The sequence below is a fragment of the Streptomyces sp. SirexAA-E genome, assembly GCF_000177195.2.
Classification (GTDB): domain Bacteria; phylum Actinomycetota; class Actinomycetes; order Streptomycetales; family Streptomycetaceae; genus Streptomyces; species Streptomyces flavovirens.
Genome location: NC_015953.1, coordinates 173015 through 229492, shown reverse-complemented (window position 1 = coordinate 229492; position 56478 = coordinate 173015). Strand labels below are relative to the sequence as shown.

Sequence of the window (56478 nt, the reverse complement as noted above, 5' to 3'; positions counted from 1 at the left end):
CCGGCCGCTGCCCACGTCGGCCTGCCACCCGGCCCGGGCAGCGTCAGCGGTGGGCGGCCTCGGCCAGGACACGGGCGAGTTCGCGGGGGCGGGTGGCCATCGGCCAGTGGCCCGAGTCGAGGTCCACGTACTCGACATGCGCAGCGCGGGCGAGCTCAGGACTCTCACCGGCGGCGATCCACTTCGCGGCCTGGGCGGGGGTGAACTCCGGACAGACAACCACGACGGGGATGCCGAAGCGGCGCTCGTCGGCGAGGCGTACGACGCCCCTGGCGACCGCTTCCGGGACGGGAACGGCGGCGGACGCGAAGCGGTCCCGGGCCCGCTGGTCCAGATCGGCGGCGTCCGGGCCCTCGAAGGGTTCCCAGCCCGGGAAGGGCATGACGTCGCCCTCGATCGCGAAGTAGTCGGCGTAGGCCTTTCCGTCGGCGGTGGGGAAGCCGCCCACCAGGGCGACCTTGGCCACCTTCTCCGGTCGTGCGTCGGCGGCCAGCCAGGCCAGGGTCGATGCTGCGGAATGCCCGACCACCAAGGCGTCTTCGGGCACCGCGTCCACCGCGGCGAGGACTGCTTCCAGCTGGTCGTCGAGCGTCGCGGAGGCAGCGCCGTCGCCCTGGCCGGGGAGGGTGAGCGGCACGGGACGGTGGCCGAGCGCGATGAGTTCGGGCACGACGTCGTCCCAGGCGGATCCGTCGAGCCACAGGCCGGCGATGAGCAGGATGTCCACGGTGGTTCTCCCGAAGAGAGGGCGGTTGGCTGCCGCGACGCTATCGAGGGGCTCTGACAACAGGCTCTGGCCTCGTTCACCTTCAGCGCTTCCGGCTCACTCACCGTGAAGCGTGCACCGTGGGAGACGGTGACCCTGTGGCACTCGACCGGTCCTCAGGAGCCGGGCTCGCCCGTGGGTCGAACGGGCTGCCCGGCCGCCCCGGCTCGTCGAGCAGCCGCTCTTCCACCCGGCCCTCGACGAGGACGACGAGACGAGGATCGCGAGGGACCGGAACATGAAGCACAACGGCGTCGGCTACGTCACCCGATTCGAGGTCGGGTCGGACTTCCTGGTCCGCCACCCCCTCCAGCAGGACGACGGGCGGACCATCCCCGAACTGCGGGTTCCCGCCGAGGAACCGGACGACCTCGACGCGCAGAGTGCCGGCGACATCCGGGTGGTTCACAAGTCCCGCCGAGGCGTGGTGGACGGGTTCGTCAGGCGGAGTCCGGCTCGGCACGCCGGGCGTCGAGGCACCGTACGGTGAGCCTCCTGCCGTTTGGCTGCCGCGGCGTTGGGGCCACGGGCGTCGCCCGGGCCGCACCGCCGGAGCCGTAACGTATGTGGCGTGAAATCCGGAATACCACCACGCGGCGGCTCTCAGGGAAACAGCTCGAGGGCCTTTCTTCGGCCTCCTTCCCAGGGGCGGCCGAGCGGGGGCCGTTCCGTGTCTCGTCGGCCCTGGTGGTGGCGGGGATGGGGAGTCGGCTCCCTGCTCGGGGCCCTCGTGCTGCTGCTCGCTCTGGCCGGTTTCGTAGGTTCGGTGTCCGAGGCTGTGGGCACGGTCCGCGCCTTCCGTTCGGCCGACACGTGCGCGGACGGACAAGCCCGCGCCGACTGCTTCCACTCGACGAGCGCCACCGTCCGGAGCACGGAGCGGACGGGCGGCAGGAACCCGGAGTACAAGGTGCGGCTGGACGGGCCGGAGGCGGTCCCCGGCGAGGTGGACCTGGGGGCGGACGGGCCGCTCTTCGAGCGGCTGAAGCCGGGTGACGAGGTCACCGTCACCCGGTGGCGCGACTACGCCACCGCGCTCGGCCGCGGCGGCGTGACACAGCAGACCAGGGACAGCCCGGAGAGCGAGCCCGAGTGGCAGGCGGGTCTGGGCGCGATCTGCCTGACGCTCGCCTGCTACCTCCTCTACGTGGGGGTCACGCTCCTCGCCCGCGCCCGGAAGGCAGCCGAGGAGGGGCTGCCGTACGGCTTCCGGTTCTTCGGCATGTGCACGGTGTGGTCGGCTGTCGCCGTGGTTCCGGCGGGAATGGCGGGTGCCCTCGCTTCGGGCGGCCACGGGCACGAGAACCGGGGATGGCTCGTCCTGGCGGCGGTCTGGGTGGTGCTGCTGCCCGGCGTCCACTTCGGGGTGCGGTGGCGCGATGCCCGGCGACGGCGCGCGGCCCGTGCGGAGCGTCTGTACGGCCCTCGGCCGGTCTGACCCGGCCTCGGGCTTCCGGCGGCACTCCGCCCCGCTCCGGTAGCCGCGCCCGGTCCGCGCGATCGTGCCCGGGTGCCTGCCGCCCGCCGCACATGAGCCGTGCCTGACGTCAGTCGCCCGAGGCCACCACGGTGAGTTCGCCGAGCGACTCCCGCAGGAAGTCCGCCAAGGGGCGCTTCCCGTCGTCCTCGACCCAGCGTTCGAACCCGACCTTGAAGACCGCGATGCCCACCTCCGCCGTGAGGGCCGCGACGGAGTCCTTGACACCGCGCCGGCGCAGCGTGGCGGCGAGTGCCGAGGACAGCGAGGCGAGTTTGATCAGCTCACGCTCGCGCAGTTCCGCGTTCGCCATGATGACGGCCTGGCGTTGCCGGGCGAACTCGTGACGTTCCCGGAAGAAGGAGGCGACGGCCTCCAGCGTCGACGCCATCGCGTCGATCGGCGCGGCGGTGTCCGGGGCACCGGTGAGAGCGTCGACGAAAGCCTCCTCCAGCGCGTGCGCGCCCCCGAACAGCACCTCACGCTTGTCAGCGTAGTGGCGGAAGAACGTCCGCTCGGTGAGCCCGGCGCGTTCGGCGATCTGCGCGGCGGTGGTCTGCTCGAAGCCGCGCTCGCTGTAGAGGGCCAGCGCCGCCTGCTCAAGCCGACCGCGCGCGTTCGGTTCCCATCGACCCATGCCCCGATCCTACGCGATGACAGTCACTGTCATCGGTGTTACGGTTTGAAGACAGTCACTGACATCGAACCGTCCCTCCTCGTCCAGGGCCTCCGAGGCCCTGCGGCAAGGGCGGTCGGCCTACCTGGAGGTTCTCCTCATGCGTGTCTTCGTCACCGGTGCGTCCGGCTGGATAGGTTCAGCGGTCGTTCCCGAACTCATCGGCGCCGGTCACCAGGTCGTCGGGCTCGCCCGCTCCGAGGCCTCGGCCGCCGCCCTCACGGAGGCCGGCGCCGAGGTGCTCCGCGGCACGCTCGACGATCTCGACATCCTGCGCGGCGCGGCCGCCGAGACCGACGGCGTGATCCACCTCGCCTTCAAGCACGACATCGCCTTCAGCGGTGGTTTCGAGGAGGCCACCGATGCCGACCGGCGCGCCATCGACACGTTCGGTGAGGCGCTCGCGGGCACCGACCGCCCGTTCCTCATCGCGTCCGGAACGGTCGGGCTGGCCCCGGGGCGGGTCGCGACCGAGCGGGACGGCTTGCTGCCCGCCCCGGCCGGCGCCCCAGGGGCCACCGGCCCCGCCGGGAGGTTCGCCAACGCGCAGGCGACGATCGCTCTCGCGGAGCGGGGTGTCCGCTCGTCGGTCGTACGGCTTCCTCCGACCGTGCACGGCGACGGGGACCAGGGGTTCCTTGCCGCCGTGGTCGCCACCGCCCGTGAGAAGGGTGTCTCCGGCTACATCGGCGACGGCGCCAACCGGTGGCCCGCCGTGCACCGGTCCGACGCCGCGCACCTCTTCCGTCTGGCCCTGGAGGGGGCTCCGGCCGGCTCCACGCTGCACGCCGTCGCGGACGAGGGCGTCCCGATCCGTACCCTCGCCGAGGTGATCGGGCGGCACCTCGGTCTGCCCGTGGCCTCGGTCTCGCCTGACGACGCGGCCGGACACTTCGCCTGGCTGGCAGGCTTCCTCGGCATGGACAGCCCCACCTCCAGCGCGTACACCCGCGAACTGCTGGAATGGCAGCCGACCGGGCCCGGGCTCGTCGAGGACCTCGACAAGGGCCACTACTTCGCCGCTCCGTCCGTCTGACCCCCCGCGGCACGTGATTTCGCCGCCGCCCGCCGTTCCCGTGTCGGTGGCGGATGCCGCGCCGTCCGTCTCCGTGCCAGGGTTCGGCGGCCGGTCGCGCGGGGCCGTCGATTCCGGCGTCGAGCGGGGAAGCCGGGGCGGTGCCAGCATGGAAGGCAAGAAGTTCGTACCCCTTCATCCCGTATGCGATGGGAGGTCGGCACCGGGCCGGTCCCGGCGCGCGTGCCGGGCAGCCGGGTCGGCGTCACCCGTCCTACGGGATTTCCGGGAGGAAACATGACCGAGCGAGACCGCGACCCCAAGCCGGACCGCAGCCCGGAGAACCGTACCCCCCGGGAGCCGGGCGAGAGCCGGGGCATGCCGCGGCGTCCCGACGACAGGGCGCTGGAGACGCGCACGGAGCAGGAACGCGTGGATGCGGGCGTCGCCGACTACAACCCGGACAACGTGCCCCCGGCCACCGACACACCGTCCCGCACCCGCGTCGAAGACACGGACGCCTACCGGGCCGAGAAGGCGGAGATCGACCGCGAGGTCAAGCGCGGCGAGATGAAGCCCGACCAGTTGCGGGCCCGTGAGGACCGCGACCCCTATCCGCCCACGCGCTACGACCGTTGACCCGCGGTTGAGAAGCAGGGAGGGGCCGAAGGCGCGACCGGTGCCGGTGGCCACCGGCACCGGTCGCGCCGTATCCGCATGTTGTGTGCCTAGTCCCGGTAAGCGCCTGGCACGGGCGTGGCGATCCCGCAGGCCGCCGCTTCAGCCGCCCGCGGTTCACGGGCGGCTGAGGCACGACGGGTTGGGCCGTGACGTCCGTGTCAGTCCGTGTCGTCGGTGGCACGGGCCGAGGGCAGCAGCTCGCCGATGTCCGCGGGCAGCGCGTCGGTCAAGTTCTCCATCAGTTCCGGAGCGAGCGCGGCGTCCAGTACCTCCAGCACGGCGGCGGCCTCCCGCAGAGCCGCGCTCTCGTCCGTTCCGGCGCGGGCGGCCACGCGCCCGGCGAAGGTGGCGAGGTCGAAGCGCTCGGCCGAGGAGTGTGCGGCCTCGTCGGCCGAGGAGCCCGCCGCGTCCCGAAGCCACACCGCCAGTTCCGGAGGAAGCTGAGCGGCCATGTGATGGGCGAGTCCGGACGGCACCCGCTCGGCCAGCGTGGTCAACACCGCCTGGGTCGCGCGCTCGGCAGGCCCACGACCCGGCAGTTGAGCCAGCGCCTGTACCTTCCCTATCAATTCGTCATGCTGCATGAGGTGATCTCCCTCTCCGTGCGGTGAGGTGCGGTAGCGCATGCGACGTCCGGGTGCCGCTTCGAGGAGCGTTCGATCTCGGAAGCGGGGGGCTGCGGCCGACGGTCCGACGGTGCTGCTCGCACCGTCGGACCGTCGGCAGGACGCCGGCCGATCGGCCGGCACGCCGTCACGGCGGGCAGTGCGTTGACGGTCCCTTCACGAGCCTTCCATCAACCAAACCACACGCCGTCGAGTATCTCCAACGTTGGCCGCCGGGCTCGGAAACCACCGTCAGAGGGCGTCGGCGAGGCGGTCCACCTGGTGCGGGTCGAGGCCGTGGCAGTAGAGCATGACCTCGTCTGCGCCGAGGCCGGCGAAGGCGGCGATCGCGTCGCGGATCCCGGTGGGCGTGGTGAGCAGTCCGGCCACCATCCGGTCGGCCGTGCCGGTGAAGGCGTAGTAGTCGTGCATACGCGAGCGGGCGTCGTCGATCACGTCTTGGGGGCCGAGCGCGACATCGACCTGTGCGACCACGCGCGGCTCGCCGTCGCGACCGTACTCCCGCCAGAACGTGCGGACGATGTCGAACAGGCCGCCCGCCCAGGACGGTGGGGCGGCGGCGAGGAAGCCGTCGCCCCAGCGTGCGACGCGTTCGAGCGCGGCCGGACGGAAGCCGCCGAACAGTACCTCGGGGCCGCCGGGACGGGCGGGCGGGGGACCGATCGGACCGACGCCGTCGCCGTACGGTGTGCCGGACCACAGGCGGCGCATCACCGCCATCTGCTCGTCCAGTCGACGGCCCCGGGTACGCATGTCGATGCCCGTGACCTGGTGGTCGTCGTCCCGGCCACCGATGCCCAGACCGAGCACCAGACGGCCACCGGCCATGCGGGTCCAGTGTGGCGGCCTGCTTGGCCAGGAGGGCGGTGTCGCGCAGCGGAGCGAGCAACACCTCGGTCTGGACGCGGATACGGGAGGTGGCGCCGGCCAGGACGGCGAGGGCGACCAGCGGCTCCGGGTTGTCGTAGACGAGGCGGTCGAGCAGGCCGAGCGTGCTGAAAGGCCCGGCGTCGGCGCTTTCGGCCCAGGTGAGCAGGGCGGCGGGCTCGCCGATGGGCAGGCCGATTCCGATGTTCATGAAGGAGACCTCCGGGGGGAAGGGGCGACAGAGTGCTGCCGCCCCTCCGGCACCTCGGTGAGGTGGGGCGTTCCCGTTCTACGGCGTACTTCTGGGGAACGTCTCGTCGGAGTGGTCTCACGCTAGGGGAGCCGGTCTCGCGGAACAAGGAGATTTCGGCCCGGCGGCCCGGCGGCCCGGCGGCCCGGCGAGGGCAGGGCGATTCCGACCGCTGACCAGCGGTGAACGGGGGAGCGGCCGGGTCAGATCACGCGGAAGAGGTCGGCGGCGGCGTGGACGTCGGTGAAGTCCTCGACGGAACGGAGGTTGTCGCACAGGGCCTCCAGGACCGAACCGGTGCCGGCGGCAAGCGGGGCGCCGACGGCCACGCCGAAGACCCGGAAGTCCAGTCGGCGCTTGGCGCCGATCCAGCCGCGCATCCACTCCTCGGTGACGCCGCACTCGTCGTCGGTGATCATCACGATGTCGCCGCGCGTACGGGCTGTGGCGTCGAACTCCTCCTCCAGCAGGTCCGCGGCCGCTGTCAGAGGCGTCTGATAGCTGGTACCGCCGCCGAGGAAGGTCTCCGCGAAGTCGAGCACCCGGGCGGTGTCGGCGGGCCGGCCGGCCGGGAAGCGGAAGACCTGGAGCTTGTCGGCGGCGGAGAAGAGGATGCCGACGAAGTCACGCCCGCCGTGGCGCGCCTGGTCCAGCAGGGCCAGAGCGCACGCCTTGGCCCATGCCTCCCGGGTGACTCCGCCGGGACCCGCCTCGTACATGGAGTGCGAGGTGTCGACGCACGCGACGACGGCGCCCTTGCCGGTGGTCTGCTCCCCCTGAGTGTCGTAGAGCATCAGCTCCCCGGCGGCGTAGCGCGCGGCGAACACGGCCCGCAGCCCGGGCAGCCCGAGGTTGGCCAGCTCGGAGGGGATGACGCGGGAGAGGTCGTCGCCCAGCGTCACGCCGACCAGTTCCCCGGTGGCGTTCTCCACCCTCCGGGCACGCTCGCCGTCGGCCATCTGCCGGAAGCGGCCGATCAGCTCGGCCCACCGGGCGAGACGACCGGTGCGCAGCCGCTCGGCGAGCCGGGCGCGCTCGTCGAACGGCATCCGCTCCAGCTCGCCGGGAGCGACACCCCACGCCCGCATCAGCATGGCCTCCTCCCGCGCGGCCGCGGCGGCGTTCGCCGCCGCGTTCCGGGCGGCCGCACCGATACCGGGGGCCGCCTCGGCGAGGGCCTGCGCCGCGCCTTCGGCGGCCTGCCGTGCGTCCGCCTCGGAGGTCTCGGCCGCCACGACCGACCGCTGGACGGCATCGGCGGCCGGAGCCGGTACGGTGCCGTCCCCGTCGGCCTCTTCGGCGGCCTGGCGGAGCGCCTCGCCCACGGCGTTCGCCGCCTCTTCGGCGTCCTGCTGTGCCTTCTCCGCCTGCTCGGACCGCTCCAGGGCTTCCCGGGACCGCTCCAGCATCCGGCGCAGCGCGGCGGCCTGGGCGAGTACGGCCATCGCGGCGGCGTAGGGGTCGCCGGCCGTCTCGCGGTGCAGCTCGGCGAAGCCCGGTGACTCCAGCAGTGAGGCGATGATCCGGTGGTTGAGCAGCCGCGACGGGGCCATCTCCTCGCGCTCGCGCAACCGGGGCCCGGCCTTGTAGGCGGCCAGGAACACATCGGTCAGCAGATCGCCGGCGTGGTCGTGGCGCTCGTTCAGCTCCTCGGCCAGCTCGCGCAGTCCCGCCGACTGCTCGTAGGTGTCGCGCCATGTGATCCGGTCGAACCGGTCCGCGACGACGGCCGCGGTGTGCCGCCGGGAGGTGGTGGACAGGCTCAGCCACTTCCCGGACCGGCTCATCAGCTCGTCGAGCGTGCTCGGGGTCGTCCCCACGGTCCTGATCCCCTCGGTGGTCAGAGCTGGGCCTGGACCATGCTCGCGTCCACGCCGAGGGCCTCGGTCAGGACGCGGGCGCGGACGGCGCGCTGGCGACCGGTGACCCGGTCGATGGCGGCGGTGGAGCGGCCGGCGGTCGCCGCCTCCTCGCGCAGCCTCTCCAGCCGCTTCCCCGCCATGGCGAGCTTGTTGTGGGCCTTCTTGATGACCCACTCGCTCAGCGCCTCACGGGACTGACCGGCCATGGCGTCGAGCTGGGTCTCCAACTCCTCGATGGCGTCGCCCAGGTCGAGCGCCTCCTTGGCGTCGGGGTTGACCAGATGCAGCACCTCGCGCTCGACGGCCGGGCGTTCGGCGGGGGAGTCCCACAGGACGTGGGTGAGCATCGACAGGTCGGTCTCGGCGACGGCCGGGCGGCCGTCGAGGTAAGCGGACGCCTGGAGCAGGCTCACCGACTGGCGCCAGCGGCGGTCGGAGGCGACGAGTTCCTTGCGGCGCAGTGCGGCCCGCAGCGTGCACACCGCGTCCACGATCGCATCGGGGACTTCCACGGCCGGGACGGCCTCGGTCACGGCCTGCTGCAACGCGGCCAGCTCCACGGTGGTGCGTGCGGGCGCCGCCGGGCGGCTGACGGCGGAGCGTACGAGCGCGGCGAAGTTCGAGGGGTCCGCCAGGTACCCGACCTCGATCCGCACCAGCAGCCGGTCGTAGATCGCGGCCGTGTCCTCCCCGCCGGGCAGTTCGTTGCTGGCCGTGATGGCCCCGATCAGAGGGCAGTGGATCGGCTCGCCGCCGCTCTCGGGGTGGTAGATCCGCTCGTTGAGGTATCCCAACGTCTCGTTCAGCGCGGCCGTGGAGCACTTGAAGATCTCGTCGATGAACGCGACGTGCGCGGTCGTGGCGCGGCCGTCGTAGACCTGACGGTATTCGCCCCGGGCCAGCGCGGCGACGTCGATGGGGCCGAACATCCTCGTCGGCGCGGTGAACTTGGACAGGAGTATCTCCCAGTAGGACGCCCCCTCCACCCGGCTCGTGAGATCCCGGGCCATCTCGGACTTCGCCGTCCCGGGCGGGCCGAGCACCAGCGAATGCTGCCCGGCCAGCAACGTCACCACCAGCGTCCGCACCACGTCGGCCCGCTCGTAGAAGCGGTCCGACAACTCACCGACGATCGCCCGCAGCCTCTCGGCCGTGTCCTGCGCGCCCGCGCCCTGTGCCCCCATGAGCCAACTCCCTACCTGCGACGCCCTGCCGACCCGGCGACGGGGCGCCCCCCCAACGGCCACGTCGAAGTGACGGGCAGCCAGGGGGCAGCGGTCACGCCGGGCCGCCTCCCGGAGAACGGTCCTGTGCCCGAGCAAGGTTACGTGGAGGCCGGACAGCCCCAGAGCCCTCGATCGGCGCACGGAACCCGTGCCCGCGCGCGACCGGATCCCGCGGCGGGCCGGGGACCGGATACGCCCCACCCCCTCGTCCGACGTCTCAGCCGCGCTCACGGAGGTACGCCTCCAGCTCCGCGGCCCCGGTGAGCATCGCCCGCCCACGGGCGGAGAGTTGGCCGTGCCAGTCGGACAGAGTGGCCTCCAGCGGCTCCAGGCCGCCCGCCGCCCGCACCTGGGTGATCAGCGGGGCGATCTGCTCCAGCAGGTAGCCACCACGTCTGAGCTGGTGGGCCAGCCGGGCGTCCCGCACGTCGGCCTCGTCGTAGACGCGGTAGCCGGTCAGCCGGTCGCGGCGCGGGCGCACCAGCCCCGCACGCTCCCAGGCGCGCAGCGTCGCCGGCCGGATCCCGAGCCTGCCTGCCAGCGGGCCGATGAACGTACCGCCGGGCCCGGAGGCGACCGCGTCGGGCCCGGACGTATCGGCGGACTCCAGGTCGCGCAGGGCGTTCTCCACGGCTCGGAGCGTCAGCCGGTCCTCCAGCAGCTGGGCATGGCTCTCGTCGATCAGACGGAACGCCTCGTCGGCCGCGCCCTGGTTCACGGCCCGCATGACCGACGTCGCCGTCCGGTGGCCGTGGCCTGGCACCAACGCGAGGAACGCCGCCAGGGCCTGCGCGTGCAGCGGGGTGTAGGTGCGGTACCCGTGGGGTGTGCGACCGGCGGCCGGAAGGATGCCCCATGGCCAGGACACGCTGCTCGACCTGCGCAACGAGCTCTTCCGGCAGCTCGTCGAGCAGGAGGGCTACCGCACGATCGCGATCGAGAGCGACTGCGTGAAGGGCCTGGCCGTGGACGCCTACGTCACCTCGGGCACGGGCACCCTCGACGAGGTCATGGCCCATGGATTCAGCCACGGCTGGGGAGCCCTCGCGGCCAACCGCGAGCTCGTGAGCTGGATGCGTGCCCACAACGAGGGCCGACCCGCCTCCGAGCGGCTCCGATTCGCCGGTTTCGACGGCCCGCTGGAGATCACCGGCGCCGAGAGCCCCAGGCAGGCCCTCACCGCACTCCACGACTACCTTTCCGCCTGGGTGGACGCGGACCTGCTCCCCTGCACCGGGGAAACGCTGGACCGTCTGCTCGGCGCCGACGACCGGTGGACCCAACCCGCCGCGATGACCGATCCGGCCCGGTCCGTAGGCCGGTCGGCCGAAGCCGCTCGACTGCGGCTGCTCACCGACGACCTGGTGGCGCTGCTCGACGCCTGGACGCCGCACCTGATCACGGCGACCCCGCAGGAGGACCGGGACCGGGCATGCCTGCACGCGCGCACCGCGACCGGTCTGCTGCGCTACCACCACGGGATGGCCGACACCTCGCCGGCCCGGATGACCCGGCTGGTGACTGTGCGGGACCAGATGATGGCCCACAACCTCCTCGCGGTCGCCGCCCGGGGCCCGGCACTCGTCCATGCGCACAACTCCCATCTCCAGCGGGAGAAGAGCACCATGCGGATGGGCGGGGTGCCGCTGGAGTGGTGGGGCGCCGGTGCGCTGGTGAGCGCCCGGCTGGGCGACGAGTACGCCTTCGTGGGCACCGCCCTGGGCACGATCCGGCACGAAGGAGTGGACACTCCGCAGCCGGACACCGTCGAAGGACACCTGTACGCGCTCCCGGGGGACCGCTGCCTCGTCGACGCCTCGCGGCTGGCCGCCGCCCTCGGCGGCAAGCGGCTCGCACACCGGGTGTCCCCCTGGTACGGCTACGCCCCACTCGACCCGGCCCACCTCGCAGACAGTGACGGCCTCGTGTTCGTCCAGGACGTCCCGCGGAGCCGGGCCGCCGGGTGAGCCCGGCCCGATCCGGAGGAGAGCCCTCTTGTCGCCCGGCGCCCGGGGGTGCGGCACAGGGGACGGCCGTGCCCTCGGGACGTCCGCGCCGCGACACCGGCCCTGGCCGGCCCGGCGACTCGACCGTCCGGCCCGGATCTGGGTCGCGCGTCGGCCGGGGGAGCCCTTCCCAGGTCACAGGACAGCCACATCCGCACGAGGCTCCCGGTCGGCCGCACATGATGGACCTCTCAACACACCACGCTCTTGGGGTACTTCATGCACACCCGCACCACCACGGCCGTCGTCGCGGCCGTCCTGCTCCTCACCGCCCTCACCGCCTGCGGCAGCGAGACCCCGGACGGCGAGCCGGGCGGCCCGGCCACCCTCAGCGAGGAACAGCTCGCCGAGGCCCGCGCGGCGACCGGGCTGCCCGACACCACGCCGGAACAGGAGGCCGCGTTCGTCGCGGCGCTCGACTCGATCGACAAGGACATCGCCCACGGAGAGGCGGAGAAGGCGGTCAGTCGAGGCAGGAGCCAGTGCCAGACCATCCACAACTGGCCCGACGACGAGGAGAAGCAGGTGGACCAGGCCCGTCAGCGGTTCACCAGCCCGAAGCACCCCGAGGGCCGTGCGGAGACGACCGCCGCGAGGATCAACGCGGCGGCGCTCGCGCACCTGTGCCCCGACTTCTGAGTGCTGTCGGGTACGCGTCCGCCGACGGACCGGACGGTCCGGTCCCGCCGCGGATGATCTCGGCCACGGCGGCCGGGGTGCGAGCGACGCGTCGCGTCGTGACCCCGGCCGGGCCGCTCACGGTGGTCTGCCCGCGGCGGCTCCATGTCAGCTGCATATACCGATCGCCGGTATATAGTGCCGCTCATGACTGAACGCCCCCTGCAGGAGCCGACGTTACTCCTCATCACCGCTCTCGCCGACGCACCGCGGCACGGATACGCCCTGATCCAGGAGGTCGCCGCCATATCCGGCGGCCGGGTGCGCCTGAGGGCGGGCACGCTCTACGGAGCCCTGGACCGCCTGCTGGGGCAGGGGATCGTGAAGGTCGAACGGGAAGAGGTCGTCGACAGCAGGCTGCGCCGTACGTACGCGCTGACGGACGCCGGGTACGAGGTGCTCGCCGCCGAGGCGGACCGGCTGCGGACGACCGTACGGGAGGCCGAGCGCCGCATCGGGCTGGGCCGTCCGGGCTCGACGCTCCGCCCCGCACAGGACGGAGCGGGCGCATGACGGGGAACAGGTCCGAGTCCGCCGAGGGCCGCTCGCCCCGGCCGGGCGGCGTGGTGCGGCTGTACCCGACGGCCTACCGCCGACAGCACGGCGCGGAGATAGCCGCGACCCTGGCGGACATCGCCGACGCCGAGGGCGGATGGGGCGCACGGCGCGAGACGGCAGCCGTCGCCGGACACGCGCTGCGCATGCGTACGGGCCTGGACTCGGCAAGGCCGACGGGGCGAGCGCTGGCCGGGCTGGCCCCGTACGTCGTCGCCGTGGCGGCCTCGCTCTCGGCCGCGCTGCTGGTGGTGTGGCCGCTCGAACCGCAGGCATGGGACGGCGAGCGCACCTACACACCGCTCGCGTACGCCCCCTGGCTCGCGGTGCTCGGATGCCTGATCGCGGGCCGCTGGGCATGGGCCCGGATCGGCGCCGCCGCGGCCCTGGCCGGTGCCGCTCTGTCCGTGCCGCTCGCCCTCTGGTCGGGCGGCCGGGAGGGGCTGTCGCAGAACCTGCCGACGGTGCTCGGTCTCGCGGCGGCCGCCACGGCGGTGCTGGCCGCCCCGCCGGACCTGCCGCCGACCGCGCCGCGCGCCCGTCGCAACGCCACGCTGACCGCCCTCGCACTCGGGGTGCCCCTGCTGGTGGCCTCGACCACCGTCTTCCAGGCGGTCGCGGGCCCGGGGGCCGTGGAGTCCGCCCGTCCGGAACCGGTACGCGTCCTCCTGCAGTTCGCCCCGCTCGTCCTGGCCTTTCCGGCCGCTCTCGGACTGGCCCGGTCCCGTCACGGAGGGGCCGTCGCGACGGTGGTGGTCGCCGCCGCGTGCGCCCTGGTGTACGAGTACGGGCTGCTGGCATCCGTCCCCTACGACGCGGGGATGCTGATCGGGAAGGCCGGCTTCCTCACCGGCCTGGCCGCCCTCCTCATCCGTCTCGCCCTGCGGCTGCGTGCCACCCGTGAGCGCACCCGGGCCTCATGAACCGCGTCCGGGACGACGAGGGGCGAAGAGAGCCCGCGCACCAACACGGGCGTCAGCCGAGGGTGATCCGGCGGAACCGCCCGAGCGCGAGCAGCATGAACGCCCCGGTGATCAGGCACGCGCAGAACACCGCGTACGGCAGCGCGTGCACGACCGGCCACGCGTCGCCCGCAGGGACACCGCCCGGTGGCGGGTTGGCGAAGAGCTGCCGCACCGCGGTCGCGGTGGCGGAGACGGGATTCCACTCCGCCACCGTGCGCAGCGGACCCGGCATGGTCTGTGTCGACACGAACGCCGAGGAGACGAACGTGACGGGGAACAGCCAGATCAGCCCCGCGCTCTGCGCCACCTCGACGCTGCGGGCCAGCAGTCCGATCGCCGCGCCGACCCAGGACATGGCGAAGGCGAACAGCAGGATCAGCGCGTAGGCGAGCAGTGCGTCCGCAGGGGACCCGGCGATCCGCCAGCCCACCAGCAGCCCGCACAGCGAGGTGACGGCGAGGGTCACCGCACTCATCGTCAGGTCGGACAACGTCCGGCCCAAAAGTACGGCCATCGCGGGCATCGGCAGCGACCGGAAGCGGTCGACGATCCCCTTGTCCATGTCGCCGGCCAGGCCCAGCGCGGTGAACGCCGCGTTGAAGGTGACGGCCTGGGCGAAGATCCCGCCCATCAGGAACGTCCGGTACCCGGCCCCGCCGAGGCTCCCGCCGAAGACGTAGGCCAGCAGCAGGACGAACATCACCGGCTGCACCAAGGCCGCGATGACGGAGCCGGGGGTGCGGCGCAGGTTGAGCAGATTGCGCCAGGCGATGAGGGAGGAGTCGCGTCCCAGCCGCCGGACGGCGATCACCGGCCACCTCCCTGGGCGCCGGCCGAGGCCGGCTGCCCCGTGAGGGCGAGGAAGGCGTCGTCGAGGGTCGGCTGTGCCAGCACGACGTCCCGCACCGCGATGTCCGCCAGCCGCAGACAGCCCAGGGCGTATTCCAGGGTCTGGGCGCCGTGGTCCGTCGTCACCGTGAAACGCCCGGTCCGCGGCTCCAGTTCGGGGCGGTGGGCGCCGAGGGAGGACAGGATGTCGGCGGCGGCCGGACGCGCCCACGTCTGCGCGACCGTCAGCGAGAGACGCTCGCCGCCGACCCGGGCCTTGAGCTCGGACGCGGAGCCGTGGGCGACCACCCTGCCGTGCTCGATGACGACGACGGAGTCGGCCAACTGGTCCGCCTCCTCCAGGTACTGGGTCGTCAGCAGCACCGTCGTGCCCTGGGCCACCAGCTCCCTGACGGCACGCCAGGTATCCGCCCGGCCGCGGGGATCGAGCCCGGTGGTGGGCTCGTCCAGGACGACGACGGGAGGCCGCGCCACCAGTGCACCGGCCAGATCGAGCCGTCGGCGCATCCCGCCCGAATAGGTGCCACTCGGCCGGTCCGCCGCCTCCTCCAGGTCGAACCCGGCCAGCAGCTCCCCGGCACGGACGCGCGCGGCACGCCGCCCGAGGCCGTAGAGCCGGGCGACCAGGTAGAGGTTCTCCCGGCCGGTGAGCTTCTCGTCGACCGCCGCGTACTGGCCGGAGAGACCCAGGTCGCGGCGTACGCCCTCGGGGTCCGCCAGCACGTCGTGCCCGGCCATCCAGGCCCGTCCGCCGTCCGGGCGCAGCAGCGTCGTGAGGACGCGCACCGTGGTGGTCTTGCCCGCACCGTTGGGCCCGAGGACGCCCAGCACGGTGCCGGGGGCCGCTTCGAGGTCCACGCCCGCCAGCGCCCGCTTGCTCCCGAATCTCTTGGTGAGCCCTTCGGCGCGTATGGCCGGGCCGGACTGCGGCTTGCTCATGGGTGCCTCTCCTGGCGTTCGTAGGGGCGGGCCGGTGGTGCTCAGGCGGCACGCACGCGGGCGCTCCTGGGCGTGATGTCGGTCCAGTTCGACTCGACGTACTCCAGGCAGGCACCGTGTCCGGCCGGGCCGAACACCTCCTCCCAGCCGGCCGGTACGGCGGCGAACGACGGCCACAGCGCGTGCTGTCCCTCGTCGTTGACCAGGACACGGTGCTCGGTCCGCGGGTCGTCGAACGGATTGGTCATGAGAGATCTCCTTGTGCGATGTGATGGGTGGCGCGCAGGGCGGCCGACACGGTGGTGCCGATCTGCTCCCGCGCGGCGGGGCTCATCATCTGGGCGTGCGCGCACGCCACGTCGTGGTTCTCGATGTGTCCCTCGATGTACGGGGCCCACAGACCGAGCGGGAAGGTGTCGCGCGAACGGCCCTCGGTGGCGGTGAAGAACAGCACCGGACCGTGGAACGTGCGCGGGGTGTAGGCCCGCATCAGCCGGGCCTGACCGGCGAAGTTGTCCACCATCACGTCGATGGTGGCCGGTTCCAGCGAGCCGAGCGGACTGCCGACGCGGCGGAACTCCTCCCGTACGGAGGCCGCTTCGACCTTCTCCGCCCCCGCCAGGGCCTCGCCGCCGACTCCCAGGTTGTCCAGCAGTGCCCGGAACACGGTGTCGCGGCCGGCGCTGTCCAGGTCGTCCAGCGGGGCGAGGGGGAAGGCGTCCAGGATCGTCAGAAGGGCCACCCGCTCGCCCGCCTCCTGGAGCTGGACGGCCGCCTCCTGGACGACGTTGCCGCCGAAGGACCAGCCGAAGAGGTGGTACGGCCCGTGCGGCTGCACGCGCCGCAGCTCGGCCACGTAGAGCGCGGCCATGTCCTCGATGCTGTCCGGGAACGGCGCCGTGCCGTCCAGGTTCGGCGTCTGCAACCCGTACACCGGCTGGTCGTCGTCCAGATGCGGGAGCAGACCGCCGTACACCCAGGCCAGTCCGCCCGCCGGGTGCACACAGAACAGCGGCGGCCGGCTGCCGGTGGTGCGCAGCGGCAACAGCGTCGCCAGCGGGTCGTCCCGCACCCCGTCGAGGAGCCGTTCCGCCAGCGCCGCCACGGTCGGGGCCTCGAACAGGCTGCGGATGCTGGCGTCCACGCCGAGCGTGGCCCGGATACGGCCGATGAGCCGGGTGGCCAGCAGGGAGTGGCCGCCCAGGGCGAAGAAGTCGTCGTCGATCAGCACCTTGTCGACGCCCAGCACCTCCGCGAACAGGGTGCACAGCACGTCCTCGCGGGGATTGCGCGGACTGCGCCCGGCACCGGCCACCGAGACCACCGGCAAAGGCTCGGGCAGGGCCGCCCGGTCGAGCTTCCCGCTCGGTGTGAGCGGTATCCCGTCCACCGCCAGCCACCCGGACGGCACCATGTAAGCGGGCAGGTGCGCCGCCACGTGGTCGCGCAGCGCGGCGAGCAGAGCCGCGGTCCGTCCGTCCGGATCGGTGGCCCCGTAGGGCGGGCGCGTCACCACGTAGGCCGCGAGTGAGGCTCCCACGGGGCCGTCCCCGCGGGTCACCACCGCCGCGTGGACGACATCGGGGTGGGACTCCAGGACGGCCGTGATCTCGTCGGGCTCGACCCGGAAGCCGCGCACCTTCACCTGGCCGTCGGCGCGCCCGGCGAACTCCAGGGCACCGTCCGCCACGCGCACCGCCCGGTCGCCGGTGCGGTACATCCGCGCCCCGGCCGGGCCGTAAGGATCGGGGAGGAAGACGCGCGCGGTCTCGGCCGGCCGGCCGTGGTAGCCGAGCGCGGGACTGTCCCCGGCCAGGTACAGGTCACCGGTCACCCCGACCGGCACCGGCCGCAGCCGCGCGTCCAGCAGGTAGGCGCGGGTGCCACCGACAGGCGTGCCGAGCACCGGACGCGTGAAGTCCCGGACATCGGCCGTCAGGGTGTCGACCGTCGCCTCGGTCGGCCCGTAGAAGTTCAGGCACCGCACGCCGGCCTGCTCCCGCAAGGCGCTCCACAGCGAGGGCGGTACGGCCTCGCCGCCCAGGACCAGGACGGCCGGTGCGTCGGCGGGCGAGGCGAACAGGCCCGCATCCAGGAGCTGGCGGACGTGGGTGGGGGTGGACTCCAGGACGTCGAGACCGCGCGTGCGCACGGCCTCGGCCAGCGCCTCCGGGTCGCGCCGGGTGAGGTCGTCGAGCACATGGAGCCGGTGCCCGTCGATCATCCAGAGCACCGGGTCCCAGGCCGCGTCGAAGGACAGGGAGGCCGTCAGGGCGACCTGGAGCCGGGACCTCCCGGTCTCCCGCACCGCCGGGCCGAAGAGCCGGCGGCGGTGGTGGTCCAGCAGCCGGGCCAGTGAGCCGTGCCCGACGAGCACCCCCTTGGGGCGGCCGGTCGAACCCGAGGTGTGCAGCAGGTAGGCGGGGCTACCGGCACCGGGCCGGGCCGTCCCCTCGGGCAGCCGGGCGGTGGGAGCCGCGCCGAGATCCAGCCGGCGGTACCCGTCCGGCACCCGGGCGGCGGTCGCATCGGCGGTCAGGACCGCGCCGGGGCGGGCGTCCGCCAGCACGGCGTCGATCCGGCCCTGCGGCAGGGAGTCGTCGAGCGGCGCGTAGACCGCTCCGGCCTTCAGCACGCCGAGCAGCGCCGCGATCGAGTCGACGCTCCTCGGCAGCAGCACGGCCACCGGCTCACCGGCGCCGACACCCGCGTCTTCGAGGAGAGCGGCGATCCGGTCGGAGCGCTCGTCGAGTTCCGCGAAGGACACGCTGCCGTCCGGGGCCGTGACCGCGATGTCGCCGCTGCGCGCGGCGGCGACGGTCCGGGCGAACCGTTCCAGCACACCGGCGGGCTCCGGCCCGAGGCCGCCGCCGTCGCCGAGCGCCAGCAGCCGCCCGCGCTCCTCGGCACCGATCAGCGGCAGGTCCGACACCCGGGTACCGGGCTCGCGCACCGCGTGCGCGACGAGACGGCCGAACCACTCGGCGATCCGCTCCGCCGTGCCGGTGTCGAACAGGTCACGGCTGAACTCCAGCGTGCCTTCGAGTGCCGCCTCGCCGCCCCGGGGGCCGGGCCGCTCGGTGAAGGAGAAGGACAGATCGAACTTCGCGCTCCCGGTGTCGACACCCTCCACCCGGGCGTGCAGCCCCGGCAGGTCGAGCTGCGGCGGGCGGTGGTTGTTCAGGCCGAGCATGACCTGGAAGAGCGGGTGACGGGCCGGCGAGCGGGTCGGCCGGACCGCCTCCACGAGCCGTTCGAAGGGCAGCTCCTGGTGGGCGTACGCGGCCAGGTCGGTCTCCCTTACCCGGGCCAGCAGACCGTCGAAGGGCTCCTCGGCACGCACCTCGGTGCGCAGGGCGAGCGTGTTCACGAAGAAGCCGACGAGGGGGTCCAGCGCCTCGTCCGTGCGCCCGGCCACCGGTGTGCCGACGACGACGTCCGCGCCACCGCCGATCCGGTGCAGCAGAGCGGCCAGCGCACTGTGCAGCACCATGAAGGTGCTGGTGGCCGACGACCTCGCCAGGCGGGCCAGGTCCGCGGTGGTCTCCTCGGTCAGAGGCAGTGCGACGATGCCGCCTCGGCCACTGGAGGCGGTCGGCCGGGGCCGGTCCCGGGGCAGCGGCGTCTCCTCGGGAGCGCCCGCCAGCGCGGCCTGCCAGTAGGCCAGTTGGCCGGTCGCCAGCGAGGCGGGGTCCTCGGTGGAGCCCAGCAGGTCCTTCTGCCAGAGCGTGTAGTCCGCGTACTGGACGGGCAGCGGCGTCCAGCTCGGGGTCCGCCCGGCCGTCCGGGCCGCGTACGCGCCGGCCAGGTCCTGGGCCAGCGGACCCATCGACCAGCCGTCGGCCGCGATGTGATGCACCGTCACCAACAGGGTGTGCCGGTCGTCGGCGGTGCGGAACAGCGCCGCGCGCAGCGGCACCTCCCGCGCCAGGTCGAACGGGAGCGCCGCCGAGTCCCGCAGCGCCGCGTCCAGGGACGCGTCGTCCACCGGCGTGAGGGGCAGCGTGACGCGCGCGTCACCGGAAGCCGGCACGGCCTGATACGGCTCCCCGTCACTCTCCTTGATCAGCGTCCGCAGGCTCTCGTGCCGGGCCAGTACGTCGCCGAGCGCGAGGCGCAGCGCACGGTGGTCCAGGGCGCCACGCAGCCGTACGGCGAACGAGATGTGGTACGCCGCCGTCCCCGGGTCCAGCTCGTTGAGGAACCACAGGCGCCGCTGCGCCGGTGAGAGCGGCGGCCGGTCCGGCCGGACGGCCCGGCGCAGCGCGGGCCGCGCCGCAGCCGCCTCGCCCAGCCGCTCGGCCAACGCGGCCGGGGTGGTGGACTCGAAGAGGGCCCGCACCGGCAGCTCGACGCCGAACGCGGAACGGATCCGCCCCACCAGCCGGGTCGCCAGCAGCGAGTGGCCGCCGAGTTCGAAGAAGTCGTCGGCGCGGGAGACCTGCTCGTGGCCCAGGCTCTCCGCGAACAGGGCGCACAGGATCTCCTCGGGCGCGGAGCGGGGCGGATCGTCGAGCGCCGCCCCGGACGCGTCCTTGGGCGGCAGCGGCAGAGCAGCCAGGTCCACCTTTCCGTGGGACGTCAGCGGCAGCGCCGCGACCGGGACGATCGTGCCCGGCACCATGTGGGCGGGCAGCCGGTCGGCGACGAAGGCGCGGAGCGCGCGGACGGCGGGCTCGCGGCCGTCGGCGGGGACCACCCAGCCGACGAGCCGCCCCTCACCCGTGGCCCCGTGGCGCACGGCGACCGCCGACTGCGCGACGTCCGGGTGGTCGGCCAGCACGGTCTCGATCTCGCCGGTCTCCACCCGGAAGCCCCGCACCTTGATCTGCCCGTCGGCCCGCCCCACGTACTCCAGCCGCCCCTCCTTCCGCCGCACCAGGTCACCGGTGCGGTACATCCGGGCGCCCGGGGCGCCGTACGGGTCGGGCAGGAAGCGGGCGGCGGTCGCGGCCGGCCGGTTCTCGTAGCCACGGGCCAAGCCCGGTCCTGCCAGGTGCAGTTCGCCGACGGCGCCCGGGGCGACCGGCTGGAGACGCGCGTCGAGCACCCGGGCGCGGGTGCCGTTGACGGGGTGGCCCAGGTGCGGCCGGGAGCCCGGCACGATCCGGCCCATCACACTGTCGACGGTCGTCTCGGTGGGCCCGTAGAGGTTCCACACCGTGACGTCGTTCAGTGCGGAGAGCTCCCTCCACAGCGCGTCGTTGACCGCTTCCCCGCCGAGGGCCAGGACCCGGGGGCGCGGCCGCCCGGGGGCGAACAGCCCACAGGAGCGCAGCTGTTCCACGAAGGACGGGGTGGTCTCGACGACGTCGATCGCCCGCTCGTGCAGCAGCGCGGTGAGTGCCTCAGGGTCGCGGCGCGTCGCGTCGTCCACCAGGTGCAGTTCGTGTCCCGCGACCATCCAGAGCAGCGGGTCCCACGACGCGTCGAACGTCATCGCCGCGGTGAGCGCGACCCGCAGCGGAAGGCCGTTGTTGCCCGTCTCCGCGGGCTCCATCAGCCGCTCCCGGTGACCGGACAGCAGATTGGCCAGAGACCGGTGCTCCACGACGACACCCTTGGGCACCCCGGTGGAGCCGGAGGTGTACAGCACATAGGCGGCGTCCCGGCCGCGCGGCGGGGCAGGCAGCGGCCCGCGGGCGTCGCGCCACGGCGCGTCCCCGTCCAGGAGCAGCACGTCCGCCGTGCCGGGCAGCGCCGCACGGGTCCCGGCGGTGGCCAGCACCAGGCGGGGGGAGGCGGTGTCCAGGATCAGCTGGTTGCGGGCGCGCGGGTGCGACGGGTCGAGCGGGACGTACACCGCACCGGCGCGCAGTACGCCGAGCAGGGCCACGATGTGCAGCGAGGTACGCGGCAGCGCCACCGCCACCCGGTCGCCCCGGCCGATCCCGGCCTCCGCGAGCGCGGCGGCCAGCCGGTGGCCGAGGGCGAGCAACTCCCCGAAGGGGAGACGGCCGTCCGGTGCCACCACGGCGGTACGGCCCGGCTGGACGGCGGCACGGGTCTCCAGGACGTCCACCACGGTCCACTCCCCGTCGGGCCCGCCCGGCCGTGCCGACGAGGCGCCGGTGAGCGGCCTGGCGGTAGCGCGAGGGAGCTCGTCCAGGGCGGCGGCGCGCTGCTCGGGAGTCAGGAACCCGGCGTCCGCCACCGGCCGGTCCGGATCGGCGAGCAGGGCGGACAGCAGCCGGCAGAAGTGCTCGCAGAAACGCTCGGCCGTACCCCGGTCGAAGAGGTCCTCGCTGAACTCCAGCTCACCGCGGATCCCGGCCGGAGCGCCCCGGTCGTCGTGGTGCTCGACCAGATCCCAGGTCAGGTCGAACTTGGCACCGCTCCGCCCCACGGACGGCTCGTGACGGACGCTCAGGCCGTCGAACGCGGCCTCCGGCGGAGGGGTGTTGTTGAGGCTGAGCATCACCTGGAAGAGGGGATGGCGGGACAGCGACCTGGCCGGGGCCAACTCCTCGACGATCCGCTCGAAGGGGAGGTCCTGGTGGGCGTAGGCGGCGAGGTCGTCCCGTGCCACCCGCCGTACCAGCTCACGGAAGTCCGGTGCGCCGGACGTGTCGGTCCGCAGCACGAGGGTGTTGACGAAGAAGCCGACCAGATCGGTGAGGGCCTCGTCGGTCCGGCCCGCCACCGGGGTGCCGATCGCCATGTCGGGGCCCGCTCCCAGGCGTGACATCAACGCGGCCAGCGCCGCGTGCAGCACCATGAACCCGCTGGCCCCGCAGTCGCCCGCGAGCCGGACCAGCGCACGGTGGTCGGCGGCGCCGATCCGTACCGGCACGCTTCCGCCTCGTCCCGAGGGGCGGGCCGGACGCGGCCGGTCCGCCGGGAACACGGACTCCTCGGGCAGCCCCGCCAGGGAGCCCGCCCAGTGGGCGAGCTGGCGTCCGGCGAGGCTGCCGGGATCCTCGACGTCGCCGAGCAGCCGGCGCTGCCACAGGGCGTAGTCGGCGTACTGCACCGGCAGGGCGGTCCACTCCGGGGCCTCACCGGCGCGGCGGGCCGCGTAGGCGGTGGACAGGTCCCGCATCAGTGGTCCCATCGACCAGCCGTCAGCTGCTATGTGATGCAGCGTCACAACCAGCAGGTGGTCCTCGGGGCCGGCGGGGAAGAGCTGGATCCGCAGTGGAAGATTCCGGCCCAGATCGAAGGGGGCGGGATCCGGCCGCACCGGGTCCGCCGCTCCCATCACCCGCAGGGGCGGCCGCGTCGCGGCGGGCAGAATGCGCTGAACGGGCCCGTCCGGTCCCTCGCCCACCACCGTGCGCAGGCTCTCATGGCGTGCCACCAGGTCGGCCAGCGCGTGCGCCAGCGCGTCCCGGTCGAGCGCGCCACGCAGCCGCAGGGCCACCGGCAGGTGGTACGAGGTGCCGGTGTCACCCAGCGTCTGAAGCAGCCAGAGCCGCCGCTGACCGAACGAGAGCGGCAGCGGGTCCGGGCGCGGCCGCACCTCGGCCACGGCAGGGCGGGCCGGGGACGCCTCGGCGAGCGCGGCCACCAGCCCGGCCGGGGTGGGCGAGGCGAACAGCGCACGGATCGGCAGCTCCGCGCCGAACTCGCCCCGGATCCGGCCGATCAGCCGCATCGCCAGCAGCGAATGGCCGCCGAGCAGGAAGAAGTCGTCGTCCCGGCCCGCCCGGGGCAGGCTCAGGCACTCCGCGAAGACCGCGCACATCCGGGCCTCCTCCGGGGTGCGCGGCTCGGCCCCGCCGGAAGCCAGGGGTACCGCCTCCGGGAGCCCGGCGGTGTCCAGCTTGCCGTTGGGGGTGACCGGGAGGCGGGGCACGGTCGCCCACGCGGCCGGGACCATGTGGCCGGGCAGCACCTTCGCGAGTGCGTCCCGCACCTCGGCGTGACCGGGCGCGGCCTCCTTAGTCGCGGCCACCAGATAGGCTGCCAGCCGCTCCGGCCCGTCCTGGGGGGAGGCCAGGACGACCGCGGCGTCCGCCACCCCCGGCAGGGAACGCAGAGAGGCCTCGATCTCGCCGGTCTCCACCCGGAAGCCCCGGACCTTGATCTGCCGGTCGTTGCGGCCGAGGAACTCCAGCGTGTCGTCCTCGCTCCACCGGGCGAGGTCACCGGTCCGGTACATCCGGCCACCGGGACGTCCGAAGGGGTCCGGCATGAAGCGTTCCGCGGTCAGCCCCGGACGGCCCGCGTAGCCGCGGGCCAGTCCCTCGCCGGTGAGGTACAGCTCACCGACCGCGCCTTGCGGCAGCTGGTGCAGCGACGGGTCCAGGACGTAGGCGCCCGTGCCCGCGACCGGCCGCCCGATGACCGGTGAGCCCCCGGTGACCCGGGTGGTCACCGCGTCGACCGTGGTCTCCGTCGGCCCGTAGTAGTTGAAGACCAGCAGCCCGGGATCGTCGGCCAGCTCGTCCCACAGCGCGTCGTCCACGGCCTCGCCGCCCAGCGCGATGACCCGGGGGCGGTGCCGGGGATCGGTGAGCAGGCCCGCCGTCAGCATCTGGCGCAGATAGGTGGGGGTCGTCTCGACGGCGTCGATGCGCTGCTCGACGAGGAAGTCCACCAGGGCCTGCGGGTCCCTGCGCACGTCGTCGTCCACGATGTGCAGCTCATGGCCGGCGACCATCCACAGCACCGGGTCCCAGGAGGCGTCGAACGAGGTGGCCGCGCTCAGCGCGACCCGGAGCCGGCGGCCGAGAGCGGCCTCGGCCGGAGCGTGGGCCTCGTGACGGTGGTGTTCGAGCAGATTGCTCAGGGAGCGGTGTTCCACCACGACGCCCTTGGGCCTCCCCGTGGAACCGGACGTGTATATGACGTACGCCGCGTCCCCGGGCCCGGGCCGCACCGGTTCGCGCCGCTCCGTCTCCGCCGCCGCCCCGGCCGGGTCCACCAGACGCACCGTGGCCCCGGGGTCCATCGTCCGGGCGGACCGAGCCGTCGCGACGAGCGCGACCGGCCGGGAGTCCTCGATCATGAAGGCCAGCCGGTCGGCCGGGTAGGACGGATCGAGCGGGAGGTACGCGGCTCCCGTCCGCATCACCGCGAGCATCGCCACGACGAGATCGGTGGACCGGGGCAGGCCGACGGCGACCCTGCTGCCGGGCCGTGCCCCGCGGGCGGCGAGCACCCCGGCCAGCACGTCGACCTGCCGGTCGAGCTGGGCGAAGGTGAGCCGGGCGTCCGCGCAGACCACAGCGGTCCTGTCCGGAGTGGCGCGCGCCTGGAGGGCGAGTTGCTCGGGCAGCGGGAGAAGTGAGTCCCCGTCCCGTTCGGCCGGGGGCCGGGTGGCGCCCAGGCCGAGGACGCGGTGGTGCTCGTCGTCACCGACCAGGCGCAGCGAGCCGATGGTGCGGTACGGGTCGTCGGCGAAGGCATCGATCACGCGGCACAGGCGCGCGTGCTGGGCCGTCAGCTCCTGAGGGGTGTGGAGGCCGGGGTTGCCCAGCAGGTCCAGACGCATTCCGCCACCGGTGTAGGAGGCGTGGACGGCCACGGCCAGGTCCTCGACCGGGCCGATGGAGAGGTTGTGCAGTGTCGCGGGGCAGGGGCCGAAGCGGAGGGTGTCGTCGAAGGCAAGGATGTTGACGGACGGCCCGGTCAGCGGTGTCCGGCTCCCCGTCAGGCCGAGCTGGTGGCGAAGGCTCTCCGAAGGGTGGCGCTGGTGCCGCAGGACCTTACGGGCCACGGCGGAGGCACGCTTGGCCAGGTCGGCCACCCGGTCGGCGGGGGAGACCGCGAGACGCATCGGCAGCACGTTGCTGAGCATTCCGGGCGTGGCCCGTGCCAGGGCGGTCCGCCGGCCGGTGACCGGCAGCCCGAGGACGACCTCCGCGAGCCCCCGGTCCCGGTGCTGACAGACCGCCAGGGCCGCCATGAAGAACGTCGGCCAGCCCGTGCCGGCCCGCTTGGCCGCCGCCCGCAGCCGCGCGGTCTCCTCGGCGGTGAACTCCCGCCGCACGGACCGGGCGCCGTACGTGGCGGGCCCGGTCCTCACGGGCGGGGCGGTGGGGGCCGGGGCCCCGGCGAGATGGTCCGTCCAGAACGCACGGTCCGCGTCGTGCTGGTGGGAGGCGCGGTAGGCGTCCTCCTCCGCTACGAGGGCGGCGAGCGGGGCGACGGGCCCCGACGGCGGGGCGGCTGAGGGGGAGTCGCAGAGGGCGGTGTACACCTCGGCGATCCGGGCGAGCGTGAGCACCGCACCGTAGCCGTCGAGCGCCAGGTGATGCACCTGCTGGTGGAAGAGGTGGTGGGTCTCGGAGAGGCGGTAGAGCGTCATCCGGACCAGCGGGCCGGTGCCGAGATCCACGGGCTCCGACAGAAACCGCTCCATACGCCGCACGGCCTCGGTGTGCGGATCCTCGTGTTCCGACAGATCCACCAGCGGCACGTCGACGTGGGCGCGCTCGTGGACGCGCTGGAAGGGGACGCCGTCCCGCTCACCGAAGGTACTGCGCAGCGCCTCCGTCTCGGCCACGGTGTGGCCGACCGCCCGGCGTAGCGCACCGGGTCGCAGGTGTCCCCGGATATCGGCGTACTCCGCCACGTTGTAGGACGGGTCCGCCGGATCGAGTCGCTGGGCGAACCAGAGCCCCCGCTGAGCGGACGTCAGACGCAGGGTGTCCGGCGGGGTCCCGTTGTGCGGTGCGTCGGTCACGCGATTTCACCTCGGTGGAAGACCTGCGGGAGCAACGGCCGGTCGGGCCGGTGCCGGAGGCAGGGCGGAACAGGACGGGTGGGCCCGGTGGGGGAGGAGGCTTGCGGCACGCGGAGGCGCGCGGCCCGGAGGCGGCGCGGTCCGGAGGCCGCGGACCGGTCCGTACACCGGCGTACGCGACCGGCCGGTGGGCGCAGCGGGGCGGCCCTTCGACCAGCGCGTCGCGATCGCGAACATCGTTCGTCGGCACTCCCGCGCACACTCACGTCCCTCCGGCCGGCAATCGGCTCTTCATCCGGGCTTCTCACATGAGTCGTTCGGAGGCACGGGTATCTCGGATTGGTCATGTGACGTACGCCACGAGGGTTCTGTCGCGGAAGGAGCTTCGCGGGCGCATACCAGGCAACTCGTCGACGCATCGGCGCCGGACACCCATCCGGGCGGGGCGCGGCACCGAACCACCTTCGTCCGCCTTTCTGTTCCGTACTGTCTGGAGAAGCCATGAACCTTGTCCCCACCGCTCTGCGCTGGGCGGTCGCGTCCGCCGCCGCGGGCACACTGCTGCTGACGGCCGCACCCGGCGCGGGCGCGGCGACCGCCCCTCAGACACCGCACCGCCAAGGGGAGTCGATACGCACCGTCGGCACGGACAGCCGGCCCACGACCGGTTGGGACGCCGGACCGCTGGGTGGCTATCGCGGGATCCAGGGCGGGAATCTCTGCCTGCTGGCGCGCTGCACGGTCGGTGACTCCGGACCGTGGGGACACAGCGGTCCGAGCAACACCCAGGGATTCAACCTCTGCCTGCTCGCCGCCTGCACCGTCCGTCCCTGAACGGCCCCCGGTCCGCCGCTCCGCTGCCCTTCCCGGGCACCGGAGCGGTGTCCGGCGCAGGCAGGTCGGCTGCGGGGCCGACGGGATTCGAACCCGCGGACAGGGAGGGGCAGACCCGCCCGTTCCCCGTCAGTCGGCGTGAGCGGGGCCTCGCCCGCACCGATCGCAATGGGCCGCTCTGCCACGGCCCCGCAGCCTGCGGGTACCGCGCGGTCCCGCTTCCGCCAGGGTAGGGCCGGTGTCCCGTGCCGGGCGAGCTCCTCACCACGGGCGGGATACACGGGCCGGTGCCTCGTGGACCAGGGGCGCCGGACGGGACGGGACCCGCCGACGGGCGCCCCGCCGCCGCGGGTACGGTCATGCTGGGCGCGCGTCCCCGACGGCGCGAACCACCGTGCCCCGACGGCGAGTAGGAGTATCTGATGACGGTCGACGATGCCGAGTTCCGCAAGAAGGTGCGGGCGGACATTCCGCACTCCGCGCGGGTCTGGAACGCCTGGCTGGGCGGTAAGGACAACTATCCGGTGGACCGGGAGCTGGCCGACGCGGTGACGGCCGCGTACCCGCAGACCGCCGAACTCGCGCAGGCGTCACGCGCGTTCCAGGCCCGCGCGGTGCGTCATCTCGCCGGGCTGGGGGTGCGTCAGTTCCTGGACGTGGGCACCGGACTGCCGGTGGAGAACAGCACCCACGAGGTCGCCCAGAACGTCGCGCCGGACGCCCGCATCGTCTACGTCGACAACGACCCCATCGTCCTGGTCCACGCCGCGGCGCTGCTGACCAGCACCCCGGAGGGCAGGACGGCCTACGTGGACGGCGATCTGTCCGACACGGACGCCGTCGTGGACGAAGCGGCCAAGACCCTGGACCTGTCCCAGCCCGTGGCCGTCCTGCTGCTGTCGACCCTGGGGCATCTCGTTCCGTCCGAGGGGATCAGGGTCGTCCAGCAGTACATGGCCCGGATGCCCTCAGGCAGTTACCTGGTGCTCTGCGACACGGTGAAGACTCCCCAGACACTCGCCGCGCAGGAAGCGTACGACTCCGGGGACAACCCGCCCTACCTGGTGCGTGAGCCCGAGGAGATCACCGGATGCGCCGAGGGCCTGGAACTGCTGGAGCCGGGCTTCGTGTCCATCCCGTCCTGGCGGCCGGACGAGGAGAACCCCACCCTCGTCGACCAGTGGGGGCTCGTGGCCCGCAAATCGTGAACGGGCCGGGCTACGCCGGGTCGGTCTGCTGGAGGTAACAGGCGGCCCCGGTGCGTCGAGCCTCGGCCACGGCGGCGAGGCGGTCGAAGGAACCGGGGCTCATGTTTTTCTGCCACTCCCGGAGGGAGCGCACGGCGGCCTCGCTGTGGCCCCCCAGGGTGCAGGACGGTGCGGCCGATCCGCTCGCGGGTGACCCGGCCGCCGTCGAGGACCGGTCCCACCTTGAGGGCGGGCCAGTCCGTCCGCTCCGTCAGGAAGTGCACGCCGAGGAGCAGGCCGGTCTCCTCCAGGCCCTCGCGGACCGCGCAGTCCCACGGCGTCTCGCCGGGGTCCGTGTTGCCGCCCGGCCACTGCCACAGGCCCGGGTCGTGGGCCGCGCGCAGCTGGATCGGAACCCCGAGCCGGATGGAGGTAGAGGGCGGGGCGCCCGCCGGTGTCGGCGGGCCGCTCGGGCGGTCTCCCGACCCTTCACGCCGGGGGAAGCTGCTGACGCACCCACGCGGAATCGGGGTTGACGTGCGGCTCGCCCGCCACGACGACGGTCGGCACGGTCTCGTCGCCGCCGGTGGCCGCCCTCACCACCGCCGCACCGGCCGGGTCACGCCAGATGTCGACCCAGTGGGCCCGACGGGCACCACGGCCCAACCGGATGCGCAGCCGCAGGCAGTACTTGCACCCGGCCCGCCAGAAGACGACCGGTCGGCCGTCGACCGCGCTACGGCGTTGTGCCTCCAGCGCACCGATCGCCTTCGGGAACATCAGCGGTGAGTTCCAGACCGCGAGCAGTACGAACACCAGCAAAAGCGCCGCCGCTGCCACCGGGCTCCCTCGAAGGAGCTGACCGGCCGCTACGGCTGAGCCGCAGAGCACCGACAGCATCGGCAGAATCCACGCGCGTGTCATGGTGGGCCAGGGTACCGACGAACCGAGGCGACGGCGGCGGTGCCCCGCGAATGGACCCGTGGGTGATGACGACGGCTTCCCGCTTCCGGGAACGCCGCCTCACCGAGGGTGTTCGCCGGCTCCCGAGCTCTCCCTCCCTCCGGGCGTCGGCTCCGTTCCGGGTGTCGACCACCCGGCTCCTGCGTCCGCCCGTGCCGCCTTTCCTTCCCACGCTCGGTTCGGCCGCCGCTCCCGCCCGCGGAGGCCCGGGCGCTCAGGGCTGCTCGTGGCCGGTGAACACGGCGATCAGGCCGTGGGGCGCGTCCTCTCCGAAGAGGAGCTCGTGGAGCTGTGCGCCATCGGTGGCGGCCTCCGCGCTGCGGGGGAACATGGCCTCCTCGTACGCGGTGAGCGCGGCCTCGATGTCGTCGGGGTGCGTGGCGATGAGCCTGCCGAGTTCGGCGCCGTCGAGCATGGCCAGGTTGGCGCCTTCGCCGTTCGGTGCCGAGAGGTGGGCGGCGTCGCCGAGCAGGGTCACCCCCGGCACCCGGTCCCACCGATGCCCGGTCGGCAGGGCGTGGAGGGGGCGCAGGACCGGTGTGGTCTCTCCGTCCGTGATCAGGGCGGTCAGCTCCGGCGCCCAGCCGTCGAACTCCTGGGCGATCCGGGTGGCGGCCGCGGCGGCATCGGTGAAGTCGACGGCGGCGAACCAGTCCTGCGACTCGGAGAGTGCCACATAGGTGTGCAGCGTCCCGCCGCTCTCCCGGTGGGCCTGGATCCCCTTGCCCGGCGCGAGCGCGAACAGCGACCCGCCGCCGACCGCCTTCGCGGCTGCCGGATGCCGGGTGTCGCCGTCGAGCAGGTAGGTCTCGACGAACGATCGGCCGGTGTACTCCGGTACGGCGTCGGAGAGGAGCGGCCGGACCCGTGACCACGCGCCGTCCGCACCGACCAACAGGCTCGTGACCACCGTGGAGTCGTCGGCGAAGGTCACCTCGTGGCGGCCCCCGCCCAGGGCGCGGACGCCGCTGACCTTGTGGCCCCACCGGACGGTGCCGGCCGGGAGCGATTCGAGCAGGATCCGCCGCAGCTCACCCCGCAGCACCTCGGGGCGCCCACGCGCGCTGTCGTCGTCGAAGAGGACGGTCCCGTCCGTCGCGAGGACGCGCGTCGCCTCCCGGCCCTCCAGGACGAGGCCGCGGAACTCGTCCATGAGGCCGGCCGCACGCAGGGCCGGCTGGCCGTTCTCCTCGTGGATGTCGAGCATCCCGCCCTGTGCGCGCGCCGTTGCGGAGGCCTCCGCCTCGTAGACCGTCGCCCGGATGCCGTGGACGTGGAGGACGCGGGCCAGGATGAGCCCGCCGAGGCCGGCGCCGATGATCGTGACGTCAGTGGTCATGGTGGTTCCTTTCGTGTCGCACTCCCGCCGGAGAACGCACGGCAGGAGTCTGGAACGTTGTTCCACCACCAGACTGGAACGGCGTTCCAGGGATGTCAAGCTGGAACGCCGTTCCAGGCGTGTGTCAGAATGTGCGCATGGCAACCAGGGCGCGTCGGCCGGAGCGACGGGAGGAGCCGCTCTCCCGTGAGCGCATCGTCGGGGCCGCGATCGAGCTTCTCGACACGGCGGGCGAGCGCGGACTCACGTTCCGTGCGCTGGCGGAGCGCCTCGCCACCGGACCCGGCGCGCTCTACTGGCACATCGCGGGCAAGGGTGAACTCCTCGATGCGGCCACCGACGCCGTGGTCGTCGGCGCCTTGACGGCAGGCCCCGCCGACGCGGCACCGAGGGAGGCGACGCGTGCCCTCGCGCTCGGCGTGTTCGACGCGGTCGAGGCTCACCCGTGGGTCGGTGCGCAATTCGCCCGTGCTCCGTGGCGGTCGCCGATGCTGCGGGTCTTCGAGCGTCTCGGACGTCAGGTCCGGGCGATCGGTGTGCCCGAAGCCGCACAGTTCACCGCCGTGTCCGCGTTGCTGAACTACATCCTCGGGGTGGCCGGACAGAACGCGGCCAACGCCCGCGCGCACCAGGAGCGCCGGCCGGACACGGGCCGGGCCCAGTTCCTCGGCGCCGTCTCCGCCTCCTGGGCGGAGCTCGATCCCGACGCCTACGCGTTCACCCGGAACGTCGCGGAGCAGCTGCGCGATCACGACGACCGGGAGGAGTTCCTCGCCGGCATCGACTTCATCCTCACGGGGATCGCGGTCCGCCACGGGCCGAGCGAAACGGCGCCGTCGTAACCGGCTCGTCCGGTACGGGTCCTGCCGCCGTTCCGGCCCGTGCGGCCGGTGGCCCGGAGGGCTCGTGCTCGCTCGCGTCCGGCCTCGCGGCGGCCCTCGGTCCCCGCTCGACCATGCTCAGTGCCACCCCGGCGACGATGACGGCGCCCCCCACTGCCTGGGCCGGCCGGACCGACTCGCCGTTGATCAAGACGGCGCCGATGACACCGAAGGCCGGAACCGGGTTGAGGATGTTCACGGCGACGCTCGACGGCATCCTGCGCAGCCCGTAGTTGTAGAGCAGGAAACCGCCGACCGAGCACGCCACGGCCAGGTAGCCCAGGGGACACGAGGCGGTCGCACCCGGCATCCGCCAGTCGCCCGCCTCCAGCAGGGAGGCGAGGAGGAACCCGGCCGCACCCGCCAGAGTCTGGTAGTAGGTGACGCTCATGGCCTCCCGGCCGGCGCTCGCGGGCTTGCCGAGCACGTTGTACCCGGCCCAGGCCGGCCCGCCGACGAGCAGCCGGACGTCCCCCGTCCACCGTGAACTCCCTCCGAACTGGGCCCCGTTGCGTACGACGAGGAAGGCCCCCGGGGTGGCCGGCGGTACCCCGTCACGCGCGGGAGAGGCATCCGGGCGGCCAGCTCCAGCAGCATCGTCATGAGCGGGTACGTGGCCACGATCAGGGACGCGTCGGACGCCGTGGACAGGTCGACGCCGACGTTCTCCAGGACGAAGTAGACGGTGATCCCGAGAAAACCGCTCAGGTGGAGCTGCCTTTGCCGGTGCGCGTCCGGCCGGGCCGTACGCCGCCGGTTCAGCCGGACGGCCACGCCGAGGAGCAAGGCGGCCAAGGTGAATCGGAATTCGGTAGAGTGAGGCGAGCATGGACGAACTTGATTCGGCGTTGGTGCGCATGCTCCAGGAGGGCGGTCGGCGCACCAACCGGGACAAGGCCCAGGTGCTCGGCATCGCCCCGTCCACCTGTCTGGAGCGGATCCGGTCGCTGCGCGAGCGCGGAGTCCTGACGGGGTTTCACGCGGAGGCGGACCTCGCGGCCGTCGGCCGCGGGCTCCAGACCCCGTCCCAGACCTCCGTCCTCAGCCGGCTGGACAAGGACGGCGTGTCGTCGGTCGGTGGCCGGGCGGCCGCCGAGCGCTTCCGGCACCAGTCGGTGGCCGCCACCGGCGGTGTCCTGGTCGAGCGCGGCCTCGTCTCCCGCCGCCCCGACCCCGGGGACGGCCGCCGCCAGCTCGTCTTCGTCACCGACAGCGGCCACGCCTTCCTGGAGGACCGCCGCCTGGCCACCGCCCTCGGGCAGCCCGTCGTGGGCGCCTGATCGACCTCTTCGGGCCCCGCCGCCTGTTCCTGGCCGGGACGGCGCTGACCGGCGTCGCCGGGGTCGTCGGGGTCGTCGGCATGCTCGCCCCCGACCTCGGCGTACTCGTCGTCGCGCGGGTGCCGCTCGGCTTCGGTACCTGCTCCGGCTGTCCGGCGGCCATGTACCTCATGCGCAGCGAGGCCCGGCGCACAGGCAAGGAGAGCCCGGCGGGTGTCCTCACCGCCCTCGCCGTCACCACCCGGACCATCGCCGTCATCGGACCCAGCCTCGGCGGCCTGCTGTTCGGAGTCGGCGGCCGGCGCGCGACCCCGGCCGTCAACATCCCCCTCGCGGCAGCCGGCCTGTATCCCGGCACCCGCCGCACGAGGTGTTTTCACCCGCGCGGCAGACGCACGGCCGGTGACCTGGCGGGCCGGTCCTCGTTGGTCCGGTGTCCGGATCGGACAGCGAGCGAGTGGGGATCTGATGGTGACGACGTTCCGACAGGCGCGCCTCGAAGCAGGCGCGTTGGCACTGTGCACCGTGGCGCTCGTCGGCGCCCTGACCGCCTGCGGCGGCGACGACGGTGCCACCGACGCGAAGCCGCCCGCCGCGGCTCCGGTGACCTCCGCGACGCCCCCGGGCGCACCCACGGGGCCGCCCTCCCCGGCGGATCCGGCCGCGGCGGGCCGGGCGGCGGCGCTGGAGGTGTACTCCGCGATGTGGACGGAGCGGACGAAGGCCTACCGGCAGGCGACCTCTGAGGGCACGGACCTCGAGCGGTACGCGGCGCTCGACGCGTTGCGCGGGTTCGAGCGGGACCTGGCCCGGATGAAGGAGAACGACACGGTGTTCCGGGGCGAACTCCGGCACGCGCCCGAGGTGACCGTGCTCCGTGCCGACGCGCGGCCGCCGACGGCGACGGTCGAGGACTGCGTGGACCTGTCGCGGTGGCGGGTCCTGGACACGACGACCGGCTGGCCGATCCCGCTGCCGAGCGGTCAGCCACTGAGGCAGGCGGCGACGGCGACCGTCGAGCGGGGGGACGGCGGACGGTGGATGGTCACCGAGTACACCGCGGACACCACCCGGTCGTGCTGACCCCTTCGCCTCCGGGCCGCGGTGGTCCCCGGCGGACCACCGCGGTTCCGGCCGGTGTGTCACGGGCGGGTCCGGACCACGGAGGCGGACCGGCATCGGTCAGTGAGCCGACAGGCTCCTCACGGCGACGGAGCAGCGGCCCGGTCCGAAGCCGCGCCCCGCGTAACCTCTTCCCGTGCCTGAACCCCGCCAGCATCGCGTCGCCGTCCTCGTGCTCGAGGGTGCGAAGCCGCTCGATGTCGGAATCCCCGCGCAGGTCTTCACGACCCGCGCGAGCATGCCGTACGAGGTACGGGTGTGCGGGGCGGCACCCGGCCCCGTGACCGGCGGCGACGGCCTCGCCTACCACGTCGCCCACGGCCTCGACGCCCTCGCGTGGGCCGACATCGTCTTCGTCCCCGGCTACCGGTTCCCGGACCGCGACGACCCGCCGCAGGCCGTCGTCGCGGCACTGATCGCCGCCCACGACCGGGGCGCGCGGCTCGCCGCCATCTCGACGGGCGCCTTCGCCCTCGCCGCCACGGGCCTGCTCGACGGACGGCGCGCCACGACGCACTGGCACTACACGCGGGCACTCGCGGCCAGGCACCCGCTCGTCCGGGTCGACGAGAACGTGCTGTTCGTCGACGAGGGCAGCGTGCTCACCTCGGCCGGCGCCGCCTCCGGCATCGACCTGTGCCTGCACATCCTGCGCGGCGACCTCGGAGTGGCCGCGTCCAACCATGCGGCCCGGCGTCTGGTCGCGGCCCCCTACCGCAGCGGCGGCCAGGCGCAGTACGTGCCCCGCAGCGTTCCCGAGCCGCTCGGCGAGCGATTCGCCGCCACTCGCGAATGGGCGCTGCACCGGCTCGGTGAGCCCCTCACCCTCGACACACTGGCGCGGCAGGCAGGGGTCTCGCCGCGCACGTTCTCCCGGCGCTTCGTCGAGGAGACCGGCTGCACGCCGATGCAGTGGGTGATGCGCGCCCGCATCGACCTGGCCCGCGAACTGCTCGAGCGCTCGCAGCGCGGCGTGGAACAGATCGCCGCCGACATCGGGCTCGGCACCGGCGCGAACCTCCGCCTGCACTTCCAGCGCATCCTCGGCACCACACCGAGCGAGTACCGGCGCACCTTCACCCGGGGCGAGTGACCCGCCCGGCACCGGGGCGGCGGGAGCCTCGCGGAACGAGGGTGGCGGGTCCTCTCGACCGCCGGTGGCGGGATCCTTTTGAACCGTGGCGATCCCGCCACTGTCAGGGGCGCCGGCCGCGGGCGAGCCTGGTGGGGAGAGGAAGGGACATCACTCATGACTCGCATCGCCATCAACGGATTCGGCCGCATCGGACGCAATGTGCTGCGCGCACTGCTGGAGCGCGACAGCACCCTGGAGGTCGTCGCCGTCAACGACCTGACGGAGCCCGCCGCTCTGGCCCGGCTTCTCGCCTACGACAGCACGGCCGGCCGACTCGGGCGCCCGGTGACCGTCGACGGGGACACCCTCGTCGTCGACGGCCGCCGGATCACGGTGCAGGCCGAGCGCGAACCGGCGCGGCTGCCGTGGGCCGAACTCGGCGTCGACATCGTCCTGGAAGCCACCGGCCGCTTCACCTCGGCCGAGGCCGCCCGGGCCCACATCGAGGCGGGCGCGAAGAAGGTGCTCGTCAGCGCGCCGTCGGACGGCGCCGATGTCACCCTCGCCTTCGGGGTCAACACCGACGCCTACGACCCTGCCGTGCACACGGTCGTCTCGAACGCCTCCTGCACCACCAACGCGCTCGCACCGCTGGCCGCGGTCCTCGACGAACTCGCCGGTGTCGAGCACGGTTTCATGACGACGGTGCACGCCTACACGCAGGAGCAGAACCTGCAGGACGGGCCGCACCGCGACGCCCGTCGTGCCCGGGCCGCGGGTGTCAACATCGTGCCGACCACGACCGGCGCCGCCAAGGCGATCGGCCTGGTGCTGCCGAACCTCGACGGCAAGCTGTCGGGCGACTCGATCCGCGTACCGGTGCCGGTGGGCTCGATCGTCGAACTCAACACGACCGTCGCCCGCGACGTGACGCGCGACGACGTGCTGGCGGCGTACCGCGCCGCGGCGGAGGGCCCGCTCGCCGGCATCCTCGAGTACTCGGACGATCCGCTCGTGTCGTCCGACATCACGGGCAACCCCGCCTCGGCGATCTTCGACTCGGCGCTCACCCGCGTCCACGGCCGCCACGTCAAGGTGGTCGCGTGGTACGACAACGAGTGGGGCTTCTCGAACCGAGTGATCGACACGCTCGAACTCCTCGCCACCCGCTGACCGGACACCGGGACGGTGCCCGGGCCCGCCTCCCCGCCCACGGCACCGGCCGCGAGGGCCGCCGGCCGGGTCCGATAATGGCCTCGTGACCGACAGACAGCTGCGCGTGGTACTGGCCGAGGACTCCGTCGTCCTCCGTGACGGGATGGTCGAGTTGCTGGGCGCCCGCGGATGCGAGGTGGTGGCCACCGCAGGGACGGCGCCCGAGCTGCTGTCAGCGGTGGCCGAGCACCGGCCCGACGTCGCCGTGGTGGACATCCGTATGCCGCCCACCCACACCGATGAGGGCATCAGGGCCGCCGTCGAGATCCGGGCGAGGACGCCCGGGGTCGGCATCCTGGTCTTCTCCCAGCACGTCGAGACCGCTCTGGCATCGCGGCTGCTGGCGGACGGTGCCGCGGGCATCGGATACCTGCTGAAGGAACGCGTCGCCCGTACCTCCGAGCTCGTGGACGCACTGCACCGGGTCGCCGACGGGGGCACGGCTCTCGACCCGGACGTCGTCACCGGTCTGATGCGGGGCGGACAGCGCAACCGGGTCGACACCCTGACGCCACGCGAGCGTGAGGTACTGGAGCTGATGGCACAAGGCCACTCCAACCGCTCCGTCGCCGGACTGCTGAACGTGTCGGAGCGAGCGGTGGAGAAGCACGTCGCCGCCGTCTTCACCAAGTTCGGCCTGAGGGCGACGGACACCGACAACCGGCGGGTGAAGGCCGTCCTCGCCTACCTGGCGGAGACCCGAGGCCGACCGCCCGTCACAGGCGGGTCGGCAGCTCGGCGGTGACCGTCGTGGGCCCACCGGGCGGGCTGTCGACCCGCAAGGCGCCGTCCACCGCCGCGAGCCGTTCGGCCAGACCGGTGAGCCCGGTGCCGGCGCCGAGAGCCGCACCGCCGCGGCCGTCGTCCCGCACGGTGAGGCGGATGCGGCCGTCGGCCGCGCTCGCCGTGAGTTCCGCCGAGCGGGCACCGCTGTGCCTGGCGATGTTGGTGAGCAGCTCGGCGGCGCAGAAGTAGACGGCCCGCTCGACCGCTTGATGGGGCCGCTCCCGTAGGTCCAGGCGGACGGTGACCGGCACGGGCGAGGTGGCGGTGAGGGCGGGCAGCGCCTGGCCGAGGCCGTCGTCCAGGGCCACCGGGTGGATGCCCCGGGTGAGCTGTCGCAGCTCGGCGATGGTGTCGTCGGTCTGACCACGCGCGCGGTCCACCAGCGTCCGCAGCCGCACGAGGTCCGGGCCGGTGGCGGGCGCGAGCGCGTCCTCGGCCAACGAGAGCGTGATGGCCAGGGCGACCAGCCGCGCCTGGGTGCCGTCGTGCAGGTCGCGTTCGAGGCGGCGGAACTGATCGGTGTTCTCCGCGAGCAGGGTCGCGCGGGCGGATTCCAGCTCCCGGACGCGCTGCTGGACACGGGCGGGGCCGAGCAGCAGCCGGGCGAGCCGCCGGTTCGCTCCGCCCAGCGCCCGGACCGCGGCGGGTACCAGGAACAGCAGGATCACGCCCAGCACGACGGCGACGGCGTCCAGCAGGCCGGCAGGCCGTGGGCCCGGTTGCAGCAGGCGCACCCAGAGCGGAAAGCCGATCAGCCAGCCGCAGCCGAGGGGGAGCGCCACGGCGGCGGCGAAGCCGAGCACGCCGAGCGGCAACCGCAGCACCAGGTAGAGCAGCGTCCGCCAGGCGACCGGGTCGGTCAGGACGGCGCGGCCACGGGCGAGTACGCCCGCCGAGCGCGGCAGCCCCGCCGGTGCCTCGACGTGCTCGCCGAGCAGCCGGCCGGTCAGCCGTCTGTGCAGCGCGCCGAGCCCCCGCGCGCCCAGCAGCGCGGCGACCACGAACGGCAGGCCGAGCACGGTGAGGGAGAGCAGGGCCCCCGCGTACAGGACGGCGAGGGCGTAGACGCCGCCGAACAGCGCGAACGGCAGCCCGACGACGGCGAACAGCCATTCGCCGCCACGGACGGAAAGGCAGGGCCGCCGCTCAGCCACGACCGGCCCCGACCGTCTCCGCACTCTTCGCCGGTCCCGTACGTCCGGGAGCCCGATCCCGGACCGCGTCCTCGTCGGCCGGTCCGCCGCTGTACTCAGTCACGCCCACCACCCACCAGCGCCGCCGCCGGGCCACGGACCGCCCGCAGACCCGAGGCAAGAACGGCCGGGACCGTCAGCGCCGTCGCGCCCGCGGCGACCCACCAGCAGGCGGCCACCGGGACGGACGGCACCACCGAGCCGGTCACCGCCGCGCTGTACGCCGCCGACGCCGCACCCGCGACCGAGGCGCCGAGCAGCACACCCACCGCCGTGGTCAGTACCGCCTCAACGGCCAGCATGCGCATCAGCTGCGACCAGGTCGCGCCCACCAGCCGCAGGAGGGCGAACTCACGGCGCCGGTCGGCCGTCACAGCCACCAGCGTGTTGACCGTGGAGACGGCCGCGAAGCAGATGAGCATGGCCAGCTCCGCCTGACGTAGCCAGACGTCCGTGGCCGAGGTGACACTGCTCGCTGTCGTGCCCGAGGCGTGTCCGGCGGTACTGGTCATGATCAGCATGGTGCCCGACAGTCCGACGAGCAGTGCGACCGGCACCACGGCGGACGACAGCCGCCGCGCGTGCCCCCGCAGGTTGGCATCGGCCAGCCACCCCGTACCCGGCGCCAGGGCCCGGACCGGCCCGCCCAGCACGGCCGACAGGACTCGTGCGGCGAACGGCCCCACCAGGGCGACCGCGATTAGCAGTACCAGCGAACCGAGCAACGCCGCCTGCCCCGCCTTGTCCGCCTGTTCCGCCGGGCGCGTCGCGGCCAGTCGCAGCAGCAGACCACCGCCCGCCAGCACACCGGCTCCGGCGAGCAGACGCCACGCGCCGGTCCGCCCGTGCTCGGTCGAGCTCGCGGTGAGCGCAGCCGCGGGTGTCAGCCGGGAGATCCGTCGGGCGGCCACCGCCGAGGCGGCCAGGCCCACGGCGAGGGCCGCGGCCGACGCGACCAGCATCGGTACCGGGGTCCCCGGCACCCGAAGGCCCGGCGCCGCCATTCCGCGCTGCTGCAGCTCGGCGAGGAAGCGACGGGCCGCGACCGCGCCGAGTGCGCAGCCCGGCGCCGTCACCAGCAGCGTGGTCGCGACGACCTGGCTACGGGCCAGCCGCCTGGCCTGACGCGGCGTCGCCGCTACGGTGCGCAGCAGGGCCAGTTCACGGTGCTGCTGACGCAGGGCGAAGCCCAGCGCGTTGACCACGACGAAGAACGCGACCACCACGGCGATCTCACCGAAGATTCCGGCGATCACCATCAGTCCGGGCCCCGCGTCCGCCTCCCGCACGCCCGGGGAGGCGGTGACCTCGGTGGCGAACAACGAACCGAACAGCGTCACGGTGGCGATGGCGAGGAAGAGCGCGACCGCCAGGCCGACGAAGGCAGCCGGACGCCGGCGCATCTGTCCCAGGGCGAGTGCGATCACCGGGCTCACGCTCCCAGCCGGCTCAGGGCCTCGCCGACCTGGGCGGCGGTGGGCCGGTCGAGCTCGTCCACCACCAGGCCGTCGGCGAGAAGCAGCACCCGGTCCGCGTACCCGGCCGCGACCGGATCGTGGGTCACCATCGCACAGGTCTGCCCCTCCCTGTCCACACCGGAACGCAGCAGGGCGAGGATCTCGTGACCGGTGGCCCGGTCGAGGGCGCCGGTCGGTTCGTCGGCGAAAAGCACCTGAGGGCGGGAGACCAGGGCTCGCGCGATGGCCACCCGCTGCTGCTGCCCACCGGACAGCCGGCCCGGCCGGTGCCGCTCACGCCCGGCGAGGCCCACCTGGGCGAGCGCCTCCAGCACCCGGCCCCGCTCCGGCCGCTGACCCGCCAGCCGGCCGGGAAGCTCGACGTTTTGCGCGACCGTCATGGCCGGCATGAGGTTGAACGCCTGGAACACGAACCCGACCCGGCTGCGCCGCAGTTTCGCGAGGTGCCGCTCGGGCAGCCGGGACACCTCCGTACCACCCCACCAGACCGAACCCCGAGTGGGCCGGTCCATCCCCGCGAGGCAGTGCAGCAAAGTGGTCTTGCCGGAGCCGGACGGCCCCATCACCGCCGTGAACGTCCCCGGCTCAAGGGTCACCGACACCCCGCGCAACGCCCGCACGGCGGCACCGCCGCGCCCGTACTCACGGTGCAGCCCCTCCGCCCGTGCGGCGGTTCCCGTCCCGATCTCTGTCGCCGTCTCAGCCATGTCCTCATCCTGGACGGGCAGGACAGGGCGATCGATCATGCCCGCACCCGGATCGGGGGTGCGGAAAACCGAACCCCCGGCTCCGGGCCCGCCGACGGAGACCGAAGGGCGGCCGAGTGCCGCGCTCTTCCGCCGGTGGATCCTGCGCGCGGTGGTCGATAGATTGCCCGGATGGACGAACCTGTCGGCCCCGGCCGGACCGCCGTCGACGACCGGGGGTGGTCCCGTACCCGCGGGTGGGTCGAGGAACAGGTGGGCGGCGGCCATCGCGTCGACGCCGCCGAACGGCTCCGGGGCGGATGGACGTCGCAGATGCGCCGCCTGCGCCTCGGCGGAGCGGGCGCCTCGCAGTGGTTCGTGCTGCGTTCGTTCGTCAAGCCCTTCTTCGTCCGCCACGCGGAGGCGCTCCTCACGCGGGAGGCGGACATCCTGCGCCTCCTCGCGGATACGGACGTGCCCGTGGCCCGACTGAAGGCTGTGGACGCGACCGCGCGGCAGTGCGACCACCCGTCGTTGCTGATGTCGCTGCTGCCCGGCAGGGTGCGCCTGGACGACGAGGACGCGGGGCTGCGGACCGCACTCCTTGCCCGCCGGCTCGTCGGCATCCATCAGGTGCGGGTCCCGCCCGGCGCCCGGCCACGCGTCTACCAGGCGTGGACCGCGCCTGACCGGGTGAGCCTGCCCGCTGCCACCGGGCGGATGGACCTGTGGCAGCGGGCGGTGGACGTCATCCGCCGTGAACCTCCGGACTACCGGCCCTGCTTCCTGCACCGCGACTTCCACCCCGGCAACGTCCTCTTCGGCGGAGAGGGCGCCGACACGAGGATCACCGGAGTCGTCGACTGGGTCGAAACGTCCTGGGGTCCGGCCGACCTCGACGTGGCCCACTGCTCCACGGCCCTGGCTCTGCTCCACGGAACCGGTGAGGCGATGCGGCTGGCCGAGCACTACGAAGCCGCCGGGGGCGTCCTGAGCGGTGATTCGTCGGCCCATCTGTACTGGCGGGTCCTGGACGCCCTCGCCTTCGCGAACACCGAGAAGGTCGCGCTCCCCTGGCGGGAGCTGGGACGCACCGATCTGACACCCGCCCTGCTCACGAGCAGACTGGAGGACTACCTCCACGAAGTCCTCCGCCGATTCGGCTGACCCCTTCCCCGGCCGCCTCCGTCCCCGCGACGGCTCATCCCGTGTCGCCGAACGGCCAGGCCTCGACGTCGCGGTAGCGGATCGGCCCTGGACCGCGGCCGGAGTTGCTGCCGACCAGATGCAGACGCTCGGTCCGCCAGGTACGGCCGGTGAACGAGGAGAGCCCCGCGGCCACCTGGACCGCGCTGAGAGCGTCGTCGCGGCGCGAACGGGCCAGCGTCAGGTGGGGGTTCAGCGGACGGTCCGGGAAGTCGACGCCGTGTGCCCTGGCCAGCTCCCGTACCTCCCCGGCCAGCAGCCGCAGCCCCTCGACGTCCCCGCCGATCCCGCTCCACAGCACACGCTCGTCGAAGTGCCCGCCGCCGCGCAGCGCCAGGTGCAGGGGGCTGTGCCTCGCCGCGAGTTCCGCGAGCGGCGGACGGAGGGGTGACACAGCCGACCTCGGCAGCTCACCGAGGAACGCCAGGGTGATGTGCCAGTCCTCGATGCGGTTCCACCGCATACGGGGGTGGGCGGCGTAGGCGGGTCGCAGCGCCTGCGCCAACTCCTCCTTGGCGTCGTCGGGCGGAGCAAGGGCCACGAAGACGCGGACGGTCGCGGACCGGATCTGATCGTTCACGAAGAACTTCGTACACCACCGGCGTCGGGCGGCCACCCGCAGGTGGGCCGCCCGACGGCTGTACGCCCCTCGCCGTTGCCCGTGCCCGGGAGGCGGCGGCGGTCGGCCATGGCCGATCGGCGTGGCCGCCGTTCCTTCCCGGCCCGGATCACGTCCGCCGACGGAGCCACGCGGAGGCGAGGATCCGCCGCCCGAACTCATCGCTCACACGGGCACCCGGACCGCTGTGCCCCCGCCCCGCCGTACGGCCGTCGCGCTCGTGTTCGGTCAGTGATCTCGAACCACCGGCCCCTGTCCCACCGGCCGTTACTGTACGGACATGCCGCGCTGCCCACCGCAGCCACCCGAGGAGGAATCCTGTGTCATCGTCCTACGACCCCCAGTACGCTCCCGTCGGCGATGTGGGCACAGCACTCATGATGATCGACTCTCGGCTCAAGGGAATCCACGACGGCAGGACCGAGACCGACCCGGAACAACAGGCGCTGATCGACCAGTTCGCCGCGTCGCTGGGGCCCAAGGGGGCCGACGACGTGCTGGACGGCGTGTGCACGCTCATTTTCATGTTCATGACCTGGCTACGGAAGGCCCACGAAGACCACGACAAGGACGTCATCGAGTACGTGGTGCCCAACCTCGTGGCCACGATGCGGATGATGCCCAAGAGCGTCCGCCCCGAGGCCGTGCCCACCATGGCCGGACTCGTCGTCGCCGCGGGCACCGGCCTGAGCCCCAACCTGTGGCGGAAACAGTACGGAGAGTGGACCGAGGAGGAGATGACTCCCCTGGAAGCCACCGCGTCCCTGCTCGCGGAGCACATCAACCGGATCACCGACGATCCCGACTTCGCCACCCGCCTGATCACCGAAGCGCTGACCAGCGCGGACGAAGACTGACCTGCCGCATTCCTTCCTCCGGGCCGGACGGTCGGACCGGGGCCCGGGGGAGTCCCGCCCGGCCAAGACGGTCGCTCGTGGTGCCTGCACGCCCGTCCACACTCTGTCCTACGGCGTCGCAGGGCGCGGGCGTCGTCGCACCTGGCGACGGCGCGCGACACGGCCCGCGAGGCGTGCGACCGGCCTGCGGTGAGCCGGATCGACGACCGCTCGCTCTGGCGGACACCGGGGACGAAGGGGTCAGGGGATCACTCCCACGACGTCACAGGCAGCCGCAGTCCCCGGCGTAGAGAACCAGGAAGACGGCTGTCACGGCGGTCAGGGTGAAGCCGGCCGTGGTGACAGCGGCGATACCCCGGCGGCGGCGACCTTTCGCGCGGTCACGGAAGGTCCCCCAGGCGCCGTGCGCGAGGAAGAGGCTGAGCAGTCCGGCACCCGCGATGCTCAAGCGCGGGCTGAAGGACCAGCTCAGGTAGGCGATCAGAGCCAGGCAGGCGAGCAGAGCGCATGCGAGCACGGTGAGGATCATGTCCGCGACGGCTTCCCCCACCGTCTCCAGCAGGAACTCGCCGGTCCCCTTCGCCACCCTGCGGATCCCCACGAAGCGCCTCCTTCCTCCGCAACGACGCCACCCACAGGGCGCCGGTACAGAAGACGCGTGCGGGGTGGGAACGGTTGCCGAGGCGCTCACCGCTGCGACGTCGGCCACCACAACGGCACCGGCACATCAGCCGAGTTGACCGGCACGTGTGCCCACCCTGCCACCGGGCCGGTACGGAGGCCCCTGACCTGGCCTGACCCGACCTGACCTGACTGGGCGGGGCGAAAGGGGGGCGGTCGCCGCACGCGACCGTGACAGCGCAGGCGTTCACGACCCCGGTCGGAACATCCTGGCGAAGCCCATCCAGGAGTGCGTGAATCCCGACGTATGAAAACGTCTTGTACGGCACACGTTGCGGGACCGTTCCGCGCGGAAACAGCCCCGTGGGGCGGCGCTGCCGGAAAAAGAGAACGGCTCCTCGTCGTATGTGACGAGGAGCCGTTGAATTCCTGACGCTATCTGCGGGGCTCGGATCAGGCGTGACGGTGGGAATGGCGATTGCCGGTGATCACGCGGTAGACAGCGAGAAGGATGACGGAGCCGACGATGGCGGCGATCCAGGTGGAGAGGTCGAAGAACCCGTCGATGGAGTCGACGCCGAAGATGACCTTACCGAGCCAGCCGCCGAGAAGACCGCCCGCAATACCGATGAGCATCGTGATGATGACGCCACCGGGGTCCTTGCCCGGCATCAGCGCCTTGGCGATGAAGCCCGCGAGCAGTCCGATGAGAATCCAAGCGATGATGCCCATGATGTTTTCCCTACCTCGTCATAAAAGCCGGTGCTAACACACCGTCTTTACCGCAAGTCCGCTTCCAAACGTCGCGCACACGACCGGCTGTCAGATCGCCCTCGACCGAGCCTCCGACCTGCGGGGTTGCCGCGAACTCTCCGACCGTCACCGCTGAGTCGCCTGGGACTCCCGCAGCCGACACGGTCCGGGGGCCGGCGGTGCCGGGGGAGCCGACGCGGTGGCCGCCGGGTGCGACAACGACGGCCATGGTGATACCGGTGTCCGGCCCGTGCCCCCGCCAAGACCAGTGACCGTGATGCCGGTGTGTTCCACCACGTGAACGGCGAGACACATCTGCCCCGCCACGAACGGCGGGGGCAGCTCGTTTCGTACCCTGGGTGCATGCGGATGCGCCCCACTCTCAGCTGGACCCCCACCGAGGACCTGTCTCCGGGCACCACGGACCCGGAGCCGGTCGCCGATGCCCTGGGCGCCGGCGGTGTGCTGGTGCTCAGCGGTGCGGGCATCTCCACGGAGTCGGGCATCCCCGACTACCGGGGCGAGGGTGGCAGCCTGAGCCGGCACACCCCGATGACGTACCAGGACTTCACCGCCAGTGCCGAGGCCCGGCGCCGGTACTGGGCACGCAGCCACCTCGGCTGGCGCACCTTCGGGCGGGCCCGGCCCAATGCCGGGCACCGGGCCGTGGCCGCGTTCGGCCGGCACGGCCTGCTGTCGGGCGTGATCACCCAGAACGTCGACGGCCTGCACCAGGCCGCCGGCAGCGAGGACGTGGTGGAGCTCCATGGCAGTCTGGACCGTGTCGTCTGCCTTTCCTGCGGCGCCCTCACCCCGCGCCGGGAGCTCGCCCGGCGCCTGGAGGAGGTCAACGCGGGCTTCGAACCGGTGGCCGCGGGCATCAACCCCGACGGCGACGCCGACCTCACCGATGACCAGGTCGGGGACTTCCGTGTGGTGCCCTGCACGGTCTGCGGCGGCATCCTCAAACCGGACGTGGTGTTCTTCGGCGAAGCCGTCCCGCCGCAGCGGGTCGAGCACTGCCGCGCACTGGTCCGCAGAGCGTCGTCACTGCTGGTCCTCGGCTCCTCGCTGACGGTGATGTCCGGTCTCCGATTCGTCCGCCAGGCGGCCCAGGACGGGAAGCCGGTGCTGATCGTCAACCGGGACCCGACCCGGGGTGACCGGCACGCCCTCACTCGCGTCGCGCTCCCACTGGGAGCGACTCTCACCACCGTCGCATCCCGCCTGGGCGTCCCCGTCGACGGCGATGCGGCATGAGACCGGACCGGCGTCGCGGGGCCCGAGGGGCTGGGGTGGCTGACGTCCGGATGGGCGTGCGTGCCTGGTGGGTACCCGAGGCCCGCTTGACCTGAAGCTTGATCGAGGTCTTGGCGTCACGGCAGGTTGACACCGCCTGATGACAGGAGAAGACCTCATGATCCTTGTGACCGGAGCCACCGGGAACATAGGAAGCGCCCTCTTGCGGGAGCTTTGTGCGTCCGGCGCCGGACCGCTGAGAGGGCTCACCCGTGACGTCGCACGGGCCGCGTTCCCGGATGGCGTCGAAGCCGTCACGGGTGACCTCGCCGACACCGCCTCGCTGAAACCCGCGTTGGAGGGGGCCCGATCTCTCTTCCTCGTGTCACGCATCGGTTCGGACGCCGCGATCATCGACGAGGCCAGGAAAGCTGGCGTGGAGCACGTGGTGCTGGTGTCCTCCATCACCGTCCGGACCCATCCGCGCCTGGGCCCCGCCGTCGAGAACCTGGCCGTCGAGCAGCTGCTGAAGGACAGCGGCATGGCGTGGACGATCCTGCGGCCCACGCAGTTCGCCTCGAACGCCCTCTGGTGGGCGGGAGCGATCCGCGAGCACGAAACGGTCCGTCTGCCGTATGCGGACACCGGCCTCCCCACGATCCACCCCGCGGACATCGCATCGGTGGCCCGGGTGGCACTGACCGAGCCCGGTCACCACGAGCGAACCTACGCGCTGACCGGTCCGGAACGGATCACGGCCCGGCAGCAGGTCGGGGCCATCGCGGCAGCACTCGGGCGAGACGTGCCGTTCGCCGGGACCGGCAGGCAGGAAGCCCACCGCCGGATGGCCGCCCTCCTGGGCGACGAAGCCGCGGACGCGGTGCTCGACCTGGCGGGAGGCGACGTCAACGACGAGCTGCTCGCCGTGCGCGACACCGTTCCGCGGATCGTCGGTGCCCCGGCCAGGACGTTCAGGCAATGGGCCTCGGAGAATGCCGCCGCCTTCCGATGAACCGATGCTCCCCCGGGGCACGTTCATCGTGCCCCCAGAGGTGAGACCTCGGCCAGGGTCCGGGTGCCGTCCCGCTCACCGTGGACCCCGTCACGAGCCGGTCGTACGGGCGGGCTACTTGCTGCCCGGCCCGTCGCCCACCGTCGGCTCGATGTCCGTCGTGCGCGCGGCACCCCCGTTCGTGTGGATCACCGCGTACGTCTCCGTGTCCCTCGGCGGCCGCGTCCAGGAGCGGGTGGTGAAGGTGTGCAACCGCCCGTTCTTCAAGGCGTGACGCGGCAGACGGACGCCGAACTCCCCGGTCACCGCCTCCAGCAGGGACCGTTCCCCCTCGGCACCGCCCTCCGGGCCACCGAAGAACAGGCTCGGGTCCAGCGCCCGCGGTATCTCCCCGCTCGTGCGGACCTCTCCGTCCTCGTACGTGAACGCGTACTGCTCGGCGCCGTCCCGAGCCACCGAGAGGTGGAAGAACGGCTCCCCGCTCCACGTCCTCAGCCCGCCCCACACGACCACCGCGCGGGTGCCGGCGGAGGCCGCCGCGGCGGGGGAGACGAACCGGGCCCCGCCGAACGGGCCGGGGTCGCCGTCGAAGGCGAAGCTCCACCCCGTGCCCGCACGGCCGACCGCCACGCGAGCCTTGTCGTCGTAGGACGAGAACTCCGTGCGGTTGTGCAGCCACCGGTAGCGCGCCTCCTCGAAGGTCATGGGCTCGTTCAGCGCCGTGACGTCCCCGTCCGCGAGACGTCGGGGCAGATCCTCCGGCTCCACCCCCTCCACCAGGACGAAGCGGTAGGAGGTGCGGTTGTCGCCCGGGCCCGGTTCCGCTAGCCACGCCAGGCCGTCCAGGTCGAGCCCGGCCGTCGGCGTCGCTGCCGCACCCCCCTGCCCGCCCCGTGGCGTCGACAGCAACTCGCGGCCCCGCTCCGGTGTCAGGAGCGGTCCGAGCAGCGGATCCGCCACCCAGCCCAGTGGTGCCAGGTGGTGCGCTCCCAGCGGCTCCCACAGGGGGAGAGCTTCCCGCAGCGTCCGCCACGCCCCGTCGGTGTCTCCCCAACGCGCCAGCTCCCGCGCCCGCTCGACCGCCTCGCCGAACGGCCCGGCCGCCGTGTACCGGTACGTTCCGTTCCTGATCTGCTCCAGCGTCGCGTACGCCAGCGCCACCAAGTCCTCGTCGGCGCCGCGCAGATGGAACGTCAGCGTGGAGTCGTCCCAGTACGAGTGCGCGGCGTGCTCGGCCACCAGCGGGGGCAGCAGCTCGGGCGCGTACCGGGGGTCCGTCACCAGGTCGTCGAAGTACACCGTGTAGGTCTGTCCGAGCAGGCGGCGTATCTGGTCGCCCAGACCGGCTGCCCGCGGCCTGCCGTACCCCTTGGCCTTGTCCAGCGCCTCCTGGGCCCGCTCCCATCCGCCGCGCAGCGCCTGCAGCCGGGCCTCCTCCACCAGGGCGTCCAGCTCGCGTGTCGTGTCGTTGGCGAACACCGGCTCCCCTTCTCCCGAACGCCCCCGCAGCCTGTGGAACTCACGGTGCATCTCCCGCATGAACGTGCCGAAGTTCGCGTGCCGCTCGGGGGGTGCGGCACGCCAGCTGGACCACGTGTACACGGCCCACTCACCGTCCTCGTCCACGTCCTCGGGATCCATGAGGACATGGGTGATGTCGGACTCGACGTCGAGCTGCAGCCCTCGCCGCCAGAGGTCCGCCTCCCGCCGCTCCTCCGGCTCGGAGTCGTCATCCAAGTACTCCTCGAACACGTCCGCGAGTCGCGACTCGTTGTTGTGCCAGCGCGCGTCCGCGGTCCCCGCCAGCAGCCACACGAACCCGCCCGCGTGCCGCCACCCGTCACTGACCTCGAGGAACTCCCGGTACGACGGGGGCATTCGGTGGCCGAGGCGCTCCTCCATGGCTGTTATCCGCTCCTCGGGGGCAGCCGGGAACCCCAGCCATCGGGCCTGCCGCGCCGCCTCGTCGGCCTCGCTCCGCGTCTCGTCGTCCGGCAGGGAATCAGCCCACTCCGCACTCCATCTGAGGAGAAAGGGCCGCCAGTCGAATGTCGTGGTGTCCGTCATGCGCCCGATGCTGCCATCCGCCACTGACAACGCTCCGTCACATACGGCGACCGGCCCGGCAGGCCCTGTCGTTCCCGTGCAAGGGCAGAGGGGGTCGATGGGAGGAACGGGTAGCACGACGGGGCTTCATACCCGACGCCGACGCCGATGCCGACGCCCCGGGGTGTGTCGTGCGAAGAGCCGGAGCACAGGAGCCCCGAGCCGCTATTACCTTGGAGTAACCTTCGGATCCCGCCCCGTCCTGCCCCAGTTGGGAGTTTCCATGGCACGTGTTCCCGGCACCTCTCGTTCCGCGCTGTTCCTCGCCGCCTTCCTGGCCGCATCCGGGACCGCGCACTTCGCCGCCCCCGCGCCGTTCGACGCGATCGTGCCCCGCTCCCTCCCCGGCAGCCCTCGGGCCTGGACCCGTGCCAGCGGCGTCGTGGAACTGGCGCTCGCCGCAGGTCTCGCCGTGCCCCGCACCCGACGCCTCAGCGCCCGGGCCACCGCGCTCTTCTTCGTCGGCGTCCTTCCCGCCAACGTCAAGATGGCGTACGACTGGCGCGCTCGCCCCGCACCGGAGCGGGCGTTGGCCTACGGCCGCCTCCCGCTGCAGATCCCGCTCTACCTGTGGGCCCGCGCGGCAGGCCGTTCCGTGACGAACCGATAAACGGACCCGTCCTGCGGCGCACGTCGCCCGCGCGGAGCCCCCGGCCGCGGCTCCGCCGCCTCGAACGGCAGCGGAAACGGCCCGTACGGATCCGCACCCGAACCCGCGCGGAGGACGGGGAGAGCGGGCAGAGCCCGACACGGACCGGCCGACGGTGAGGCCGCCGCCGACCTACTACCGTTGCCCCACATGACGGCCACCGAGACGGACATCACCGAGGACCTGATCCGGGACCTGCTGTGCGACCAGTACCCCGACCTCGCGGACCGCCCCGTGACGCTCGGAGCGCGCGGCTGGGACAACCAGGTGTGGCGGCTCGGCGACGACCTGGCCGTCCGGGTGCCCTGGGCGACAGGGTCGGCGGACGCGCTGCTGCGCAAGGAACACGCCTGGCTGCCCGTCCTCGCCCCGCACCTGCCTCTGCCCGTTCCCGTCCCACAGCGCCTCGGCGAGCCCTCCGAACGGTTTCCGCGACCCTGGCTCGTCACCACCTGGGTACCGGGAGAGCCCGCCGACCACGCCCCCGCCACGCGCGCCGCGGAGGCGGCCGTCACCTTGGCCGCCTTCCTGACCGCCCTCCACCGCCCCGCCCCCGACGAGGCGCCCACAGGACGAGACCGCGGTGGCTCGCTGGCCGCCACCGCCGAACACCTCGACCGGGGGCTCGTCTCGGCCACCGAAAGGGGGCTGATCCGCGACCCGGACGCCGTCCGCGAGGTCTGGGAGGACGCCGCATCCGCACCCGAATGGACCGGCCCGAGACTGTGGCTCCACGGTGACCTGCACCCGGCCAACGTCCTGACCAAGGACGGCACCTTCTGTGGCGTGATCGACTTCGGCGACCTCTTCGCCGGGGACCCGGCCTTCGACCTCGCCGCCGCCTGGATCCTGCTGCCGGACGGCGCCGCCGACCTCTTCCACGCGGCCTACCGGCCGCGTCCGGACGCCGCGACCCTGCGCCGCGCTCGCGGCTGGGCGGTGCTGCGCGCCCTCGCCTGCGTCCACATCGCAGACGCCGGCGTCCACGGCCGCCCCGGCGGCAAGCCCACCTGGGGCCCGCCCGCCCACGCGGCACTGCGACGCCTCACCGCAGCGGTCCGCCGGTGACCGAGCCCCCGGCGGAAGGGCGGCAGGTGCGAGGGACGAACGCGCCGGCCCGACGTGGTCCGTGCGGGCCCGGCAGGGGGCGCCCCCCGCCGCGATGAGTTGCGGACGGCTCGGGAGTCTCTTCCGGTGAGTGGCGTACGACGCCGCCCGGTAACGAGACATCACGGAGGACGCCATGACGAACACGCCCGGCAACACGAGCAGTGGCCTCACCGGCAAGCCGCCCGTCGTCGACCTGGCCGCCTGGCAGGCGGCACGCGAGGAGTTGCTGGTACGCGAGAAGGCGTACACCCACGAGGGCGACGCCATCGCCGCCGCCCGCCGACGGTTGCCCATGGTCCAGGTCGACGGCACCGTCGAGGTCACCGGGGCCGACGGGCCCGTGCCGTTCCTCGACCTGTTCCAGGGCCGCGACGAGCTCATGGTCTACCAGCACATGTGGTACGACGGCGCGCCGCACCAAGGGCAGTGCGAGGGCTGCACCACCACGGCCTGGCACGCGAAGGACGCCGTGTACCTCAACGCCCGGGGCGTCTCGTTCGCCGTCCTGACCTCGGGCCCGTGGGACGAGGTGGCTCCGTACGTCGAGTTCATGGGGTACACGCAGCCCTGGTACTCGGTACGGGGCGTGGAGGCGCCGATCGGCGGCGAAATGGGGCACCTCGTCTGCTTCCTGCGCGACGGCGACCGGGTGTTCCTCACCTACTCCACGACAGGCCGCGGCAACGAGCCGGTGAACGGCTCCCTCGCTCTGCTCGACATGACGCCCAACGGCCGCGGCGAGGCGTGGGAGGACCGCCCCGAGGGCCGGCCCCTGATCGGCGCCGTCCGGGAGGGCCACCCGGCCGAGGGCGGCCAGTCCTGCTGGTACTGGCGCTCGGACGCCGACGGCACCGCCACCTGGGGCCCGACCAGCCGGCCCGTGCCGCAGTGGACCCGCCCCGGTGCCACCCCCGTGGAGACGCTCGGCCGGAACGGCCACCATCACTGACGCGCCTTCTCGCCGACTGTGCAGGCGAAGGTCGGGGCTCGACCGGCCCCTCGACGACGCGTACGGCCCGACGGGATGCAGTCAGGAGCCGGTCATCGGTGCGACGCCGTACGGACGCGCGATCTCGCGCTTGACCTTCTCACCGTGTGAGGGCCTGCACTGGACGGCGTCAAGTTCACCACCTGAGACCCCGCCAGGTGCGGCCGCGTGCCGGTGCGTCCCTCGCGCCGGGACGCCGCCGTCGGGCCGTTCCCTTCCGGTCGGCCTGCCCGGGCCTCCGCCGCCGCACAGGCGCCGGCAGGGAAGCCCGGGGCGAGGCGAGGCTCCGGACGGCCGAGAGCGAGAGGCGCCGCCATGCCCTCAGTCGATGCCCCGTCACCTCTTGTACACCTGCCATCGGTTACTCAGCTGACGGGTCGTCACCGCCGTCCGGCCGGACCGAAGAGAGGACGACGATGACGCACTACACGGGCTCCGGCCCCTACTGTTACGCCAACTCCCTGGCCATGGTGCTCGGCGATACGGCCCAGCCCCCGGCGGTGATCGAGGTACTGACCGGTTCGCCGTTCGGCTTCGAACTGCTCGGCGGCACAGTGCCGCTGTTCGACCCCTACGGCTGGGACCCGGACTTCGGCCTGGACGCGGCCGTCGAGCTGCTCGGCGTCCGCTGCGAGCGCACCTGCGGCGGCACGGCCGAGGAAGCCGAAGAACGGCTGCGCGAGCTGTCCGCCAGGGGGCCCGTGCTGGTCGGCCCCGTCGACATGGGGCTGCTGCTCCACCAACCGGGCACGCCCACCACCGAAGGCGGCGACCACTTCGTGGTCGTGCTGGAGGTCGACGCCGGAACCGTGGTGTTCCACGACCCGCACGGTCATCCGTACGCGACGCTGCCGGTCGCGGACTTCCTGGCCGCGTGGGAGGCGAAGGCGGTCGGCTACGCCGACGCCCCCTACGTCATGCGCGCGGGCTTCGTCCGGGAGCGACAGGTCACGGCGACCGACGCGCTGCGGCGGTCCCTGCCCGATGCCCAGCGGTGGCTGGCGGGCCGCGGTGACCGGGCCGTCCCCGCGGGGACGCTCGGCGGGACCGCCGGTGTGGAGGCGCTGGCCGCCCAGGCGGACGGCGGACTCGACGCGGGGACGCGCGGGTTCCTCGCGCACTTCGCCGTCCGGGTCGGTGCACGTCGCCTCGCCGATGCCGCACACTGCCTGGCCTCGCTGGGGCTCACCCGTTCGGCAGGGGTGGCGGCCGGGCAGTCACGGCTGGTGGGCAGCCTTCAGTACCCGCTGGTCAGGGGCGAGGACCGAGCGTCGGCAGACCTCCTGCGCCGTCTCGCTCCGACGTACGAACAGCTGCGCACGACGCTCGCGGCCGAGACGAGCTGACGACGACGAGCCGACGACAAAGCCGGGCGTCCGCATTCCGGGGCGGGGCGCCCGGCCCCGTCCCGGTGTCCCTCCGGTGGTCTCGATGTAGAGTTCGGGGTCGTCGTAGAGGGTCGGCCCCTGCTTCGGCCCCTGCTGGAGAGCGCTCTGCATGGGGTCCGGCAGCGATCCGGGTCTGCCCGCGTAGGTGTTCCACGCGCTGGCCGACGTGAGCGCCGTCTTCGCACCGGTGAGGGTGGGGTGGCACGAGGGGACCGAGGTGCTGGTCAACCGGCAGGGGCGGCGCCACCGGCCCGGAAAGCCGCAGGGCTCCCCGGGGACGGACCGGCCGACCGGGCTCGCGGTACGGCCGTGGTCCAGCGAAGAGCTCACCCGAGCGACGCACACGCACGAACTGCGACCCGACGGCGGACCCACATCACCCTCGCCCTGGCCACCCGAGGTATCGGCAGCGCGTCCTGCGGTCCCGGGGTGCTCCCCGCCCACCGCCTCACCACCCAACGCAGCCGGTACGGGCTGCTGTTCGCGCGACGCGAGCGTCTCTGACCAGCCCGGGAGGCGTGCTCCCGGCCTCCCGGCGCCGGGTGTCGGGCGCCGGGCCGGCCGGGATACGGTCTGGGGGCACTGTCGATGAGGAGGAGCGGAGCGGTATGGCTGGGTTGCACGAGCGGATAGACACCTCGACGGCTCACTCCGCACGGGTGTACGACTACATCCTGGGCGGCAAGGACCACTATGTGGTGGACGCCGAGGCGGGCGACGCGATGTGCCGGCACTGGCCCGCGCTCCCCGTGCACATGAAGGAGAATCGCCGGTTCATGCACCGGGCCGGCCGCTTCCTCGCGCAGGAGCGGGGGGTTCGTCAGTTCCTCGACATCGGAACCGGCCTGCCCACCGCACCGAATCTGCATGAGGTGGTGCAGGAGGTGGCACCGGAGTCGCGGGTGGTCTACGTCGACAACGACCCCATCGTCCTCGCCCACGCCCGAGCCCTTCTGCAGGGGGCGTCGGAGGGCGCCACCGCTTATGTCGACGCCGACATGCACGAACCCGACGCCATCCTGGACAGCCCGCAGTTCCAGGCGCTGATCGACCTGGACGAGCCGGTCGGCCTGATGATCATCGGGGTTCTCCACTTCATCCTGCCTCCGGACGACCGGCGTCTGGTACAGCGGCTGCTCGACCCGTTGCCGTCGGGCAGCTACCTGGCGATGACCATCGGTACCGGCGACTTCGCTCCGGAGGAGGTCGGCCGGGTAGCGGAGGAGTACACCCGGCAGGGGATGCCGATGGTGCTGCGCGACCTGCGGACGGCTACCTCGTTCTTCGACGGGATGGAACCGGTCGAGCCCGGCGTGACCCAGGTCCACACGTGGCGGCCCGGCCCCGAACAAGACGGTGTGGACGGCCGGGCCATCGCCATGTACGGCGCGGTGGCCCGCAAGGTGTGAGTCCGGGCGACGCCTGTCCGGGGCGTCCCGCGGTCAGTCGTTGACGGACCGGTCGCGTGCGCTCACCGCTTCCGCCCCGGCCTGCACCACGTCGGTGACCGCCGACACGTCATCCGCGAGGCCTGTCCGCTGCGCCATCTCGTCGGCGGCCATACCGGTTCGTTCTCCGGCGGTGGCGAGGGTGAGAGCGGTGTCGGTCAGTGCCGGAGCCAGGTTGTCGGCCTGGGCGGCGGGGGCGGCGGCCAGCAGGAGTGCTCCGGCCGCGGTGAGGGTTCGCCATGCGTTCATGGCCGGTACAACGCGTCCGCCCCTCGCAGGGCACGCACCCGGCCCCTATCCGGCACCCCCCGTCCGTCCCATTCACCCGTGGGGGCGACGGCGGCAAGGGCTCTGCCACCTACTCCTCCGACGCCGCCCGTTGGCCGCCGAACCGGCGAGCCCCGGGGGAGCCGCGGAATTCCGCCCGCATCGCCGTGCGCTCGTCCGATCCGGCGAATTGCGTGTGCGGGGCGATCCGTTCCGCTCGGTAGGACGGTTACCCGTGAGGCGCGCACGCGCCGGAACACACGACGGGCAAGGGTGTGAGGCAGGCGATGACTGACATGGATCGCAGGAGCATTCTGCAGCTGACCTCGGCGGCCGCGATCGGAGGCGGACTGGTCCTGGGGGCGGGCGGGGCCGCCCACGCCGCGCGCGGGGCCGTCCGCCGGCTCGTCCTGACGGGGAGGCGTACGGGCGCGAACATCCCGGACGTACTCACGGCCGGAGTGCCCTACTTCGTTCGGTACGACCTGTCGGACGCCCAAGGCCGCAGCGTGGGGACCGAGAACGCGCACTGCCTGCCCGTCGCCGTGGGACTGGACGGCTCGTTCGTCATGGCGACGCTGGTCCTGAGCCTTGACGACGGCATGATCACGGCCGCCACCGCCTTCCAGCGGCCGCTTCCCGCCGTGACCGAACCACCGGTCGGCGCCCGGCAGTGGTCCCACGTCTTCGCGGTCACCGGAGGCACCGGAACCTACGTGGGCGCCGCGGGTTCGCTCACGATCGAGCATCCGTCGAGGGACGAGGACGTGCTCACCATCGACCTGACCGACCCCTCGCTGTAGGCGGGCCGGGGCGGACCCGGGAGGACCGGGGCGGGCGTCGACGGGAAGGGGACGGAGCTCCGGCCACTCACCGGCTTGCCGCTCCCGCGCGGGCCGGTGAGCCACGGAGTCCGGGCCCCGTGGCGGCTGCGCAGGCCGTCGCGTCCACGAGGTCCACGGCGGAGCCGGGTCGGCTCACGGCCCGCGCCAGACGTTGGCGAAAGCCGCGTTCTCGATGGACCGCCTCTGGCGTACGGCCTCCAGCTCCATCACCGCGTCGTGCACGGCGGCCACCACGGTCGTCACCGCCTCGTCGTCGAGCCCGGCCTCGTCGTCGGAACGACCGTCGTCGATCCCCACGACGGCGGAGAGGGCGACCAGGACGGGTTCCTTCTCCTCCCAGCGGCCGGCTGCCCGGCGGCGGCCGGCCGTGTCGACCGGCTCCACGCGTTCCGAGCCGAAGGACAGCGGTCCACCTCGCTTCCGTGCCAGCTCGCCGTCCTCCTCCAGCGCGGACTGGTACGCGGCGGAGAGGTCCTGGCCCCGGCGCCACAACCAGTCCTCGATCCGCTCGTAAGGCGGTTGCCGGGTGAGCTGTGCCGCGGCCTCTTCGAGGAGCCGATCGTCCGGCGCCGACGGCCCACCCGGCACGATGCGGTCGCCGTCCACGGCGACGTCCCCCGTACCGATGAGGTCGATCAGCTCGGCTCCCGCGAGTGCCAGCGACAGGTCGCCCTGTCCCACGGCCTGCTCCGGCCCCTGGTCCATGGCGATGATGAACAGGTCTTTCGCCGTGGTCATGAACGGCTCCCCTCGGAGACATCGGGAAAGGTGCGTCCTCACCGGCCGGGCGCGTACCGAAGCCGGTCCGGTGGCGAGGCGACTGTCACGGTCAGTATCGCCCCCCAGGCGGCCGAAGCCCCGCCGTAAGGCGGAGTGCCGCTCGAAGAAGCCGCCGGCCGGAAGCGGTGGTCCCTGCCGCGCACCGTCTTCGGACCGCTCCCCACGCCCTGGCCGACGCACTCCGGCGGGAGCACGCGGGGCGCCAGGCGGCTGTGGCTCCGTCAGCCGAGCAGCGGATGTACGGGCGCCGACGTGTCGGGCTCGCCCCGTTGCACCCGCACCAGCCGGTGCTGTTCCGAGGTCAGCCCCAGTTCGGCCACGGGGAGTTTGTCACCGAGCAGCGCGGCCTGCGTGGACTGGGACAGAGACAGCGTCACCCCGGCGGCGGCGAGTTCCGCGAGCGACACCATCCCCTTGACCGGCACCACGGGCGCCGGCGGGGGAGGCGGAGCATCGGGCGGACCGGCGGACGCGGTCTTG

At 73.1% G+C, this 56478-nt stretch carries 49 protein-coding genes, 1 tRNA gene and 4 pseudogenes (2 of these 54 only partly in view); 27 read left to right on the top strand and 27 right to left on the bottom strand.

Annotated elements, in window-relative coordinates; translation table 11 throughout:
- Together SACTE_RS34480 and SACTE_RS00915 are read right to left on the bottom strand one after the other, a co-directional pair.
- Positions 1-6, bottom strand: a pseudogene (locus SACTE_RS34480) (IS5/IS1182 family transposase); its annotated part reaches 159 nt to the left of the window's first position; the annotation flags it as partial.
- Positions 7-43: 37 nt separating this feature from the next.
- Positions 44-727 (bottom strand): alpha/beta fold hydrolase, encoded by a 684-nt coding sequence (locus SACTE_RS00915; RefSeq protein ID WP_014044139.1) that lies wholly within the window; start codon positions 725-727, stop codon positions 44-46.
- Positions 728-862: 135 nt separating this feature from the next.
- On the opposite strand from SACTE_RS00915, the pseudogene SACTE_RS32775 reads away from it, so the two are divergent.
- Together SACTE_RS32775 and SACTE_RS34350 are read left to right on the top strand one after the other, a co-directional pair.
- Positions 863-1184, top strand: a pseudogene (locus tag SACTE_RS32775) (hypothetical protein); the annotation flags it as partial.
- Positions 1185-1436: 252 nt separating this feature from the next.
- Entirely contained in the window at positions 1437-2204 is a 768-nt protein-coding gene (locus SACTE_RS34350) for a hypothetical protein (protein ID WP_014044138.1), read from the top strand.
- Positions 2205-2313: 109 nt separating this feature from the next.
- Here the strand turns inward: SACTE_RS34350 and SACTE_RS00900 are convergent, their stop codons facing one another.
- Positions 2314-2880, bottom strand: coding sequence for a TetR family transcriptional regulator (locus SACTE_RS00900; protein WP_014044137.1), 567 nt, complete (start codon positions 2878-2880; stop codon positions 2314-2316).
- Between the two features lie 139 nt (positions 2881-3019).
- Here SACTE_RS00900 and SACTE_RS00895 point away from each other — a divergent pair, with 139 nt between their 5' ends.
- Both SACTE_RS00895 and SACTE_RS00890 read left to right on the top strand, forming a co-directional pair.
- Complete coding sequence (locus SACTE_RS00895) at positions 3020-3955, top strand: SDR family oxidoreductase (RefSeq protein WP_014044136.1); 936 nt, start codon at positions 3020-3022, stop codon at positions 3953-3955.
- Positions 3956-4231: 276 nt separating this feature from the next.
- Positions 4232-4573, top strand: a complete 342-nt coding sequence (locus SACTE_RS00890) for a hypothetical protein (protein ID WP_014044135.1) — start codon at positions 4232-4234, stop codon at positions 4571-4573.
- A gap of 200 nt (positions 4574-4773) precedes the next feature.
- On the opposite strand, the gene SACTE_RS00885 is transcribed toward SACTE_RS00890, so the two are convergent.
- From SACTE_RS00885 to SACTE_RS00865, 5 genes and pseudogenes are all read right to left on the bottom strand, one after another.
- Positions 4774-5199, bottom strand: a complete 426-nt coding sequence (locus SACTE_RS00885) for a DUF2267 domain-containing protein (protein ID WP_014044134.1) — start codon at positions 5197-5199, stop codon at positions 4774-4776.
- A gap of 273 nt (positions 5200-5472) precedes the next feature.
- Positions 5473-6319, bottom strand: a pseudogene (locus SACTE_RS00880) (LLM class flavin-dependent oxidoreductase).
- A gap of 242 nt (positions 6320-6561) precedes the next feature.
- Positions 6562-8178 (bottom strand): VWA domain-containing protein, encoded by a 1617-nt coding sequence (locus SACTE_RS00875; protein WP_014044133.1) that lies wholly within the window; start codon positions 8176-8178, stop codon positions 6562-6564.
- A 20-nt stretch (positions 8179-8198) separates the two neighbouring features.
- Positions 8199-9404, bottom strand: coding sequence for an AAA family ATPase (locus SACTE_RS00870; RefSeq protein ID WP_014044132.1), 1206 nt, complete (start codon positions 9402-9404; stop codon positions 8199-8201).
- Between the two features lie 259 nt (positions 9405-9663).
- Positions 9664-10314 carry a TioE family transcriptional regulator gene (locus SACTE_RS00865; protein ID WP_014044131.1) on the bottom strand — a complete coding sequence of 217 codons (651 nt, stop codon included), beginning with the start codon at positions 10312-10314 and terminating at the stop codon, positions 9664-9666.
- Here SACTE_RS00865 and SACTE_RS00860 point away from each other — a divergent pair.
- The 4 genes from SACTE_RS00860 (at position 10295) to SACTE_RS00845 (ending at position 13608) form a co-directional block, all read left to right on the top strand.
- Positions 10295-11413: an erythromycin esterase family protein gene (locus SACTE_RS00860; RefSeq protein ID WP_019992964.1), complete on the top strand. Its 1119-nt coding sequence runs from the start codon at positions 10295-10297 to the stop codon at positions 11411-11413. The two genes, SACTE_RS00865 and SACTE_RS00860, sit on opposite strands and share 20 nt — an antisense overlap.
- A gap of 258 nt (positions 11414-11671) precedes the next feature.
- Positions 11672-12091, top strand: a complete 420-nt coding sequence (locus SACTE_RS00855) for a DUF732 domain-containing protein (RefSeq protein WP_014044129.1) — start codon at positions 11672-11674, stop codon at positions 12089-12091.
- Positions 12092-12277: 186 nt separating this feature from the next.
- Positions 12278-12643, top strand: coding sequence for a PadR family transcriptional regulator (locus tag SACTE_RS00850; protein WP_014044128.1), 366 nt, complete (start codon positions 12278-12280; stop codon positions 12641-12643).
- Complete coding sequence (locus SACTE_RS00845; RefSeq protein ID WP_014044127.1) at positions 12640-13608, top strand: hypothetical protein; 969 nt, start codon at positions 12640-12642, stop codon at positions 13606-13608. The genes SACTE_RS00850 and SACTE_RS00845 overlap by 4 nt, the downstream gene beginning before the upstream one ends.
- A 52-nt stretch (positions 13609-13660) precedes the next feature.
- On the opposite strand, the gene SACTE_RS00840 is transcribed toward SACTE_RS00845, so the two are convergent.
- The 4 genes from SACTE_RS00840 to SACTE_RS00825 are packed head-to-tail and all read right to left on the bottom strand — an operon-like array spanning position 13661 to position 26071.
- Positions 13661-14461, bottom strand: a complete 801-nt coding sequence (locus tag SACTE_RS00840) for an ABC transporter permease (protein ID WP_014044126.1) — start codon at positions 14459-14461, stop codon at positions 13661-13663.
- Positions 14458-15438: a daunorubicin resistance protein DrrA family ABC transporter ATP-binding protein gene (locus SACTE_RS00835; RefSeq protein ID WP_014044125.1), complete on the bottom strand. Its 981-nt coding sequence runs from the start codon at positions 15436-15438 to the stop codon at positions 14458-14460. Before SACTE_RS00835 ends, SACTE_RS00840 begins: the two co-directional genes overlap by 4 nt.
- Before the next feature lie 41 nt (positions 15439-15479).
- Entirely contained in the window at positions 15480-15686 is a 207-nt protein-coding gene (locus SACTE_RS00830; protein ID WP_014044124.1) for an MbtH family protein, read from the bottom strand.
- Positions 15683-26071: a non-ribosomal peptide synthetase gene (locus SACTE_RS00825; RefSeq protein WP_014044123.1), complete on the bottom strand. Its 10389-nt coding sequence runs from the start codon at positions 26069-26071 to the stop codon at positions 15683-15685. Before SACTE_RS00825 ends, SACTE_RS00830 begins: the two co-directional genes overlap by 4 nt.
- 501 nt (positions 26072-26572) lie before the next feature.
- On the opposite strand from SACTE_RS00825, the gene SACTE_RS00820 reads away from it, so the two are divergent.
- Positions 26573-26905, top strand: coding sequence for a hypothetical protein (locus SACTE_RS00820; protein WP_014044122.1), 333 nt, complete (start codon positions 26573-26575; stop codon positions 26903-26905).
- 72 nt (positions 26906-26977) lie between these two features.
- On the opposite strand, the gene SACTE_RS34220 is transcribed toward SACTE_RS00820, so the two are convergent.
- Positions 26978-27096: transfer RNA gene (locus tag SACTE_RS34220), tRNA-OTHER, on the bottom strand.
- 231 nt (positions 27097-27327) lie between these two features.
- On the opposite strand from SACTE_RS34220, the gene SACTE_RS00815 reads away from it, so the two are divergent.
- Positions 27328-28113: an SAM-dependent methyltransferase gene (locus tag SACTE_RS00815; RefSeq protein WP_014044121.1), complete on the top strand. Its 786-nt coding sequence runs from the start codon at positions 27328-27330 to the stop codon at positions 28111-28113.
- 468 nt (positions 28114-28581) lie between these two features.
- On the opposite strand, the gene SACTE_RS00810 is transcribed toward SACTE_RS00815, so the two are convergent.
- Both SACTE_RS00810 and SACTE_RS00805 read right to left on the bottom strand, forming a co-directional pair.
- Positions 28582-29016: a glutaredoxin domain-containing protein gene (locus tag SACTE_RS00810; protein WP_014044119.1), complete on the bottom strand. Its 435-nt coding sequence runs from the start codon at positions 29014-29016 to the stop codon at positions 28582-28584.
- Positions 29017-29269: 253 nt separating this feature from the next.
- A complete protein-coding gene (locus SACTE_RS00805; protein WP_014044118.1) occupies positions 29270-30394 on the bottom strand; it encodes an NAD(P)/FAD-dependent oxidoreductase in 1125 nt (374 codons plus the stop codon).
- Between the two features lie 137 nt (positions 30395-30531).
- Between SACTE_RS00805 and SACTE_RS00800 the strand changes: the two genes are divergently transcribed.
- Positions 30532-31236 (top strand): TetR/AcrR family transcriptional regulator, encoded by a 705-nt coding sequence (locus tag SACTE_RS00800; protein WP_014044117.1) that lies wholly within the window; start codon positions 30532-30534, stop codon positions 31234-31236.
- Here the strand turns inward: SACTE_RS00800 and SACTE_RS34780 are convergent.
- Positions 31187-31702: a DMT family transporter gene (locus SACTE_RS34780; protein ID WP_014044116.1), complete on the bottom strand. Its 516-nt coding sequence runs from the start codon at positions 31700-31702 to the stop codon at positions 31187-31189. The two genes, SACTE_RS00800 and SACTE_RS34780, sit on opposite strands and share 50 nt — an antisense overlap.
- Complete coding sequence (locus SACTE_RS34775) at positions 31663-32049, bottom strand: DMT family transporter (RefSeq protein ID WP_232793466.1); 387 nt, start codon at positions 32047-32049, stop codon at positions 31663-31665. Before SACTE_RS34775 ends, SACTE_RS34780 begins: the two co-directional genes overlap by 40 nt.
- A gap of 53 nt (positions 32050-32102) precedes the next feature.
- Between SACTE_RS34775 and SACTE_RS34770 the strand changes: the two genes are divergently transcribed.
- From SACTE_RS34770 to SACTE_RS00770, 6 genes and pseudogenes are all read left to right on the top strand, one after another.
- Positions 32103-32555, top strand: a complete 453-nt coding sequence (locus SACTE_RS34770; protein ID WP_014044115.1) for an AsnC family transcriptional regulator — start codon at positions 32103-32105, stop codon at positions 32553-32555.
- Positions 32552-32839 (top strand): annotated as a pseudogene (locus SACTE_RS34210) (MFS transporter); the annotation flags it as partial. The gene SACTE_RS34770 and the pseudogene SACTE_RS34210, both read left to right, overlap by 4 nt.
- Before the next feature lie 184 nt (positions 32840-33023).
- Entirely contained in the window at positions 33024-33638 is a 615-nt protein-coding gene (locus tag SACTE_RS00785) for a hypothetical protein (RefSeq protein ID WP_014044114.1), read from the top strand.
- A 175-nt stretch (positions 33639-33813) separates the two neighbouring features.
- Positions 33814-34770, top strand: coding sequence for a helix-turn-helix domain-containing protein (locus tag SACTE_RS00780; RefSeq protein WP_014044113.1), 957 nt, complete (start codon positions 33814-33816; stop codon positions 34768-34770).
- A gap of 156 nt (positions 34771-34926) precedes the next feature.
- Positions 34927-35925: a type I glyceraldehyde-3-phosphate dehydrogenase gene (gene gap, locus SACTE_RS00775; protein ID WP_014044112.1), complete on the top strand. Its 999-nt coding sequence runs from the start codon at positions 34927-34929 to the stop codon at positions 35923-35925.
- Between the two features lie 85 nt (positions 35926-36010).
- Positions 36011-36712 carry a response regulator transcription factor gene (locus SACTE_RS00770; protein WP_014044111.1) on the top strand — a complete coding sequence of 234 codons (702 nt, stop codon included), beginning with the start codon at positions 36011-36013 and terminating at the stop codon, positions 36710-36712.
- Here SACTE_RS00770 and SACTE_RS00765 read toward each other — a convergent pair.
- From SACTE_RS00765 to SACTE_RS00755, 3 genes are all read right to left on the bottom strand, one after another.
- Complete coding sequence (locus SACTE_RS00765; protein WP_014044110.1) at positions 36684-37907, bottom strand: sensor histidine kinase; 1224 nt, start codon at positions 37905-37907, stop codon at positions 36684-36686. The genes SACTE_RS00770 and SACTE_RS00765 overlap by 29 nt on opposite strands.
- Before the next feature lie 95 nt (positions 37908-38002).
- Positions 38003-39373: an ABC transporter permease gene (locus tag SACTE_RS00760; RefSeq protein WP_014044109.1), complete on the bottom strand. Its 1371-nt coding sequence runs from the start codon at positions 39371-39373 to the stop codon at positions 38003-38005.
- Positions 39374-39378: 5 nt separating this feature from the next.
- On the bottom strand, positions 39379-40131 hold the full coding sequence (locus tag SACTE_RS00755) for an ABC transporter ATP-binding protein (protein WP_014044108.1): 753 nt from the start codon (positions 40129-40131) through the stop codon (positions 39379-39381).
- A 171-nt stretch (positions 40132-40302) separates the two neighbouring features.
- Between SACTE_RS00755 and SACTE_RS00750 the strand changes: the two genes are divergently transcribed.
- Complete coding sequence (locus tag SACTE_RS00750) at positions 40303-41277, top strand: phosphotransferase (protein WP_014044107.1); 975 nt, start codon at positions 40303-40305, stop codon at positions 41275-41277.
- A 34-nt stretch (positions 41278-41311) separates the two neighbouring features.
- Here SACTE_RS00750 and thpR read toward each other — a convergent pair whose 3' ends face one another.
- Positions 41312-41896, bottom strand: a complete 585-nt coding sequence (thpR, locus tag SACTE_RS00745) for an RNA 2',3'-cyclic phosphodiesterase (RefSeq protein WP_014044106.1) — start codon at positions 41894-41896, stop codon at positions 41312-41314.
- A 359-nt stretch (positions 41897-42255) separates the two neighbouring features.
- Here thpR and SACTE_RS00740 point away from each other — a divergent pair, with 359 nt between their 5' ends.
- Positions 42256-42792, top strand: coding sequence for a hypothetical protein (locus SACTE_RS00740; protein ID WP_014044105.1), 537 nt, complete (start codon positions 42256-42258; stop codon positions 42790-42792).
- A gap of 262 nt (positions 42793-43054) precedes the next feature.
- Here SACTE_RS00740 and SACTE_RS00735 read toward each other — a convergent pair whose 3' ends face one another.
- Both SACTE_RS00735 and SACTE_RS00730 read right to left on the bottom strand, forming a co-directional pair.
- Positions 43055-43393 carry a hypothetical protein gene (locus SACTE_RS00735; RefSeq protein ID WP_014044104.1) on the bottom strand — a complete coding sequence of 113 codons (339 nt, stop codon included), beginning with the start codon at positions 43391-43393 and terminating at the stop codon, positions 43055-43057.
- 473 nt (positions 43394-43866) lie between these two features.
- On the bottom strand, positions 43867-44145 hold the full coding sequence (locus SACTE_RS00730; protein ID WP_014044103.1) for a GlsB/YeaQ/YmgE family stress response membrane protein: 279 nt from the start codon (positions 44143-44145) through the stop codon (positions 43867-43869).
- Between the two features lie 384 nt (positions 44146-44529).
- On the opposite strand from SACTE_RS00730, the gene SACTE_RS00725 reads away from it, so the two are divergent.
- On the top strand, positions 44530-45426 hold the full coding sequence (locus SACTE_RS00725; RefSeq protein ID WP_014044102.1) for an NAD-dependent protein deacetylase: 897 nt from the start codon (positions 44530-44532) through the stop codon (positions 45424-45426).
- A 157-nt stretch (positions 45427-45583) separates the two neighbouring features.
- Entirely contained in the window at positions 45584-46417 is an 834-nt protein-coding gene (locus tag SACTE_RS00720; RefSeq protein ID WP_014044101.1) for an NAD(P)H-binding protein, read from the top strand.
- 114 nt (positions 46418-46531) lie between these two features.
- On the opposite strand, the gene SACTE_RS00715 is transcribed toward SACTE_RS00720, so the two are convergent.
- Positions 46532-48484, bottom strand: a complete 1953-nt coding sequence (locus tag SACTE_RS00715) for an SMI1/KNR4 family protein (RefSeq protein WP_037758713.1) — start codon at positions 48482-48484, stop codon at positions 46532-46534.
- A 262-nt stretch (positions 48485-48746) separates the two neighbouring features.
- Here SACTE_RS00715 and SACTE_RS00710 point away from each other — a divergent pair, with 262 nt between their 5' ends.
- The 5 genes from SACTE_RS00710 to SACTE_RS00690 all read left to right on the top strand — a co-directional run bounded on the left by SACTE_RS00710 (position 48747) and on the right by SACTE_RS00690 (position 54067).
- Positions 48747-49133, top strand: coding sequence for a DoxX family protein (locus SACTE_RS00710; RefSeq protein ID WP_014044099.1), 387 nt, complete (start codon positions 48747-48749; stop codon positions 49131-49133).
- 189 nt (positions 49134-49322) lie between these two features.
- Positions 49323-50240, top strand: a complete 918-nt coding sequence (locus SACTE_RS00705) for an aminoglycoside phosphotransferase family protein (RefSeq protein ID WP_014044098.1) — start codon at positions 49323-49325, stop codon at positions 50238-50240.
- 175 nt (positions 50241-50415) lie between these two features.
- Complete coding sequence (locus tag SACTE_RS00700; protein WP_014044097.1) at positions 50416-51231, top strand: DUF899 family protein; 816 nt, start codon at positions 50416-50418, stop codon at positions 51229-51231.
- 455 nt (positions 51232-51686) lie between these two features.
- Entirely contained in the window at positions 51687-52616 is a 930-nt protein-coding gene (locus SACTE_RS00695; protein ID WP_014044096.1) for a hypothetical protein, read from the top strand.
- 650 nt (positions 52617-53266) lie between these two features.
- The gene (locus SACTE_RS00690; protein ID WP_014044095.1) at positions 53267-54067 is read left to right on the top strand and encodes an SAM-dependent methyltransferase; all 801 of its coding nucleotides are present in this window, start codon (positions 53267-53269) and stop codon (positions 54065-54067) included.
- Between the two features lie 33 nt (positions 54068-54100).
- Here the strand turns inward: SACTE_RS00690 and SACTE_RS00685 are convergent, their stop codons facing one another.
- On the bottom strand, positions 54101-54355 hold the full coding sequence (locus tag SACTE_RS00685; RefSeq protein ID WP_014044094.1) for a hypothetical protein: 255 nt from the start codon (positions 54353-54355) through the stop codon (positions 54101-54103).
- A gap of 305 nt (positions 54356-54660) precedes the next feature.
- Here SACTE_RS00685 and SACTE_RS00680 point away from each other — a divergent pair, with 305 nt between their 5' ends.
- Positions 54661-55176 carry a hypothetical protein gene (locus tag SACTE_RS00680; RefSeq protein WP_014044093.1) on the top strand — a complete coding sequence of 172 codons (516 nt, stop codon included), beginning with the start codon at positions 54661-54663 and terminating at the stop codon, positions 55174-55176.
- A gap of 174 nt (positions 55177-55350) precedes the next feature.
- On the opposite strand, the gene SACTE_RS00675 is transcribed toward SACTE_RS00680, so the two are convergent.
- Together SACTE_RS00675 and SACTE_RS00670 are read right to left on the bottom strand one after the other, a co-directional pair.
- On the bottom strand, positions 55351-55956 hold the full coding sequence (locus SACTE_RS00675) for a GPP34 family phosphoprotein (protein ID WP_014044092.1): 606 nt from the start codon (positions 55954-55956) through the stop codon (positions 55351-55353).
- 263 nt (positions 55957-56219) lie between these two features.
- On the bottom strand, positions 56220-56478 hold the end of the coding sequence (locus SACTE_RS00670) for a hypothetical protein (RefSeq protein WP_014044091.1). Its footprint extends 11267 nt past the window's final position; 259 of the gene's 11526 nt are visible here — the last part of the coding sequence; its start codon lies beyond the right edge, outside the window — the gene reads right to left on this strand; the stop codon is at positions 56220-56222.

What these genes read in the sequence shown, in the direction of transcription:
- SACTE_RS00785 (WP_014044114.1), top strand. Translation starts at nt 33,024, where the DNA reads ATGGTGACGACGTTCCGACAGGCGCGCCTCGAAGCAGGCGCGTTGGCA.
- SACTE_RS00890 (WP_014044135.1), top strand. Translation starts at nt 4,232, where the DNA reads ATGACCGAGCGAGACCGCGACCCCAAGCCGGACCGCAGCCCGGAGAAC.
- SACTE_RS00750 (WP_014044107.1), top strand. Translation starts at nt 40,303, where the DNA reads ATGGACGAACCTGTCGGCCCCGGCCGGACCGCCGTCGACGACCGGGGG.
- SACTE_RS00700 (WP_014044097.1), top strand. Translation starts at nt 50,416, where the DNA reads ATGACGAACACGCCCGGCAACACGAGCAGTGGCCTCACCGGCAAGCCG.
- SACTE_RS00690 (WP_014044095.1), top strand. Translation starts at nt 53,267, where the DNA reads ATGGCTGGGTTGCACGAGCGGATAGACACCTCGACGGCTCACTCCGCA.
- SACTE_RS00815 (WP_014044121.1), top strand. Translation starts at nt 27,328, where the DNA reads ATGACGGTCGACGATGCCGAGTTCCGCAAGAAGGTGCGGGCGGACATT.
- SACTE_RS00855 (WP_014044129.1), top strand. Translation starts at nt 11,672, where the DNA reads ATGCACACCCGCACCACCACGGCCGTCGTCGCGGCCGTCCTGCTCCTC.
- SACTE_RS00715 (WP_037758713.1), bottom strand. Translation starts at nt 48,484, where the DNA reads ATGACGGACACCACGACATTCGACTGGCGGCCCTTTCTCCTCAGATGG.
- SACTE_RS00885 (WP_014044134.1), bottom strand. Translation starts at nt 5,199, where the DNA reads ATGCAGCATGACGAATTGATAGGGAAGGTACAGGCGCTGGCTCAACTG.
- SACTE_RS00675 (WP_014044092.1), bottom strand. Translation starts at nt 55,956, where the DNA reads ATGACCACGGCGAAAGACCTGTTCATCATCGCCATGGACCAGGGGCCG.
- SACTE_RS00860 (WP_019992964.1), top strand. Translation starts at nt 10,295, where the DNA reads ATGCCCCATGGCCAGGACACGCTGCTCGACCTGCGCAACGAGCTCTTC.
- SACTE_RS34770 (WP_014044115.1), top strand. Translation starts at nt 32,103, where the DNA reads ATGGACGAACTTGATTCGGCGTTGGTGCGCATGCTCCAGGAGGGCGGT.
- SACTE_RS00870 (WP_014044132.1), bottom strand. Translation starts at nt 9,404, where the DNA reads ATGGGGGCACAGGGCGCGGGCGCGCAGGACACGGCCGAGAGGCTGCGG.
- SACTE_RS00725 (WP_014044102.1), top strand. Translation starts at nt 44,530, where the DNA reads ATGCGGATGCGCCCCACTCTCAGCTGGACCCCCACCGAGGACCTGTCT.
- SACTE_RS00705 (WP_014044098.1), top strand. Translation starts at nt 49,323, where the DNA reads ATGACGGCCACCGAGACGGACATCACCGAGGACCTGATCCGGGACCTG.
- SACTE_RS00805 (WP_014044118.1), bottom strand. Translation starts at nt 30,394, where the DNA reads ATGACCACTGACGTCACGATCATCGGCGCCGGCCTCGGCGGGCTCATC.
- SACTE_RS00685 (WP_014044094.1), bottom strand. Translation starts at nt 54,355, where the DNA reads ATGAACGCATGGCGAACCCTCACCGCGGCCGGAGCACTCCTGCTGGCC.
- SACTE_RS00850 (WP_014044128.1), top strand. Translation starts at nt 12,278, where the DNA reads ATGACTGAACGCCCCCTGCAGGAGCCGACGTTACTCCTCATCACCGCT.
- SACTE_RS00680 (WP_014044093.1), top strand. Translation starts at nt 54,661, where the DNA reads ATGACTGACATGGATCGCAGGAGCATTCTGCAGCTGACCTCGGCGGCC.
- SACTE_RS00835 (WP_014044125.1), bottom strand. Translation starts at nt 15,438, where the DNA reads ATGAGCAAGCCGCAGTCCGGCCCGGCCATACGCGCCGAAGGGCTCACC.
- SACTE_RS00710 (WP_014044099.1), top strand. Translation starts at nt 48,747, where the DNA reads ATGGCACGTGTTCCCGGCACCTCTCGTTCCGCGCTGTTCCTCGCCGCC.
- SACTE_RS00720 (WP_014044101.1), top strand. Translation starts at nt 45,584, where the DNA reads ATGATCCTTGTGACCGGAGCCACCGGGAACATAGGAAGCGCCCTCTTG.
- SACTE_RS00820 (WP_014044122.1), top strand. Translation starts at nt 26,573, where the DNA reads ATGAACCTTGTCCCCACCGCTCTGCGCTGGGCGGTCGCGTCCGCCGCC.
- SACTE_RS00830 (WP_014044124.1), bottom strand. Translation starts at nt 15,686, where the DNA reads ATGACCAATCCGTTCGACGACCCGCGGACCGAGCACCGTGTCCTGGTC.
- gap (WP_014044112.1), top strand. Translation starts at nt 34,927, where the DNA reads ATGACTCGCATCGCCATCAACGGATTCGGCCGCATCGGACGCAATGTG.
- SACTE_RS00730 (WP_014044103.1), bottom strand. Translation starts at nt 44,145, where the DNA reads ATGGGCATCATCGCTTGGATTCTCATCGGACTGCTCGCGGGCTTCATC.
- SACTE_RS00800 (WP_014044117.1), top strand. Translation starts at nt 30,532, where the DNA reads ATGGCAACCAGGGCGCGTCGGCCGGAGCGACGGGAGGAGCCGCTCTCC.
- SACTE_RS00755 (WP_014044108.1), bottom strand. Translation starts at nt 40,131, where the DNA reads ATGGCTGAGACGGCGACAGAGATCGGGACGGGAACCGCCGCACGGGCG.
- SACTE_RS00810 (WP_014044119.1), bottom strand. Translation starts at nt 29,016, where the DNA reads ATGACACGCGCGTGGATTCTGCCGATGCTGTCGGTGCTCTGCGGCTCA.
- SACTE_RS00695 (WP_014044096.1), top strand. Translation starts at nt 51,687, where the DNA reads ATGACGCACTACACGGGCTCCGGCCCCTACTGTTACGCCAACTCCCTG.
- SACTE_RS00895 (WP_014044136.1), top strand. Translation starts at nt 3,020, where the DNA reads ATGCGTGTCTTCGTCACCGGTGCGTCCGGCTGGATAGGTTCAGCGGTC.
- SACTE_RS00845 (WP_014044127.1), top strand. Translation starts at nt 12,640, where the DNA reads ATGACGGGGAACAGGTCCGAGTCCGCCGAGGGCCGCTCGCCCCGGCCG.
- SACTE_RS00900 (WP_014044137.1), bottom strand. Translation starts at nt 2,880, where the DNA reads ATGGGTCGATGGGAACCGAACGCGCGCGGTCGGCTTGAGCAGGCGGCG.